The organism is Acetobacter oeni (assembly GCF_011516825.1).
GTDB classification, from domain to species: domain Bacteria; phylum Pseudomonadota; class Alphaproteobacteria; order Acetobacterales; family Acetobacteraceae; genus Acetobacter; species Acetobacter oeni.
In genome coordinates this window covers 1-57,671 of sequence record NZ_WOTA01000003.1, presented here as the reverse complement: position 1 = coordinate 57,671, position 57,671 = coordinate 1, and the positions used below count along the sequence as shown (strand labels likewise).

Sequence of the window (57,671 nt, the reverse complement as noted above, 5' to 3'; positions counted from 1 at the left end):
CTGCCCGTGCGGCTTTCAATCCTTCATGGCTGTCCTCAAACACCACACACAAACGCGGATCGACACCCAGCTTCCGGGCCGCGAGCAGATAAATGTCCGGCGCAGGCTTCGGATGCTCAACATCCTCAATCGTTACGATCGCGGAGAACACATCCAGCAGCCCGATCGCCGCGAGCGATGCTTCCACCACCTCGCGTGATCCGCTCGACGCAACCGCAAGCGGCAACCGTCCTGCCCACTCCCGCACGACAGTGATGACCGGCACGTTGCAGCGCAGACCTTCGATCGTTTCCCGAACCCGCCGGCGCGTCGCGGAAATAATGGCAGGCCGGTCCAGCGTGACGCCAAAGGACTTCTCCACCGCCGCCAGCAGCATCTGTTCGGCATAACCGCCACGTCCCGCAAACCATGCCGCCTCGACATCAAGGCCGCCGACTTCCTGAAGAGCAGCCTGCCACGCCTTCAGATAAAGCGGCAGCGTATCGACCAGCGTACCATCGCAGTCGAAAATCAGTGCCGCGGTGTCAGCGGGAATGTCGATCACGGAAAAGCCGAATGCTGATAGGAATGTTCGTCCACCATCAGCCGCAAAGCATCGAACTCCTTGCCGCGAAAAGTCTCGGTGCGAACCTTCGAGCCATCCGGCGTCTCCACGAACACCGTTCTGTTCCAGTCTGCGGCGCTGATGCCGGTCCAGAGCGTCAGAACGATCGGGTCCGGCTTACCGTCTTTCTCCGCCGTCAGTTCCATCCGCGCATCACCACTGGAGGGCGGCGTCGTGCTCAGCGGCCCCCAGCCACTCTGATGATGCTGCAGCCAGTCATTCAGCGTCGCAATTTCCTGCTGCGTAAGCACGCGCTCATGGCGCATCGGCCCGACGGCAATCTTTCCGCCAGTTACATGCGGAAAACTCACCGCGACAAAATTCGGCAAGGCAAACAGCCAGATGACAGATGCGGTGCCAATTGTGAAAACCAGGAAGGCGATAACAAACGCCGTTTCCTTTCTCATAATCGATTGTCCTTCAGCCTCGTACGGCGGCGATCACGCGGGCGACCTCCGCGTCAGTCAGTTCAGGGTGAACAGGCAGAGCCAGGATACGGCCGGCCAGTGATTCCGAAACCGGTAGTGCCACACCATCATGATGCCTGCGATAGGCAGGCTGTTTGTGCAGCGGCAACGGGTAATAGATCGCCGAAGGCACGCCGGCCGCTTTCATCCGGGCCTGCGTCTCCATGCGCTCATCGGTGTCCCGGAGCAGGATCGAGTAAATCGCCCAGGCGCTCTGGCTATCCTCAACATCGACCGGGGTCGCCACGATGTCTTCCAGACCTGCTGTATAGGCCTGTGCGATTTCGTCCCGCCTGATGAGCTCTTCCTCGAACCCTTCCAGCTTCGCCAGAAGAACCGCCGCCTGTAACGTGTCGAGACGTCCGTTCATACCCGTCCGTAAAACCTCGTAGCGGGTGCCGCCTTCGCCATGCGTCCGCAGCGAACGGTAAAGTTCAGCCCGGTCCGCATCATTTGTCAGAATCGCCCCGCCGTCACCGTAGCCACCCAGCGGCTTCGACGGAAAAAAGGAAAGCGTCGTAGCCACAGCCTCATGGCCCAGCTTGTGTCCCTGGTAAGACGCCCCGAAGGCCTGAGCACAGTCATCCATCAGAAACAGCTCATACTCGGCGGCAATCTGGCGCAGAACCTCCCACGGCGCGGGCAGACCGAACAGATCGACGCCCACAATCGCGCGGGGCTTCAGCCTGCCCTCTTTCCGAACCTTCTCAATCCGCTCGCGCAGACTGACAGGATCAATCTGAAACGTCTCCGGATCGACATCTACGAACACAGGCGTCGCCCCCAGCAGCAGCGGCACTTCCGCCGTCGCCGTATAGGTAAAAGCCGGCAGAAACACAGCGTCGCCTGGCCCGATATTTTCGGCCATCATGACGATCTGAATCGCGTCAGTACCCGATGACACCCCCACGCAATGCGCTGCCCCGCCATAAGCTGCGAGTTTCTCTTCCAGCTCCGTCACTTCCGGACCGAGCACGAAGCGGCAATGCTCCATAACGGCATCCACCCGCTGCTTCAGCTTCGCACCGATCCGCTTCTGCTGAGCCGGAAGGTCGAGAAATGCAATCGGAGGCGCGCCGGACGTTGTGGTCATGAAACAAGTTTCTCCCTGTCCTGCGCCGCGTCAGTCACGGAACTCCGTGCTTCCCCGGTCGCATTATGATCAAATTCGGGCACAAGCATCTTCAGTGCCGCAATAGCGCCCGCCGCATCCCCGGCATGCGCCAGAACGGCGATCCGGTCCACCGCCGCACTGACTTCGGATTGATCCACGACACGCGGCGTCGCAATCAGCAGCCCGGGCGCATCTGTCGGGACCGGCGCCTCGCGTCCGTGAAACAGCTCCTCGAACAGTTTCTCACCCGGTCGCAGCCCCGTAAACCTGATCGCGACATCTTCATCCGGTCTGAGCCCCGCCAGCCGGATGATCTGCCGGGCGAGATCGACGATTTTTACCGGTTTGCCCATGTCGAGCACGAAAATACCACCATCACGCAGCAAGGCATCCGTCCCGGCCGATCGCTCCGGTTCTACGCCCGAAACCTGATCCCGCACGAAATCATGTGCAAAGCCGGCCGCGTCGCCCCCCCGTACTGTCGCCTGCAAAACAAGTCCTACCGCTTCCGGAACGGTCATGAAATACCGCCGCATCTCGGGATGTGTAACAGTCAAAGGACCGCCCCGCTCAAGCTGGCGCCTGAAAAGCGGAACAACAGATCCGGTCGATCCCAGCACATTGCCGAATCGCACCGTCACACACCGCATCGCGTCGGCGCGACCAGAAGCCCGCGATGCAATATCCAGCGCCTGACAATACATCTCGGCGGCTCGTTTACTGGCCCCCATCAGACTCGACGGATTCACCGCCTTGTCCGTGGAAATCACCACCATCGCCCGCGCGGCATGATGCTGCGCCGCATCAGCCACAATCCGGGTACCGTCGATATTGGTCAGAAGCCCCTCACAGGGGTTCTGCTCGACGATCGGAACGTGCTTGAGCGCCGCAGCATGAAAAACCAGCGCCGGTCGGTATTCCGCAAAAACACCGTTGATCCGCTCCGCATCCCGGACATCCGCCACAACAATGCTGCGGGGAACATGCGGCACCCTCTCACCGAGTTCGACATCAATCTGCCAGAGCGCAAACTCACCATGGTCCAGCAGGACAAGATGCTTCGGCATAAAACCGGCGATCTGTCTGACGAGTTCAGAACCGATTGTCCCGCCAGCACCGGTCACAAGTACGATCCGGTCACGGATCAGACGTTCCATCCCGGCGCGATCCAGCGGCACCTGCGGACGATTCAGCAGATCCTCAATGGCCACCGGACGAAGCTCGACCCGCTCCGCCGGCGTCAGCGTGGTCAGCACGGGCGCCCGCATGACCTCAATGCCATGCGCTTCAGCCGCCGACAGAACGCGCCCCAGCCCCTCCCCCCGAAAATTCGGGTCCGTGATCACCAGGCTTTGCGGAAGCGCATTTCGTCGGGCCATCCCGTCCAGCAAAGCGGCAATATCCGTCACATGGCCAAGAATTGGTACGTTATGAATGCGCCGTCCGGCCTGATGCGTTCCCTGCCCGATCAGCCCCGTTACCCGCACACCGGAAGCAGAATTACGGTCAATAGCCCGCAGGAAAATGTCCGCCACCTGATCAGCTCCGACCAGCACAACCTTTCGCTGCGAGGTGTTCCGCCGGCTGATCCCGCTGGTGAGCCTGTAGCCCGCGCGCAATCCGCCCAGCATCAGGACGAGAGTCAGCGCATAAATCACCGGGAACGTGGGACTCGGTAGCGGATAGCCCGTGGCCAGAAGCCCGAGAGTGAAGAGCGCCGCGCTCGCCACAGACGCCCCTGCAATGCCCAGAAGATCCGAGATCCCCGAAAATCGCCAGTATTGCTGCGGCATCCGAAACGGCAGCCCGCTTACAATCAGCGTAATCGCCCCGCTGGCCAGAAACCACAGCGGATGCAACAGTCCGTCGCGCGGCGCCGCCAGCCAGCGCGCCAGCGGCGCCGCAGCCGCCGCGACGCTGCCGTCAAGCAACATGTTGACGAGGATTCGATTGAAGGGCCGCAGCCGGGTTCTTCTCGGCGCGACTTCCGGGCGTTGCGGGACCATCACGCTGGTCCTATAGCCCAGCTATGCGCCGGCCAGAAGAAGTCATGAGAGGTTTCTTCATCCCGTACAGGATGAGCCGTCCCTGTTTTTCCGGATGTCTGTTCCCGGACACATCATCCACCCACCGTTTCGGCCAGTTTACCCGCTATGTTTCATGACTGTCTTCCCCTGATACTGCTCATCGCCGCGTATGGCACGGCCTCGCTTCTTATCCGCCGCATGATCGCCATTGCCGTGCTCGACACACCGGGACATCGCAGCGCGCATACCAGTCCAACCCCAAAGGGTGGCGGTATCGGCGTCATCGGGGCGTTCCTTCTGTTTTTTATCCCGCTGCGCACAGCGTGCGATCTGCCGCCTCTGACAATTGAAGCGGGCGGCCTCTGGATCGCCGTCGCCCTTCTGGCCGTCGTCTCCTGGCTCGACGATGTTTATCAGTGGCCGCCTCTGATCAAACTCACGACGCAATTATTCGCAGCCATTATCGTGACCCTCACAATGCTGCCCGTCGATGCCTTCAGCAGTCCGCTCATCCTGTGCGGAGCCGTCGTTGCTTCCATCATCTGGCTGGTGTTCGTGACCAATGCCGTCAACTTCATGGACGGGCTGAACGGCCTTGTTGCCGGCTCACTCTGCCTGACTTTCCTTTGCCTGACACTCCCGGGCTGGCCGGCCGACAGTCTGGATACCAGACTTGTCGCCGCGCTGATCGCTTTCGGTCTGCTCGCCTTCCTGCCTTATAATTTTCCACATGCAAGAATATTTCTCGGCGATGTCGGCAGTCAGAGCTGCGGTCTGCTTACCGGCACCGCCGCTCTTTCATTCATGACCAACGGATCGCATGAGATGCTTTCCAGTCTGGACTCTGCCCTGCTGGTGCCATGCCTGATTGCCGGCCTGCTCTACGATGTAACGATTACACTAATCCGCCGCGCGATCGTCGGAGAAAAAATCCTGCAGGCGCACCGTGGTCATCTCTACCAGGTGGCCTGCCGCTCGGGAGTGCCGATGCCGGTCGTCTCACTGATACACTGGGGATTTGTCATCTGGGGTGGATGTGTTTTTGCGCTGGTCGGACATACAATAACAGCAGCGTCCGGCATCACGATCATCTTTGCGCTGATTGCCCTGCCCCAGCTTGCCTGGACTATTTTCGTGCTCTTGCGGATCAGACAACATCCGGTAGGCCGCTGGTAAGCATTGCCTGCCTGAAAGCATCATCGGCCCGACAAAAAACGAGCCGGAAACAATCTGTTCCGGCCCGTCCATACATCGCTCAATGTCTCTGACGCAGAAAACTCTGCGCAGAACCTTATTTCAGTGTGAAAGTCAGGCCCTGTCCGCCAGCGGAAAGACGGGCGCCTTTTGCCGTGCTCTCGATTTTGATCCGAACGCCATTTTTGTTCTCAAGAACTGCGCCGCCAAGTCCGTTGCCCAGCGTCGCCTCGCCGTCTGCGGCGGCAAAAGTGCCGGCAAAATCGGCTGCTTTGTGCAGATTATAAACCGTACCCTTGCTGGTCACTTCCGAGAAGCCAACAGCTGCAATCTGTGCGCCACTGACTGAGAAATGATAGCTCTTATGATTGTACATCAGTGTCGCATCACCCCATGTGTAGCCCACGCCGATATCAGCAGATTTTGCAGTCATCAGCAGCGTTCCCGAAGGCGTGCCCATGGTGGCTTCAGCTGCGAGAACAGGCGCCGCAAACGTGGCCATTGAAAGAGCTGCGACAGCCGCAATCGGTGCAAAACGCATAGTCATATTCCTTATCTTCCACAAAAGCAGAAAAAACCACTGACGAGAAATCGCATCCGCCAGTGTCATCTGGCGTTATCAACGTCCTGGTCTGCATCACAGTTCCCATGCATTGCCGGGGATCTGTTTTGCATGATGCATATCTGCCACCTGAACCGGACGTCGAAAAGCCGCCTGTTCCGAAAGGCACTCTGACGTCAAAAACAACAAAGCCCGGCCGGACAGATTGTCCGGCCGGGCTTTCGCAATCAGAACCGTGAGGCGTATCAGTTGCCTGAGTTCTGGTTATTGTTCTGGTTATTTTCGTTGTTATGATCCCCATGCGAGCGATGATCGCTGCCGCCATTCTGATTGTCACCGCCGCGCTCACCGCCGCCGTTCCGACCTTCACCGCCGCGCTGGTTGTCACCGCCGTTCCGGTTTTCACTACTGCGATCATTGCTGTTCTGGCTGTTGCCACCACGATCACTGCTGTTTTCGCCACGACGATGATGATGCTCGGCGTGAGCGATCACAGGAGCAGAAACTGACAATGCCGCAATCAGAAGAAGAAATTTTTTCACAAGCTGAAACTCCATAAAATCATACTGTTGTTACATTAGACACTGATTACCATCAGAGACAATCAAGGGTACGAACATAGAAGCCATGCTGTAATTTAATGTTACGGAGAGCTTCGTTTGCACTATACCGCAAATAAAAAATTACGTTATAAAATAACAAAAATAATACTATAAATTTCCCGCATGCAGAAGATATTTTTATTGTTTCTTTACTTTACCAGAAAAGCATAACTTTTGCCTGGTAGAAGATAAAACCCGAATCAAATCCTTACCTGACCTATATTTTTTGTGGTTTCCTCATGGCTTGCCTGACACATCAACCCGGCAACGACCGGATTTTTATCCGTTATGTCTGATCAGAACATTTGAACATCTGTTCCGGACCAATAACTGGTCTCACATATCGCCGTGGACCGATCCGGCCAAAAATTATCGCCATGACACGCAACAGACTGGCCACAACAGATCTTCAGATAACCCTCAAGCCGCCTCCGGCTGGCATCCTGCTAAAGCGGCAGGCTTGCCTGAGTCTGCACCGGGACATCTGCATCTTCACGCTCCAGCCAGCGACAGATCACTTTCACTACGTAGCTTTGCTGCCTGTCATCAAGGGCCGTTCCTTTAGGAAAACCATGCCATTGCGCCAGACAGGACCGACAGCAGGTTCCTGTCGCGTGTTGTGCCACGAAGACCGGATGCCCACGCCATGGTGTCTGCCGCCCATCCCGCGGCGGTTTTGCCGGCGCCAGACGGGCTGCAATAAAATCAGAGGCATGTTCCGCAATCACAGGAAGTCCGCGTGTTTCGAGATACAGACGATCTTTTTCGTTAAGATGGAATTTTGCCCGGAACTCAGATCGAGCCAGCCTGTCCCACAACGTGTCAGGAAGCGCGATCGCCCCGATGCTGTCCCTATCCGACGAAATGTCGTTCACTGGCGAGCCCCTTGTGTGGCATGAAAAACAAACACACTCAGAATGAAGTGCAATCCAAAGAGACGACCAGCTTACAGAAAAATCCTGACTAATACTGGCACAAATAAAAAAAAGCCACACCGGAACAGTGCAGCCTTTTTTCTAAAATTCAGAAGGCGTTAAAGTTCAGGCGGCGCGACGACCCGCACGCACAGGCCGCACCTCTTTTTCTACCTTTTTCGCAGCTCCGGCTTCACCCATAATCGAACGAATCTCTTTAAGATAAGCCGCACCTTTCAAAGTGCGCTGCACGAGCACCGAACGACGATCCAGCGGATCAACCTTGCGACGAGCCAGATCCAGTTCGCCAAGCCGGTCCAGTGCCCGCGTGATCGCCGGCTTCGAAACGTTCAGCTCCGCGGCAAGTCCGCGAACGGTATGTCCCTCTTCCTGCAGATAGCAGGTCAGGAAAACCGCAAGCTGGCGGGAAGAAAGATCAGGTCCGTCGCGACGAACAAGTGAAACGATGGTATCACGCAGAACCGACACCAGCTCATCTGCTGTGCTCGCTGCCTGAGCTTTTGCCGGCGCCACTTTCGTCGCTGCCGTCCTTATTGACGTTGCCTTACTCTGTGCCATGACTTGAAATATCCTTCATTGTCTCCGCATACAGAAACAAAAAAAGCTCTGTGTGCTGCCGGTCAAAAAAACCGGCGTTAACCGTTGGAATGTCATATAAACCGTCTCTGCCGAAATTAAACCCGTAACGAATGAATAGTTGCTTTCCGACATCGTTCTTCTCACGAATTTAATAAATCCGTCAGATCCAGAAGCCGGGGCAGAGAAGCAAAAATCCCCCGCAATCCAAGGATTTCTCCACCTTCAGGCCGTCCCGGACGGGACTGATCGTTCCACGCATAGCTGTCAATATGAGCCCAGCGCACGCCTGCTCCGACAAATCGCTCAAGAAATAAAGCGGCCGTTATTGCTCCGGCTAATGGCTTAGATGAGACATTGTTAATATCCGCAACAGAACTACGCATCCAGTCACGGTATCCATCCCACAAAGGCAGGCGCCAGAACGGGTCCGAAACGGAGCGGCCCGCCTCTGACAATGCCTCCGCAACCTCGTCGTCATTACACATCAGCGCCGGAATATCCGGCCCCAGCGCCACACGCGCCGCCCCGGTCAGCGTCGCCACATCCAGCAACAGCGACGGAGCCGCCTCGCTGGCTTCAGTCAGAAGATCAGCCATCACCAGACGCCCCTCCGCGTCGGTGTTTCCGATCTCAACCGTCAGCCCGTTCCGTGCCGTAACCACATCAAGCGGACGCATCGCAGCCCCCGAAACGGAATTCTCCACGCAACCCAGCCGCATCTCCAGGCGGATCGGCAGATCGCATGCCATGATAAGCCGGGCCAGCGCCAGAACCGTTGCCGCCCCGCCCATATCTTTTTTCATCCGCAACATGCCCGACGCAGGCTTGAGATCGTATCCGCCTGAATCGAAGCAGACTCCCTTCCCCACCAGAGACAGCAACGGCGCGTCCTTCGCCGCTTTCGATCCGGCCCAGGTCGCCAGCACCACACGTGGCTTCCGATCCGACCCGTTACCGACATGAGCCAGCAGCGGATAGGCCTTTTCCAAAGCGGCTCCTTTAATAACCTTTACCTTTGCACCAGATGACTCCAGCACGGCCACGGCCTCTCCGGCCAGTTCCGACGGCCCAAGCAGATTCGCCGGCAGATTAATCAGATCGCGACCCAGCCATATCGACCGGGCTGTCTCCACAGCCAGAGGAACGGGCTCCGCCACATATAGTGCCGGCAGAACCTTCCCGGCCTGACCAAGCGTGAAACGATAAGCCCCCAGAGCGAACCCCAGCATGGCCGTGCTCCTGTCAACATCAGATGGCAATTCAAATCGCCATACACCCTCGGGAAGCGCGTCGGGGAGACCGCCGAAGATAAACACATCGGTCTTCTTTACTTCCGGAAGCCCGAGCAGTGCCGAAACGCCACCATCAGACGATGGCACAAGCACTACTTCGCCCGGCTTCGCCCGGAAGCCGGTCTGCACCGCAAATTGAGCCCCCACCTTACCGACCTGAGATGTCAGAAGCGCCTGTTCGCAGCTCCGTACTCCGTAAACCACATTGACGGCGTTTTTCTGCCGTCCCGTCACGATGCATTTCAGGCCCTTCACGGCTCTTTCCCCTTCTGTCATCCGGATCGTATCTGTCAGACATAAAGCTGCGCCGGAACGGTGCGAGAGACAACGCCCGGAGCAACTGAGTTGCCCGAATCATTAAAGTCCGCCTTGCATTTATCGCCTGCCCGGCTGACGATGCCTTCATGACAGGGTCTCATACCCGCCTGAATCCGTTCCACCGCAGTGCGGCGACCGGAAATGCACACGCCCCGGTCCGACGGGATACGGATGACCATCTCCACGCCGTTCTGGGGCCGACGAATACCGGAAAAACATATTACGCTCTTGAGCGGATGCTGGCCCATCCGTCGGGAATCATTGGCTTTCCGCTGCGTCTTCTTGCCCGGGAAAATTACGAACGCATGGTGGCGCAGAAAGGTGCCAGCCGTGTTGGCCTGATAACCGGCGAGGAAAAAATCGTTCCGCCGGATGCAAAATGGTTTTCATGCACAGTTGAGGCCATGCCCGTCGATCGGGACGTGGCTTTTCTCGCGGTCGACGAAATCCAGCTCTGCGCTGACCTGGAACGGGGCCACGTTTTCACCTCCCGCCTGCTCCATGCCCGCGGCCGCGAGGAAACGCTGTTTCTTGGCTCTGAAACCATCGCACCACTCCTGCGTCGGCTCTTTCCCCGAATCACGATTGACACGCGCCCGCGCCTCTCCGCCCTGATCGCGGCCGGCGCAAGCCGGCTGGAAAAACTCCCCGCCCGCTCGGCAATCGTCGCATTTTCCGCTGCCGAACTCTATGCAATCGCTGAACTGATTCGCACCCGTCGCGGCGGCTGCGCCGTGGTCATGGGTCAGATGTCACCACGCACGCGCAATGCACAGGTGGAGCTCTATCAGAATCGTGAGGTCGATTATCTGGTCGCCACCGATGCGATTGGCATGGGCCTGAATATGGACATAGCTCATGTCGCCTTCGCCGGCCTGTCGAAGTTTGACGGCATAAGGCGGCGGCAACTTACCGCCGCTGAAATCGCTCAGATCGCGGGACGAGCCGGCCGGGGCACGCGAGACGGCACCTTCGGCACTACCGGCCGATGTCCACCAATCCCCGAAGCGATCATCGAAGCTGTTGAAACCCATCAGTTCGAGCCGCTGGATCGTCTGATCTGGCGTAACGATGCGCTGGATTTTACGTCCCCCCGCGATCTCCTCGCCAGCCTTTGTGCCCCGCCATCAATGCTCGGCCTGCAGGCTACCGCCCCCGCGAGCGATGCCCTGACCCTCGCCGCCCTGGCCGAAGAGCCGGGGATCAGAACGCTCGCCATCGGTCGCGCCCGGACCCGTCAGCTCTGGGAGGTCTGCCAGATTCCTGACTTCCGTAAAATCGGCGAACGCAGCCATGCACAGCTCTGTGCCCGCATCTTTACGCTCCTGGCTGAAAAACGCCGCCTGCCATCCGAATGGCTGGATGAGCAACTCCGGCATTTCGACAGAATCGACGGCGACGTCGATACGCTCATGCAGCGCCTCGCGGGAATCCGGATCTGGTCTTACATCGCGAACCGCGACAACTGGGTCGTCAATGCTCCACTCTGGCAGGAACGGACCCGAATCGTTGAAGACAAGGTTTCGGACGCATTGCATGAACGGCTGACAGCCCGCTTCGTCGATCGCCGTTCGGCCCATCTTATTCGCCTGCTTGAAAACGAGGACAGCGCCCCTCTCCTCTCCGCTGTCCGGCATAATGGAGATGTTATCGTCGAAGGGCATGTTGTCGGTCGGATGCAGGGATTCGCCCTCCACATGGACACAACTCTCCCTCAATCAGATCGGGCCACGCTCGCACGCGCCGCGCGCCGCGCAATGCGCACGGAAATTCCGTTTCGCGTCACCGCCTGCTGTAACGCGCCGGATACAGCTTTCTTCTTCGATCTCGCCACGGCGGAAATAAGCTGGGAAGATGCGGTGATCGCCCGACTTCGCCGTGGTCGCGACATCCTGTATCCAACGATAGAGACCCGTGATGATGATCTGCTCGATACAAAACAGCGGGACTGTGTCAAAGCCCGCCTGACTTCAGCATTTCGTGCTCTCGTCCGGCACGATCTCGCGCCGTTGTTCCACGCCGAAGCTGCTGCCGCCTCAGATCCCAATGCGCGCGGTATCCTCCACCAGCTCATGGAGAATGCCGGCCTGGCCCCGCAAGGAGTCGCGACACCGGACAGATTTCTCAGACGTCTGGGGGTGCGGTCCGCCTTCGGGCAACTCTATCTGCCAGCCTTACTGAAGCCACGCCCCGCGAGAATGCGTGCGTTGCTGCTGGCTGTGGCACAGGATGCCCCGATACCGGAACTTCCTGTCCCCGGCGCAGTCACCGCTCCGATCGAGCCATTTTCCAGCCCTCTGCTTTCCCGGCTCGGCTGGATGCCCTGTGGGCCTGTCCGTCTGCGGATCGATATGGCTGACCGGCTGCATCATCAACTGAGCACTGTGGCTCGTCATACTGACACGGCACTTCGCGTGGATTTCGCCCCCTGGCTCGGCGTCAGAACCCCGGATATCCCCGCTGTGCTGAAGGCTCTGGGCCTTCGCATCACAGTGCCGACACCTCTGCCCGATAATGTCTGCGGACCCTCTCCGTTCTGGATTCTCTCTCGTGTTAAAGCTGGAAAACGACACAACAGGAAAGCGACCGGCTATATCAGACCGCCCGTCTCTGACAGCCCGTTTGCCGCGCTCTCCACTCTCTTTGCTCACTCATAAAATTCCGCTGTTTACTGTCATCAGCGCGCCATTGATCAGATCCACCGGCAGACGCGAAAAACCGTGCCTTTCTGCGCTTTAGCCATTGCTGCTTTTCTCAGAGCTTTGCCCTGCCCCCCAAAGGCCGGCGGCTTTTAGAAATTGGTCTGTTTATTAACGGACTGCGGTTCAAGGGCGTGCCCTTCCGCCTGGCTCGGACAGAACAGGACCATATATTTAATGAAACAAAGGCGCGCGCTTCATCGTGCAGCAAAGCCCACATTTCATCTTCCGCAGACTCATTTCCAGGAAATGCATGACCCTGCACAGTAGCCGTCAGGCGATTCCGTAACCTGCAGAAACGGTAATCCGAACAACCTCACCTTGCATTTTGCCAGCATGCCTCCCACTGTCATGATTCAGCAGGTTCCGAAAGAGACAATCGTCAGAACTTACAGCGTGATGACTTGCTTCATCATGAAAACGCCCGCATATCTGCGCGCCAGCCTATGCGCAACGGGTCAGCTGATCCGCGCAGTTTCAATTTCGACCTAGTCGAACTTCTGATGATCGGAGATGCCGATGACCTACGTGGTCACTGAAAACTGCATTCGCTGCAAGTTCATGGATTGCGTGGAAGTCTGCCCGGTGGACTGTTTTTACGCCGGTGAGAATTTCCTCGTCATTAATCCTGACGAGTGCATCGATTGCGGTGTGTGCGAGCCTGAATGCCCGGCCGAAGCTATTTTCCCCGACAGCGACGACCGCGCTGCCGCATGGGCGGAAATTAACGCAAAATATTCTGAGGCATGGCCAAACATTACCCGTAAGGGGACACCCCCTGCAGACGCTGAGGAATGGAAAGACAAGCCTGGCAAAAAAGAGCAGCTTTCCAGCGAGCCTCATAAAGACTGAAACAACGAATAATGGCGGTCGGGCGGCAGCTAAAATTCTGCCTGTCCGACAAGCTGTAGCGATCAGACTTTGAAGAATATTTACTCAGGATGAAAAACCAGAGAGCATTTCAGGCTGGTTTTTCCGGACTTTCGCCGTATTCAATTCTGTAAAATATTCAGAATTACATTCCGGTTTTCCTGAAGCTTCGATAATTTTTGTTCACGTAAATTAAATAGTGCCGTCTGCGCTGCGCAGTTTCTGCCATATAAACTGAGCCGCCTGCAGCCAACCACTTCGAACCATAGTGAGTCGGACTCTCAACCCAGGCCGGCACAAAAAAGCCCCGACAGAGGATGATTTCCTCGCCGGGGCTTTTTTGTGAACCTCAACCGAACCGCACAGGCAATTCGGTCAGGAAATATTAGCGCGACATCATATGTGCGGCAGTGTTGTCCATGATGAACAGCGTACCAACAATAAAGATAGCCACAAACATCAGAGTAAAGAGGAACACATTATTATTCCACTTAGCCTCTGCTGTCGTGTTCATGTGCAGGAAGAAAATCAGGTGAACAACCACCTGAATCGCTGCCAGCACGGAGATCGCCATAAGCGTCCCCGAAGGAGAAAGGCTGTGCCCCATGACAATCATGAAGGACGCAGCCGTCAGGATTACGGCAAGAACAAAGCCAATAGCATAGGCACCTGCACCGCCGTGTCCGGACTCAGAATGGGCTGAATGGTCAGTACTCATCAGATCATGCTCGCCAGATAGACATAGGTGAACACACAGATCCACACGATGTCGAGGAAGTGCCAGAACAGGCTCAGCATTGTGAGCTTATTCATCATGCGCTCAGGAATCGCCGTGGTACCGGCAAGCTGAACGATCAGCGTTACGATCCAGATCAGACCGCAGCTGACATGCAGACCATGCGTAGACACCAGCGTAAAGAATGCCGAGAGGAAGGCGCTGCGATCAGGTCCGGCACCCTCGGCAATCATGTGAGCGAATTCCTTGACTTCAAGGAACACGAACCCAAGCCCAAGGAAGAAGGTTACGGCCAGCCACATCATGACTGATTTAACCTCGCCCTTATGGGCAGCGATCATACCGAAACCATAGGTAATGCTCGAGATCAGGAGGAGCGCTGTTTCCAGCGCCAGCCCCGAAATCTCGAACAACTCTTTACCTGTAGGTCCTCCGTCAAACTGATTATGAAGGACCGCGAAGACGGCAAACAACGATCCGAAGATGATGCAGTCCGTCATCAGATACACCCAGAACCCGAACACCGTGGGTAACTCGTGGTGTTCGTGCTCCGCGTGTGCGTCAGCAGTAGTTGTGTCGTGCGCCATTACTCAGCCGCCTGTGCCATAAGTTTGCGGGAGTGCTCATTCTCGATCCGCGCAACCTCCTCAGCCGGGATGTAGTAATCCACGTCATGATTTGCACTGCGTGCAATCACGGTCGCGATAACGCCGACCAGAGAGATGGCAGCAAGCCACCAGATGTACCAGATCAATCCGAAGCCGAGAGTGAAGCTGAAGGCACCGATAAAGAACCCGGCAGCTGTGTTCTTCGGCATGTGGATCGGAGCATAAGGTCCGCCCGCATGTCTCGTATCGATCCCGTTCTCCTTATCGTGCATGAACGCATCAAGCTCATGGATATGAGGGATGATAGCGAAATTGTACGGAGGAGGAGGTGACGAGGTTGACCATTCCAGTGACCGCGCGTTCCACGGATCTCCTGTTACGTCGACATTGCCCGGCAGATTACGGTCACGGATCGAGACATAGATCTGCGTTACCTGACAGACGATACCAAAGAAGATCATGACAGCGCCGACTTCGGCAACCAGAAGCCAAGGATACCAGTTCGGGTTGTCATAGTGGTTCATACGGCGGGTCATGCCATCGAAACCGAGCACATAAAGCGGCACGAAAGCAAAATAGAAGCCGATAAACCAGCACCAGAAGGCCCGCTTGCCCCATGCTTCGTTGAACTTGAAGCCCAGAGCCTTCGGAGCCCAGAAATTCATGCCGCAAACGTAGCCGAAGTAAACACCACCGATGATGACGTTATGGAAGTGAGCGATCAGGAACAGACTGTTATGAAGAACAAAGTCGGCTGCCGGGATCGCCATCATCACGCCGGTCATGCCGCCGATGGAGAAGGTAATCATGAAGCCGATGGCCCAGTACATTGTAGCGTGAAATTCGACACGCCCTTTGTACATGGTGAACATCCAGTTAAACAGCTTAACGCCCGTCGGGATCGAGATGATCATCGTCATGATGCCGAAGAAGGCATTGACGTCAGCACCCGCGCCCATCGTGAAGAAGTGGTGAACCCAGACAAGGAATGACAGAACCATGATCGCGCAGGTTGCGTAGACCATTGTCGCGTAGCCGAAGAGAGGCTTTTCCGAAAAGGTTGGAACAACTTCCGAGAACACACCGAACGCCGGAATGATGAGAATATAAACTTCCGGATGACCCCAGGCCCAGATCAGATCCAGGTAGAGCATCTGGTTGCCGCCACCATCGTTGGTGAAGAAGTGCATCCCGAGAAAACGGTCAAGACCAAGCAGGGCAACCGCAACAGTCAGAACCGGGAACGCCACCATGATGAGCACGCAGGCGCAAAGAGCCGTCCAGCAGAAAACCGGCAGCTTCATCCAGGTCATGCCAGGCGCACGCATCTTAACGATCGTGACAAAGAAGTTCACGCCCGTCAGCAGGGTGCCAACACCGGAAATCTGAACAGCCAGAATGTAGTAATCAACACCCACACCCGGACTGAACTGCGCTTCGGACAGAGGCGGATAAGCCAGCCAGCCGCACTGTGAGAACTCACCGATGAACAGGGACACGTTGATCAGCACGAATGCGACCGTTGTCATCCAGAAGCTCAGATTGTTCAGGAACGGAAAAGCAACGTCACGCGCACCAATCTGGAGAGGCACAACGAGGTTGAACAGTGCCGTCATGATCACCATCGCCATAAAGAAGATCATGATCGTTCCATGAGCGGAGAAGATCTGATCGTAATGGTGTGGTGGCAGATAGCCGGGGTTACCTGCGTAAGCCAGCGCAAGCTGCGTACGCATCATGATAGCATCAGCAAATCCGCGTGCCAGAGCCAGCAGGCCGACAACGACATACATGACCGCAAGACGCTTATGATCGACAGAGGTAAACCACTCTTTCCAGAGATAGCCCCATTTGCCGTAATAGGTAATCAGGCCGAGGACCGTGATACCAATAACCGCGACCCCAAGGAATGTACCGACAAGGATCGGCACATCCACGGGGATATCCGCGAATGATAATCTCCCTAGCATTAGATCCTACTCCTTCATGTTCATGTCGGACATTGCGGACTGAACGTGGATCATTTTGCCCGTGCTTTTGTCCATGACCATGCCGTTATTATACTTCGCGACAATCGTATCGAAGAGGTTGCCCTCGACATGCGAGAAGTACTTCACCGGCTCAGCCTCACTCGGCGCAGCAAGCCTGGCATATGTCTGACCGTCGAGCTGATCAGAAGAAGAACGCACCTTCTCAACCCAGGCGTTATACTGATCCTGCGGCATCGCAAGCGTACGGAATCTCATGTCCGAAAAACCACGGCCACTGTAATTCGACGACTCACCCAGATAATCGCCAGGCTCGCTGGCCATCAGGTGAAGCTGCGTCTGCATGCCAGCCATAGCGTAAATCATAGAACCGAGACGCGGGATGAAAAATGAGTTCATCACTGAATCGGAAGTGATCACAAAATGAACCGGCTGATTAACCGGAATCGCAAGCTGGTTGACCGTTGCGATGCCTTCATCCGGGTAGATAAAGAGCCACTTCCAGTCCAGCGCCACCACTTCAACATTAAGCGGCTTTGTCTGGGCCTCTTCATCCAGCGGACGATACGGATCCAGAGAATGACAGGTCTGATAGGTGATAACCGCCAGGAACGCGATGATGACCGTCGGGATACCCCAGATCGCGACTTCAATCTTGTTCGAGTGGCTCCATTTCGGAAGATATTCAGCTTCCGTGTTAGAGGCCCGGTACTTCCAGGCAAAATAACATACCAAGATGATTGTCGGGACAACCACAATGAGCATGGCGATCGTCGATACGACAATCAGATGTTTAATTTGGTCTCCCACCGGCCCTGACGGCTGGAGGGTGTCAAGTTCACACCCCGCCAGTGGAAGCACCGAAGCAAGACCAGCCAGTCTGGCTGCCCCCTTCAGGTACTTAGTTCTCATCGTACGTCCCTCGGTTCTGACATACTCAAAAGCCTCGCTAAAACAGGCCCCGCTCTCACAACACACTCGCTCGGTTCCTCAGGCATCATCCATCGGACACAGCGACCGCACTGCATTACGGCGATTCAATAATCCCACAAGCTTGTTACCACAATCCGTGAAACAAAGCTTGATCACCCGATTGCTTCTTATCCGCCCGGCAGGAAGTCACAGACAAGTGTTCACGGAATATTTCTTATTATTTCCCAGGGGCGTTTTCAAAGCACGTTTTCTACAGGAATCATGGGATTTTTGCTCTGCCGGGAAGATCACGTAAAGATCATATCCAGTCATCACCGAAATGAATAAGTCTTATTTTTTGGCCTGGCCATGCGCCTCACGCGACGGCGACACGCATAATTCCGACATAACTCATTCTTCGGAATTAGCATCAGTCAAAAAAAATCCGGCCCCCACCAGGAGACCGGATTCAGAGTCGCGGCGACTTCCGCCAGAATTACAGCAGGTCAGTTGTTGTTGCTGCGCGTACCCATAAACTGCAGAAGGAACTGAAACAGATTAATGAAATTCAGATACAACCCAAGAGCATCGTAAACGGCACGCTTCGCTGCCTGGTCCGGACCTTCGTAATAAGCGAACTGCGGATACGTCGCCCGGATGCGCTGCGTATCGAACGCTGTCAGGCCGGTGAACAAAACAACACCCACGACACTATATACAAAGTACAAGGCAGGGCTGTGCAGGAACATGTTTACCAGCCCGGCAACCACGAGCCCGATCAGTCCCATGGTAAGGAAAGACTGAAAACGCATCAGATTGGCGCCGGTCGTGTACCCCCACAAGGAAGTCGCCCCGAAGGTGATGGCCGTTACCAGAAAAACGCGTGCGACCGAAACCCCTGTATAAAGCAGCAGGATGCTCGCAAGGCTCGCGCCCATTACGCCACAAAACAGCCAGAACAAGCCCTGAACAGCTGAGCGGGAGAGCCGGTTCACTCCAAAAGACATCACCATGACAAAGCCAAGCGGCGCGATCATTGCCAGCCATCCCAGCCCGGTCGGTGCAATACCCCGTTCAGTCATATGGAAAAAGAATGTCCCGACAGACGTATTGGCGACGACATATGCAACCAACGCCGTGAGCAACAGGCCGGAAGCCATCCAGTTATAGACACGGAGCATATAGGCACGAAGACCGGCATCCAGAGCAGCGGACGGAGCTCCGACAGCAGAAGGCGACGAACGAAAGTCGCTGAATGACATGATGTTTCCTCTTGTTTGCCGGCAAAACCGGTATGCCTGCCGATATGCGAATGACAGACAAGCATTTCAAGCATCTGCTTTGTAACCCGTTTCTGTCCCTCATCATAGTTAAAGGTGAGTCATTCGCCCCGGTAACCGACTCCCGTTTATCGTCCATCTTCTCCGCAGGCGTTCTCTGCATTCCGACCCCGATAACGTTCACCTTTCTGTGAGGACATCTTTTCGCAAGCTCCTGAAACCCTCCGTGAGCAGGTTTCAAAGCCAGGCTTTCAGTGAACGACACCGGACATCATCCTGCCGGATAATCTTTTCCGCAAAACTGGCCGGACACCGTGCAGACATGGCGGTGGAAAGCGGGACAAAGGCGAAAAACACTCCGGCGGACGACCGGAGATGCGCTTCACAGACCGCACAACAACAACCGTAAAAGAAGTAGCAACGTCGCAATAATCCATGCACCTTCCCGGAAAGCCCCCACATCTGACGCATAGGGCGTCCCCACATGACACGATTGACATGATCAGTTCATGTGGGCTGACTGACGCACAACGGTAATTCCGCATTGATTTGCCGATTGAAGCTGCAATCAGTGATTTGTCGAGGACGTAAGACATGATCCGCCCCGCATCCGCCAAGAGGACTTCCCTGCTTGGCATTCTCGCGGCAGGAACTTTCCTTGCTGCAGCCCTGGGCCAGCCCGCTGCCCCGGCCCGAGCCGCCGACGTTTCGGGCGACACCGGTCAACAGATCATCCACGCGGACGATCACCCGGAAAACTGGCTCACATACGGTCGCACCTATTCAGAGCAGCGTTACAGCCCGCTTGATCAGATTAACCGCGAAAACGTCGGTAATCTGAAGCTGGCCTGGATCAACGAGCTTGATACAAACCGTGGTCAGGAGGGCACCCCCCTGATCATCGATGGCGTGATGTACGCCTCGACCAACTGGTCAAAAGTAAGAGCCCTGAAAGCTGATACCGGTGCTCTGCTGTGGTCATTCGACCCGAAAGTCCCTGGAAACATCGCCGATAAAGGCTGCTGTGATACTGTTAATCGCGGCATCGCTTACTGGAACGGCAAGATCTATGTGGGCACTTTTGATGGTCGCCTGATCGCTCTTGATGCAAAGACCGGCAAGCAGGTCTGGAGTGCTAACACCATTCCGCAGGATGGCGCGCTCGGTAAGCAGCGTTCCTACACCGTGGACGGCGCCCCGCGTATTGCGAAAGGCCGGGTTCTTATCGGCAATGGCGGTTCCGAATTCGGAGCCCGCGGCTTTATTTCAGCATTTGATGCTGAAACAGGTAAGCTGGACTGGCGCTTCTATACGGTCCCTAACAATAAGAACGAGCCGGACCACGCGGCGTCCGACAATGTTCTGATGAACAAGGCTTACAAGACCTGGAGCCCGACCGGTGCCTGGATCCGCCAGGGTGGCGGCGGCACCGTCTGGGATTCTCTGGTCTATGATCCTGTTACAGACCTGATCTACATTGCAGTCGGTAACGGCTCGCCGTGGAACTACAAATATCGTTCGGACGGCAAGGGCGATAACCTGTTCCTCGGCAGCATTGTCGCTGTGAAGCCGGAAACCGGCGAATATGTCTGGCATTTCCAGGCAACCCCGATGGACCAGTGGGATTACACTTCAGTTCAGCAGATCATGACGCTTGATCTGCCGATCAACGGTGAAACCCGTCACGTCATTGTTCATGCTCCGAAGAACGGTTTCTTCTACATGATCGACGCGAAAACCGGACAGTTCATCAAGGGCAACAACTACACTTATGAGAACTGGGCTTACGGCCTGGATCCCAAGACCGGTCGCCCGATCTACAATCCGGAAGCTCTTTACACGCTTAACGGCAAAGAATGGTATGGCATCCCCGGACCACTTGGTGCCCATAACTTCATGTCCATGGCGTACAGCCCGAAAACCGGACTGGTTTATATTCCGGTTCACCAGATTCCTTTCGTCTACAAAAACCAGGCTGGCGGCTTCACCCCACATCCGGATTCCTGGAATGTCGGACTGGATATGGTCAAAACCGGCCTGCCGGATACGCCAGAAGCCCGCACGGCTTACCTGAAGGATCTTAAAGGCTGGATCGTTGCCTGGGATCCGGTCCAGATGAAAACCATGTGGAAAGTGGATCATAAGGGTCCGTGGAATGGCGGCATCCTGGCCACAGGCGGCGATCTCCTGTTCCAGGGACTGGCGACAGGTGAGTTCCACGCTTACGACGCCACGAATGGTAATGATCTGTTCCGCTTTAATGCCCAGAGCGGAATTATTGCCCCGCCTGTGACTTATATGGTCAACGGCAAGCAGTTCGTTGCGGTTGAAGTCGGCTGGGGCGGCATCTATCCGTTCTCCGCAGGTGGCATGTCACGTGCATCGGGCTGGACGGTCAATCACTCTTACATCGCGGCCTTCTCGCTTGACGGTAAGGCAAAGCTCCCTCCGATGAACGCACTCGGGTTCCTGCCCGTGAAGCCACCAGCTGAGTACGACGCGAAAGTGGTCGATAAAGGTTACTTCGAGTACGAGACTTACTGCCAGGTCTGTCATGGTGACGGCGCGGAAGGCGGCGGCGTGCTGCCTGATCTTCGCTGGTCCGGCGCCATCCGTCACCAGGATGCATTCTACAACGTCGTAGGACGCGGTGCGCTGACAGCTTACGGCATGGATCGTTTCGATACCTCGATGAAGCCCGATGAAATCGAATCCATCCGGCAGTTCCTCATCAAACGCGCCAATGAGACCTATCAGCGCGAAATTGATGCCCGGAGGAACGCTAAAGACATTCCGGAAAACGCGACACTCGGCATTACTCAGTAAGCGGCTTGTCCCAGGTGATAACGTCATTTGAACAAAAGCGACGCGGTGGTGAAACAATGATCAAGGGACTTAAAGCTGCGATTGGCGCAGCTGTAGTCGGACTTCTTGCAGGGACGTCACTCAGTGCGACCCCGGGTCTGGCGCAGGACGCAGACAGCGATCTGATTGCTAAGGGCGCATATATTGCGCGCCTTGGCGATTGTGTGGCGTGCCACACCGGATTGCACGGAAAGGTTTATGCCGGTGGTCTTGAGATCAAGACGCCAATCGGCAGGATCTATTCCACCAACATTACGCCGGACCCCACACACGGTATCGGCACATACACGCTGAAAGATTTTGACGACGCGGTCCGTAAGGGCGTGCGCAAGGACGGATCGCCTCTGTATCCGGCCATGCCTTACCCGTCTTTCGCCCGTATGACGGATGACGACATCAAGGCACTGTATGCTTACTTTATGCATGGAGTGACGCCGGTCGCGCAGGTCAACAAGCCAACAGACATCAGCTGGCCCCTGTCAATGCGCTGGCCTCTCGGGTTCTGGGCGAAAATGTTCGCTCCGGCTCCTAAGGGCTTCACGCCTGCGCCCGGTACCGATCCGATCGTTGCCCGCGGCGAATATATCGTCACCGGACCAGGCCATTGCGGCGCGTGTCATACTCCTCGTGGTCTCACGATGCAGGAAAAAGCTTACGACGGCTCTGGCGGACCGGACTTCCTCGCGGGAGGAGCTCCGATTGACAACTGGATCGCGCCGAGTCTGCGCAACGACCCTGTCCTCGGTATCGGTCGCTGGTCGGAAGACGATCTCGTCCAGTTCCTGAAGTCAGGCCGTACAGATCATTCCGCCGTATTTGGTGGGATGGGTGATGTCGTGGCGTGGAGCACGCAGTACTTTACCGATGACGATCTTCGCGCCATGGCGAAGTATCTGAAGAGCCTGCCGTCGGTTCCGGCAGCAAAAGGTGACTATACTTACGACGCTTCCACCGCAAAAATGCTTGATTCAGGCAATACCGCGGGGAAAGCCGGTGCAGATGTTTATGTCCAGCAGTGCGCTATCTGCCATCGTAACGACGGAGGCGGGGTAGCCCGTATGTTCCCGCCGCTCGCCGGCAATCCTGTTGTTGTTTCGGATGATCCGACGTCAGTTGCGCATATTGTCGTGACCGGTGGTGTCCTGCCTCTTACAAACTGGGCGCCGTCCACTGTCGCGATGCCAGCCTATCAACATGTCCCTGGCGTGACCGATCAGCAGATGGCTGACGTAGTGAACTTCATCCGGTCTTCCTGGGGTAACAAAGCCTCTTCTAATGTCTCAGCCAGCGACATTGAGAAGCTTCGTACTTCCGGTGCGCCGATTGCCCAGGCCTGGAACTGGGGTGGAAGCACAGATTCCACCTGGGGCTTCTCTGTGCCACAGCCTTATGGTGCCGGCTGGACATTTGCTCCTGCCACACATACGGGCGTCGACGCAGCCCAGTAATATTATTTCTCTCGCGCCCTTTCCTCTCACGGGAAAGGGCGACATTAAGCGCCATGGAAAATATTCCATGGCGCTTTTTTTATCTGAAAATCCATTATGAGAATGTGGCTGGCTTTTACTCACCGCAGATCGGCACAAATTCCTGAAGCAAAGCAGGAGCAGGTGCACACCTGTAAAATACAGGATTTATCGGAGTAAAATTACAGAATAAAACCTGCTCAATCTCTGAGTTTACCTGGTTCAGACCATTTTACTAAGTAGTAAAAAATATTCCATTTCTGCAGAATATTACCATTCTCTCTTCCATACAAAATCTTAGAAGCGGTCCCCTATTTTTTGGACAGGACGGTAAACTACGCCCCGACCTAGAGAGGATGGGTTTTATGGGCAAGGTTACGCGGAAACGATGTTCGATCGAGTTCAAGTCCCGAATTGTGCTGGAGGCGACCCATGACGAGCCGACACTGGTGTCGAAACACGACATGCATCAGATTTACCCGGTGGAAGCGCCAAGCGATCGCGGGCATGACCTTTATCTTTTCGGGGAATTGCCAGCAGCCCGGAGCCTTCGGCAAGTAAAACCGAGATCAGGAAGCTCCGGATGAAACGAGATTTTTTGCGGGATACTTCTGTTTGCTTCGTATGATCAGAAGTGGCAAATGATCGCCCTGCGATGACCCGGACTTTCCGTAATGCGGTCAATGCGCACTGCTCCGGCTATCCTGTCAGGTATCTGTTACCGAACAGGACCAACCCGATGCGTCTGATCAGTACACTGTTTCCGGAAACGCCGCTTCAGTAGTCAGAAGCGTCGTCACCTGGTCTCAGTCAATGCTTCCGTCACGCCGGATCATGGTGCCGGATCCCGCTTCCGTAAACAGCTCCAGCAGGCAGGCATGAGGCACGCGTCCATCGACAATAACTGCGGCCTTAGCGCCCTCACGAACCGCTTTCAGACAGGTTTCAACCTTGGGAATCATGCCCTCTGAAATCATCCCGGATTCAATCCCCTTGCGGGCTTCAGCGGCCGTCAATTCCGGAATCAGTTTGCCATTCCTGTCAAGCACGCCCGGAACATCTGTCAGCATCAGCAGGCGCGTCGCGTGCACCGCCCCCGCCACGGCGCCGGCAATCGTGTCAGCGTTGACGTTATATGTTTCGCCGGCATAACCGGCGGCAATCGGAGCAATGACAGGGATCAGTCCGGAGCCGGACAGTGCGTAGAGCACCTGAGGATCGACCCGGTCAGGCTCTCCCACAAATCCAAGATCGAGTATCTGCTCAGTTCCGCTTGCCGGATCTTTGACTTTGCGCACAAGCTTGCGCGCTTTGATCAGTCCGCCATCCTTCCCGGAGATACCAACAGCCAGCGCTCCGGCACGATTGATCAGGCCAGCAACCTGCTTATTCACTGAGCCACACAGAACCATTTCAATAATATCGATGGCGGATTCATCCGTTACCCGCAGCCCGTCCACAAAATGCGAGCGCACCTGAAGCCGCTCGAGCATTTTGTTGATCTGCGGACCGCCACCATGAACGACGATCGGATTGATCCCGACAAGTTTCAGCAGGCCTATATCACTGCCAAACCCTTTTGCCAGTTCAGCATTCCCCATCGCGTGGCCGCCATATTTGACGACGATTGTATCGCCTGCGTAGCGACGCAAATAGGGTAATGCATCGGCAAGAGTCGCAGCCTGCTGCATCGGATCAGCCACCGGAAGAAGCCCGTCGTCCGTCATATCACCTCGCCTGTTCAGGAAAGCCGCCCGGTTATTAACCCGGTTCATTTCGCATGTAGCATTGAACGGCGCTTATGGCTGCGCAAATCCAGCCAGTTCTGCCCGCAGTTCTGGAATACCACGTCCTGTCTCACTGCTCGTCGGAATCACGACAGGATGCGCAGCAGGATGCCGACCAACCTCTTCCATGACATTTTGATACCGCGCCTTTTCAGCTCGCGGCTTCACACTGTCGCATTTCGTCAGCACAACCTGGAAGTTAATGGCCGCCAGATCGAACAACTCCATGACTTCGCGATCCGAAGCCTTTGTCTCGATCCGGGAATCAAGCAACAGAATAACCCGCCTCAGATTCGGCCGGCCACGCAGATAGGAAAACATCATTTCCTGCCAGTCTTCCTTGACTGCCCTGGCCGCTTTCGCAAAACCGTATCCAGGCATGTCCACGAGAACCAGTTTGTTTGCCAGGTTGAAAAAGTTAAGCTGCTTCGTTCGCCCCGGCTCAGAGGAGGCTCTTGCCAGGCTCCGACGTCCCGTCACTGCATTGATAAGACTTGATTTCCCGACATTTGATCGTCCGGCGAATGCAACTTCCGGCTCACCGGGGTCAGGGAGTTGCTCAAGCTGCTGCGCGCCATGGAAAAAATCACATGGCCCCGCAAACAGCAATCTTCCGGCTTCGATCTGCTCCGGTGATAATTCGAGCGAACTCTCGAAACTCTTCGACCCCCGGTTATTTTCACCTTCGCCTCCGACCATCCGAATCAGCCTTTCCCCTTGAGAGGCGGCAGAATCGTCGTCTTCGGTTTCTTCTTTCCATTGGCATGCGCACGTTTGATCAGTGCCTGCTGGCCGATCGTGAGCAGGTTGTTCCAGCAATAATAAATCACCAGCCCCACTGGCTGCCGCGCCATAAACATCGTGAAAATCACCGGCATCATCATGAAGACCTGCTTCTGCACCGGATCGGTCGCAGCAGGATTGCTTCTCTGCATCAGCCATATGGTCAGCCCGTAAATAATAGGCCACGCCCCGAGCCAGAGCACTGTCGAAATATGAGTCGGGTCAAACGGAATCAGCCCGAACAGATTAAGAATATTTGTCGGATCAGGCGCAGACAAATCATGAATCCAGCCTACGAACGGCGCATGACGCATCTCAATCGTGACATACAGATCCTTGTAGAGACACCAGAAAACCGGGGCCTGGATCAGGAGAGGCAGACAGCCGCTCGCCGGGCTCACACCCTCCTCGCGATATAGCGCCATGACCTTCTGGTTCATCTCAACCGGATTGTCTTTATAGCGTTCGCGAATGGCCTGAATCTTGGGAGCGACCTCACGCATAGCCGCGGCTGCCCGGAAACCTTTCGATGCAAGAGGAAAAAACAGCGCCTTCACAATCAGAGTAAAGGCCAGCAGAGCAAGAGCAAAGCTTCCGAGTTGCTGGTAAAGCCAGTCCAGCACAAAGAAAACCGGACGTGTCAGGAAAGCGAACCAGCCGAAATCCACGGCTTTCCAGAAATCAGGAATATTCAGCTCATGCTGATAACGCTCAAGAAGGCGAACTTCTTTCGCGCCGGCAAAGACATGATCCACCGTCTCGCCCGTGCCATCCGGCGCAATCAGCAGGGGCTTTTCACGAGCAAAACCAACCTGATAGGCACCATCCGGCGTATCGAACCCGTATGTTCCCGTTACATCCGCAGCCTGATCAGGGATAACCGCCGCCAGCCAGTATTTATCCGTGATCCCGGCCCAGCCACCTCTGGCCGATTTCGTCCAGGACACATAGTTCGGCGCAGTGGAACCCTCACGAAGAGATTTATAAGACTCCTCGGCAAGCCGGCCACCGATCACTGAGATCGGACCTTCATGCACCAGCATGCCACCCGTCTCTACCGGGGTATAACCCCGGACAACACGCGAGTACGGAACCAGCGAAACTTCGCGGCCTGTCGCATTACGAACCCGCTGCGTCACCGCGAACATGTAATCGCGGTCAACCGACAGTTCCAGCTCAAAGGTCAGGCCCGCACCATTGTCCCAGTCCAGTGTAACAGGTGTTCCGGACGTCAGCTTAGGAGCAGAAGTCTTCCACAACGAATGAGCATCAGGCAGCCTGATGTTCTGTCCCGGCGATCCGGACCACCCGAACTCAATGTAATTCGGCTCTTTTCCGCCACGTTCCTCAAGCACACGTACAAGCGGACTGTCCTGCTTTACTGTCTCGTGATAATCACGCAGCACAAGGTCATCAAGCCGGGCACCGCGCAAATTGACGGATCCGCTTACGTCCACAGCATCAATCGGTAGCCGGGACGGACTGCTGCTATCGTCACTCTCTGCCGATGAGCCAGCCAGAGGAGACAAAGCAGCCTGCGGCGGTGTCACTGATGATACAGTCTGCTGCGCACCAGGCTTTCCCTGGATGGCCGCCGGAGTTTTGTTCTCCGGCATGAAGTAATCGAACCCCAGCAGCACCAGCGCCGACAGAATGGTCGCTAATATGACGCGTTTGATATCCATACCGACCGGCTGGCCTCTCTCATAAAAGGTAACACCGCGACGGCAATATGCTGCGGCCCATTATCAATCGGGGTCTCTCATAGCGAAGTTACGCCCGATTTCCAGCCGTTCCTTTATCGGAGCAATGACTTTTCGTCATTCTCTCATCTGAAGGCACCGGATCATACCCACCCGCAGACCATGGATTACAGCGAAGAATGCGCTTTGCCGTAAGCACTCCGCCATGAAGAGCGCCACGTTGCCGCACAGCCTCAATGCCATAACAGCTACAGGTCGGGTGGAAACGGCAGTTCGGCCCCATCACCGGACTGAGCACAACACGCCACAGATACATTCCGGCAATGAGCATACGAGCCGGAATACTATTCCGATGCGCCACCTGCTTCATGGCACGACCCCGGTCTTATGCAGGACCCGCCTCAGATCCCCGACCAGTTCGGCAAAACACCGCTGCCCGGTGCCGCTGCGGCCGATCAGGACCAGATCAAAGCCTTCAAGACCCATGTCCCGCTCAACCACCCGCAACGCCTCGCGAAGACGGCGCCTTGCACGGTTTCGCGCAACCGAATTGCCTACTTTTTTTGTGACAGTAAATCCAATCCGGGCAGGTTCATCATCGTCACGACGAAGAGCCTGCAAAACCAGACCGGGGGCTGGTGCCTTACGGGCACGCGCGGCAACAGCCAGGAACTGTGACCGTTTTTTCAGTCGGGCCGAGTGCGGAAACATAACCGTCCCTTTTCCTCAACCCGAATTATCCGGACAGATCAGGCTGAAAGACGCTTACGCCCCTTGGAACGGCGGTTAGCAATGACTTTACGCCCGCCAACGGTCGCCATACGCGCACGAAAACCGTGACGGTGCTTACGAACCAGCTTGGAAGGTTGATACGTGCGCTTCACGGCGGCACTCCTCGATTTTAACTCAGATTAATATAGCAACAGAGGCACAGGGCACGACCCGACACCTTGCTTAGAGAGCGGGCTTATAGTCATCTGTCCCTCCCGCGTCAACGCTGCGGTCTGCTTTTGCACGCTCCGATGTCGCTTCAGACAACAAGGACCCGGATATTGCATCGCCCTCTCGCCGCCCTGACAGCATTCCTCATTGTGCTTGCCTGCACGCTGACACCTGCCCTGCTTCATTTACCGGAAGCGGCCTCTGTTGCCGCCGGAGTCGTCGGAGCCGCACTTGTCGCTGTCATCACCGCAACCACGTCTCCCGCTCAGACTGACCCGTCACGACGCACTGATACCGGCAGCCCAATCGCAGACCCAGAAGTCGAGATATCCTCAAAACTCCGACACGACCTGCGGGGAATTATTTCTCCGGCCGTGCTTTGCGCCGATCATCTCTCAACACATCAGGACGAAACGGTCCGGATCCGGGCGGAACAAATTCTCGCGGCCCTGGACCGGACAACAGACCGCCTGAAGTCAGCAAAAAGCTGAAGCCCGGCACGCTGACTTCAGGCGCGTTCAATCAGTTCAACTTTATAACCATCGGGATCTTCCACGAACGCGATGACCGTTGTTCCGAACTTCACCGGCCCCGGCTCCCGTGTCACCTTGCCGCCTCCGCCGCGGACTTTTTCCACAACGGCTGTCACGTCAGGCACACCGACTGCCAGATGCCCAAAACCCGTACCGATTTCGTATCCGGAATCTTCACCCCAGTTATAAGTCAGCTCAATCTCAGCCTGACCTTCAGCGTTACTGGCGTACCCAATAAAAACCAGCGTGTATTTGCCTTCAGGCACCTCGCGCCTGCGAAGCTCCCGCATCCCAAGCAGTTTATAGAACGCAATGCTGGAACCAAGATCCTTCGTCCGGAGCATCGTATGTAAAAAACCGGCCATCAGTTCCTCTCCCGTTCAGTTCGCGAGTCCGACACAATATGGTGTCATAAAGCCGGTTTTTCCGCCAATTCTCGCGAAGCGCCATCTACCTCTACACCGAACAGAAACAGACCGGCCCGATCGGCAGCCGCAATGCATGCCGGCAGGTCGGTAAAAAGGGTGCCACCCGCCTCAAAGGCAATACCGACGAGCCCTGCCCGTCCCGCATTTGTGATCGTGCGGGGTCCGATTGTCGGCATATCCGCCCGACGTTCCTGCCCGGGCTTGCAGAGTTTCACGAGCACACCACCCGCTCCGGGCTGGCGACACAGCCCCGCTCGCTCCAGCATGGAATCCGTGCCTTCCATTGCTTCGACAGCAAGCACGACTCCGGCCTGTACCACGCACCCCTGCCCTATATCGAGACGCCCCAGGACGCGAAGCACATCCATACCTCTGGCAATGTCAGCTCGTGCCATATCATCCGGCACAACGACTCCCATGGCTTCAGCACGCCCAAGAGCATGCGACAGGAACTCATGGGCTCCGCGAACACGAAAACCTTCTTCTCCAAGAATTCGCACAAGAGCCCCAAGCAGCCCGTCATCACCGGCAAATAACGCTCGTCCCAGCCGGGTCAGAATACGCGCACCCTCGACATCCGGCCTGAGATCACGCAGCGACGGACGTCTGACCGGGCCAATCAGGACAATATCGCGGCACCCATGCGTTCGTAATTCGGAGAGAATTTTCCCGGCGGCAGCCAGACGCACGTAAGCATGCGGCCAGCGCTCAACGACAGCAGGCTCAGCAAAATCCTGAAATGCAATAATAAAAACGGAAAGACCTTCGGCAACAGCAGCTTCCGCTACCTGTCCTGGCAACGGGCCACCACCGGCAAGAATCCCTACACATTCCTGACGAGCGGCCATCGACCTGTTCACACGCTGACTGATATGTGTGCAGCACACATATTAACCGGCCTCAGTCTCACTCGCAGAGAAATCACTCGCAGCAACACGGACAAGTCCACGCCGACTCGGTGCTTCGATAAAATCAAGAATCTCTGAGATCTTCTGATCGCCAGAAAACTGCTCGCGCACACGGTCGATACGCTGAGCAAAGACCCCCCCCTCGCCGCTTCGTGGATACAACGTCCGGAATGCCTGTCGCATCCTGTGCATCTCAGCGGATGAGACGCCGTTTCTCCTCAGCCAGATCCAGTGCAGACCGACAAGCCGCGCCCGGTTTCCAAGCACGCTGCCGTACGGGATGACATCGGCCTCAACGCCGGCTACTCCACCGACCAGAGCAGCGCGACCAATACGCACAAACTGGTGGATTGCGGCCGCGCCCATAATCCGCGCATCGTCAGCAATAGAGACGTGACCACCCATCACAACATTATTTACAATGATAACGCGGTCGCCAAGCGTACAATCATGGGCAACATGGGCGTTGGCCATGATGAGGCAGTCGTCTCCCACATGAGTAAGGCCGGTTCCGGTCGCAGTCCCACGATGAATGGTCACATGCTCGCGTACAACGGTGCGAGCCCCGATTTCACAACGAGTCGGCTCACCACGATATTTAAGATCCTGCGGTGCGAGCCCCACTGTGGTGAAAGGAAAATAGCGGGACTCTTCGCCAAGTGTTGTATGCCCGTCAGCAACAACATTGGAAACCATTTCCACCCGGTCGCCGACCGTTACATCTGGCCCGATATAACACCACGGGCCAATTTTCACGCCCACACCCAGCTTCGCTCCGGAAGAAACGATTGCCGTCGGATGCACATCCACAGAGGCCAGTTGAGAACTCCGGCTCTTGCCGTGCTCCGCCGCTTTTATCGCCTCGCCCAGAACAGCCTCCATTGCGGTCTCAATTCTTTATCCACCACGTGCCTTGCAGCAATTACCCGCACACCGCAACAGAAGTGTGTCCGGACAACACGGACGTATGTCGATCAAATTTGTCTGTACACTACTGTTCAGACAAAAAACGACAAAACCAGGATCTTGTCAGTCCATTATCATGGCGCTGAATGTCGCTTCAGCAACAGATACACCCTCGACACGCGCCACACCGCGGAATTTCCAGACATTTGCGCGCTGACGCTCTTTCGCTACGTGAATTTTCAACTGGTCTCCCGGCACAACAGGGCGCCGGAATTTAGCATTTTCGATCGTCATGAAATAGACCAGCTTGCCTTGAAAGGCCGGACCAAGCGTCAGCACAACCAGTGTTGCCGCCGTCTGCGCCATCGCTTCGATGATCAGCACACCCGGCATCACCGGACGGGCAGGAAAATGTCCCTGAAAAAAAGGTTCATTAGCGGAGACGTTTTTAACACCGACTGCAGATTCACCGAGTTCGACATCAACCATACGGTCAATCAGCAGAAACGGATAGCGATGTGGAATCGCCTCCATAATCCGCATGATGTCTACCGCATCAATACGCGTCCGCTCATCTGTCGGACTCTGTGTTTCACGTTCCTGATCCACTGCTCTCAAACCATCCCGGTTACGCGCGGTGCGCGAAGTCCATCATTTTTCTTCCGTGCCGGCATCACCACCTCCGCTCTCCGGCTTTCTGGAAAGCCGGCGCAAAGTGGCCACATTACGGAAAAACTCACGGAACGGCATGGCAGGACTGCCGATGACGTCAGCACCCGCTTCCACATCCGACATTACACCACACTGGGCACCAATACGTGCCTTTGTGCCAATTTTAATATGTCCGATAAGACCGGCCTGCGCAGCCACCGTTACGTAATCACCCAGTTCCGTTGATCCCGAGATACCAGCCTGAGACACAACGATACAACATTTCCCAAGCCGTGTGTTGTGACCAATCTGGACAAGATTGTCGAGACGCGACCCCGCGCCGATCACCGTGTCCTGGACTGACCCCCGATCAATCGTCGAATTGGCACCGATCTCGACATCGTGCTCAAGAATCACACGCCCCAGTTGCGGAACCGATTCAAAACCCTCTGGTCCAACCGCAAACCCAAAGCCGTCCTGCCCGATTTTGGCACCGGGAAACAGCGTTACACGATCAGCCAGCGTCGCATGAGAAACCACGACCTGAGATCCCAGCCTGCAATCTTCACCAATGCTCACACCATCCCCGATCACGGTGTGAGAACTGACAATCGTTCCTTTTCCGATTTTAACGCCATCCCCGATGACAACGAACGGCCCGACTTCGCAGGATGAATCGATTTCACTGTTCAGACCGACAATTGCCGTAGCATGGACCCCGGCACGCGCCACCCGGGCAGGATGGAAGACCCGCGCAATGCGCGACCATGCAAGATAAGGCGTCGATGAGACGATCGCAGCACAGTGAGCCGGAACACGCTTAGCGAAAGCCGGAGCAAGAATAACAAGCCCGGCCTTCGTTTCGTCCAGCAGGGACGCATAGCGCCGGTTGTCGAGGAAGCTCACCTCAGCAAGACCTGCTGATTGCAGAGGTCCGATACCGACATATTCTCTGCTGTCAGCACTGCCGTCGCCGGCGGGGATAAACTCCCCGCCGGCGACTTCCGCAAGCTTTTTACCCGAAAAAGGTCCCTGGCGCGTAAAGAACCGTGTATCCGCCACAGTACTCATCCGCCCTGTCTGCGCTGCTGGTCCCTGTCCCCGTGCCATCAGCCAGCGATCCCCCTCAGTGCACGGGAGCTGGTGTGGCAGAAGCATCAGCCGGAGAAGCCGTTGTCGGCATCTTGCCGGATCGTGCAAGAACTTCCGGATCTTCGTTCGCAGCCGGAATATAAACCTTTGGCAGAACAACATTCAGCTGCTTTGCCACTTCGTTCGTAATGTCCTGCCCATCCACATGCAAAGCAACCTGCTCACTGTGAAGAACCAGATTCATTCCGTGACTGGACGCAACATGCTGGATCACCTGGACCAGTTCGCGCTCGATCTGCCCCAGGGCAACCTGCGCAGCTTCCTGAATGATACGATTACGATCGCGGAACTGACGCTGCGCTGTCATAACCTTGGACTGCAGAGCGCGCTCCTGCGACTGAATCTGCTCAGCGGCCATATTTTTCGCAGAAGCCTGCAACTTTTGCTGCTCATCGCGCCAGCCACCCTGTGCGCGCTGTGCATCACGGGCAAGATTATCACGGCGACCACCGAGTTCGCGCTCAACCTGCTGACCGGCCAGCGACTGACGCATGACATCGGCAACACTGATGATACCCATCACCACGGCTGGCGGTGGCGCGGCTTTCGGAAGCTCAGGCGCGGGAGGAATCGGCGGCTGCGGCAGCACTGGTGGCGGACGCGATGAGTTCTCACCATCCTCGCCGCCATCCGACATTTGCTCCGGAGCCGGTGCCGGGCGAGCGGCACGAGCCTGCGGATGCACCGGAGCCTGCTGAGCGGCTTTGGGAACAAACCACCCTGAACCTCCGCCTGCGGTCTGAGCGTGAACCACGGAAGATGCGAGACAACTGCCCGCGAACAGGAGAGAGGCGGTCAGCACCGCGCTCCGGGAAAAGCGAAACATTGTCACCTCAGAATTGCTGGCCGAAGCCAAACCGCAGAAGCTGCGTCCGGTCATTACGACTGCGAACGACCGGAATACCGCAGTCAATATTCAGCAGGCCAAACGGGCTCTGCCACGAAAAACCGGCGCCGGCACTTACACGGGGAGTCAGCGTGTCGCCGGAAATGGCAGTATAATGGTAACCATCCTGAGCCCTGTTCGTATAAAGATTCTTCACACGGACGCCGGCCAGACTACCCGTATCGACGAAACCACGTCCCCGAATTCCCATGCCCGAAGCAAACGGAATCGGGAAGTTGACCTGCGCCGATCCGGTGTAAATGAACCGGCCACCCAGCAGATCTTCCTGCGAGTGAATAGCCTGCCCCGGAAAGTAAGTCGACGATGTCTGACCAACACTTCGCGGACCGGCGCCACCGTCAAGGAAGCCACGCAGGTTCGAGCCACCGAGATAGAAGTTATCGATCACGTCGTGCCGTCCGTTACCCCAGTCCGCCAGATACCCCGTTCCGGTCTTGAACTCGACTGTCCAGTCGTGGTTGCCCATCAGATCATCAAGAGGGAGATAATAGGCCGCGTCGAATTTACCACGTACGTACTTCTCGTCCCCCCCGATCCCGGCAAAATCGCCCGCTGCCCTGATCACGTATCCCTTATGCGGCATCAGACGACGATCACGGGTGTCATACATCAGGGTGGTACCAAGCTGCGAGAGCAGCGAGGACCCCTGCTGATCAAGAATATACCACGACGTCTCACTCCACGATCCGCCGATACTACGATGAGTCAGCGTGTAGTTCCACGACTGCGACAAGTGATTAGTATAGGAATACCCCATCCGAAGCGTAATACCATAACGGCCTTCAGAATAGTTCTGATAAGTCTGGTAACGGTTGTCGATATAGAAGAGGTCCACACCGGCCACCAGATTCCGGTTCAGAAAGAACGGATCGGTCACAGAAATATCAGCCTGACGCTCGTAATACGCCATTGTGCCGGAAATGCCGGCATCAATACCGGTCCCGAGCAGGTTGTGCTGCTTCAGTCCCATGTTACCGATAATACCGACGTCAGTCGAATAACCGCCACCAAGGGAGAACTCGCCGGTCGGCTTTTCAACAACGTTCGCTGAAACGTTAACCTTATCCGGCGCCGACCCCTGGCTCTGATCGATCGAAACCGACTTGAAGTAACCCAGATCCTGTAAGGCCTGCTTGGCATACTTCTTGAACATCGGCGTGTATGGATCGCCCTCCGTCATCGGAAGCTGACGCCGGATCACGCCATCCTGCGTAATCGTATTGCCATTAATATCGAGCCGCTCGACATACATGCGCGGCCCTTCGCTGACATCAAACAGCAGATTGACGACATGCTTCTCGGGATTACGCGCAATAGACGGACGCACAACAGCAAAAGGATGCCCTTCTCCCTGAAGCGCCTCCTCCATATTGGTCGCGTTGTGCTGAACCGCGTTGCCGTCGTACCACTGATTAGGGAACAGTTCGATATATTTACGCAGAGACAGCGCAGGCACGTGCCGGAGGCTGGACCGGATATCAAGCTTACCCAGACGGTAACGCGGACCTTCCTTAAGCGTAAAAGTCACATAGAATGATTTCCGGTCAGGCGACATTTCGCCCGTGGCATTAATCATCTCAAAATCGACGAACCCGTTCGCCAGATAGAACCTCCGGAGAAGCTCAGCATCATAACGCAGACGCTCAGGGTTATATTCGTCAGATGAGGAGAAGAAACGATACCAGGCCGTTTCCTTCGACGACACCACGCTCGCCAGCTGCGCCTCGCTGAAGAACTTGTTCCCAACAAAAGATATCTTCTTGATCAGCGTCTGCGGGCCTTCAGTAATCTGAAAAACCACATCAACACGGTTATGTGCCAGCCTGACGATTTGCGGCGTCACATCGGCACCGTACCGCGCTTTCTGCGCATAAATTTCAAGGATCTTCTGCCGGTCAGCCGTTGTTGTCTCCGATGAGAACACAGCACGGGGCCGCAAAGAGATCACCTTCCGCAGATCCTCGTCCTTAGCCGCATGATTGCCCTCAAAGACAATGCGGTTAACGATCGGGTTTTCCACAACCTGCACCTGCAACACATCGCCTGACCTGTGCAGGGCAACATCTTTAAAAAGACCGGTGGCATAAAGCGTCTTCAGTGACCGGTCGAGATCGTCCTGACTGAAGGCATCGCCAGGGCGGACCACCATGTAAGAAAGAACGGTACTCGTCTCAATCCGATCATTGCCATGCACTTCAATGGCGGTGATCCGGGGGCCCCTCGCAGCACGATCTTCAGACGACACAGCCCGGGTCGCCGACGCATTGTGGCGCTTGGGATAAAACTGGGCTGAAGCCTTGTTGGCAAGCAGAACTGGCAGCATGCAAACCGAAGCAAGCAGAGCCGTACGTTTACTCTTCAACCCCAGACCCTTTCTGACCGGGAGCAACGCTCCCAAAACCAATTTGCTTTTACACACTCCGGATTCGCTCAACCCGGACAGCAACCTTCTGCCTCACTCCGGACGAATCTCCTGCAAATAATAACAGTACGATCACATCCAGGACACCGTGCAGACAGCAGCACCCGGCCCCCTCCGGGAACTATCCGAAATCCCCTCCCTCCCGCAAGGAGTTAACGTCCCTTTTTTCCCTTACAGGTAACGAATTTTTCCGTCCTACCCCGCGAGAGAAGCCATCCATCTGAACAGACCGAAACTCGACAGGTCGTTAAAGGTTGAAAACAGGAAGAGACCGGCAATCAGCGCGAAACCCGCCTGAAAGCCCAGTTCCTGGACTTTTTTAGGAACCGGACGCCCCCTGACAGCCTCCGCGAGATAGAAAACCAGCCGCCCGCCATCGAGAATCGGCACAGGGAAAAGATTTATCAGCCCGAGATTGACGGAAAGCAGCGCCATAAAGGAAAGCAGGCTCACGATCCCATACTGCGCAACCTGCCCGGACAGCTGCGCAATGCGAAGCGGGCCACCCAGATCCCGCGCCGAATGACGCCCGGTAATCATCTGCCACAATCCATCGAGCGTCTGCACTGTGGTCGTCCATGTCGCCTTTGCGCCATCCACAACCGCCATCGGAAGCGAAACCGGCGCACCCGCAACCGTAGCAAACGTCACACCCAGCTGCCCCGTTGCCTTCGAGCTACCTGCGCCAGGGACCGCACCAATCGTAACAGGCAGATCAATATCCTGCTCATTCCGTTTTACATGCAGCACGGTCTTCTGATCAGGCTGAACTGCAATGGCCTGCTGCACCGCCACCGCGCTCACCGTGGCAACCGAGCCAATCGCCGTGATCGCATCACCCGGCTTCAGCCCCGCAACCGCGGCTGCGCTGCCCGCCATAACAGAACCAACTTCATTCTTAACTTTTGGCTGGCCACACGTGGCAAAAAGAATGGTGAACAGAACAAAAGCGAGAAGAAAATTAAAGACCGGCCCGGCTACAATAATGATCGCCCGCGAAAGGACAGGCTTATCATGAAAAGTACGGCCAGGCTCCCAGGCCGCCTGCTGCTCGGGCGTCGCCTCTTCCGGCCCTTCAAATCCATGCGGCTTAACAAAACCACCAAGGGGAATCGGTCCAACACGCCATTCGGTTCCGGCGCGATCTTTCCACTTCAGCAGCGGCGGGCCAAATCCGATGGAGAACGTCTCAACCTTCACGCCACGCCAGCGCGCTGCCAGATAGTGCCCAAGTTCATGGATGAAAACCAGAACACCCAGCACAACGACAAACGCGATGACTGTCCGGATCAGGTCGTGCATCATCATACTCCTTCATGTCCGTCATAAATCTGACCGACGAACATCACCTAGCCAGCCACAGATCGCGCCGCAGCGGGTTAATTTCAACACCTTCGGGGACAATGAGCCCGGATCGCAAAACCCGACCGTGCCAGCACCGCGTTCAGGCCGCACGCTTCGCAATATAGCTCCGCGCCGCACGCCGGGCCTCCCCGTCCCAGTGCAGAACAGCCGGAAGATCATCAATCGATGGCGCCCCAAGTCGGTCCATCACAGCCTCGACCAGACGTGGAATATCAAGAAATCCGATCTGTCCGCCAAGAAAAGCCTCTACCGCAATCTCATTCGCCGCTGACAGTATCGTTGAGGCCGCACCGCCCTCCCGCAACGCCTGACGCGCCAGCCTGAGCGCCGGGAACCGGATCGGATCAGGTGCTTCAAATACCAGCGACCCGAATGTCGCCAGATCCAGACGAGGCGATGTTGTCGCCATCCGCCGTGGCCAGGCGAGGCAGTGTGCGATCGGAATACGCATATCGGCAGAACCAAGCTGCGCGAGCAGACTGCCGTCCGTATATTGCACCATTCCATGAACGACAGACTGCGGATGCACCAGCACGTCGATCCTGCTCTCAGCCAGATTAAAAATCCGGGCAGCCTCAATCACCTCAAGGCCCTTATTGAACATCGTCGCAGAATCAATGCTGATCTTGGCGCCCATGGACCATGTCGGATGCTTCAAAGCCTGTTCCGGCGTCGCGGCTTCCATGACTTCCATCGTCGACTGCCGGAACGGACCACCAGATGCCGTCAGGATAATCTTCTCAACCTGATCTTCCTGACGATCTGCCATCGCCTGGAATACCGCATTGTGCTCGGAATCAACCGGCAACAACGTCGCACCAGCATTTTTAACCGCCCGAAGCATGACATCTCCGGCACAGACCAGCGCTTCCTTGTTCGCCAGCGCTATGGTCCGGCCATTCCGTACAGCAGCCAGCGTCGGCTCCAGCCCGGCCGCACCGGTTATAGCCGCCATCGTCCAGTCAGCCGGCTCCCCGGCCGCCTCAATCACAGCGGCCCGACCGGCACCGGCCTCGATTTGCGTCCCGGCCAGCAATTCCTTCAGTTCCGGAAGCGCCTGCTCATCAGCAATAACCGCCCGCCCGGCTCTCAACGCCTTTGCCTGCCCGGCCAGAAGCGTGACATTCCGACCACCGACCAGAACCTTAACCTCAACGCTTTCACCCGCCTGATGCAGCAGATCGACCGTCGAACACCCGATGCTGCCAGTGCAGCCCAGAACAGTAACCGTTTTCATCGTAGTTCCATCTTAATCGGATTCGCCCCTAAAACCGAATCGGCCAGCAAACAGCACAAAATACGGCACTCATTGTCCGGCCAGACGCAGTAAAGCCGCCCACAGATCTTTCGATCCGACCGACCAGAAGCCCTGCCCGGCCGGAGCCGCCAGCGACAGAAGCGCCGCGACCGGCGCCACGGCAAGCAGCGCGTCAAACCGGTCCAGAAGGCCGCCATGGCCGGGTAACAACTTCCCTGAATCCTTCACGCCAAGCGACCTCTTCATCGCACTTTCGGCAAGATCACCTGACTGCGCGAGAATCCCCAGAAGCACGGACCAGATCGCACTGTGCATTAAAAACGACAGATGATTGCCGCCCGCCGGAAAACCCCATGACCAGGCCACAACGAGCCCAGCGATCACTGCTCCCGCCAGACCACCAGCCGCGCCCGAACGTGTTTTACCGGGCGAAATCCGGGGAGCAAGTTTGGGGCCACCCACGAGCCGTCCGACGACATAAGCCGTCGAATCACTGCACACGACCAGCGCTATGACAAACAGAACCGCCCAGGCTCCCGGCAGAGTGCATAGCCGCAGCCAGAGCAAAGCCGCGCCCGCTGCAACGATAACAGCGCTTCCGGTCCATAAAGCCGACCCAAAAATAAATGCGCTCATCACAAAAACAGGCACTACATTCCAGTGCCCGAAAAAGGCCGTAAGCCCCGCGCACCCAACCCAGGCAACATAGAGCATCCCGCGCCACGTCCATGCCGGCGTGCCGAACAAACCAGCCAGTTCGAATGCCATGCCGCACATCGCGGCAATAATCAGCGCGCCGTAAAATACACCGCCGGCGATAATCGCGGAACCCGCCACGAGAATGAGAACAGCGGCGGAGATGAGACGGGGCCGGAGATCCTGCCAGTTCGCACCCTTACGCGGTCGCGCATGAGGAATGGAGGACACATTCACGCCGGACGGGCACCAAAACGACGCTCCCGACGACCATAAATATTAAGAACCCGCGTAAAACAGTCTTCATCGAAGTCCGGCCACAGCGTCTCAAGAAATACGAGCTCAGCATAAGCACTCTGCCAGAGCAGGAAATTGGACAGGCGATGCTCACCACTCGTCCGGACAATCACATCCGGGTCCGGAACGCCCGCCGTCAGCAGGTAACGGGCCAGCATGTCCTCGGTAATTGCATCGGGAGCCAGATCTCCGCACTGCACGGCCTGCGCGAGCGCCCGCGCGGCATGAACGATGTCGCTCCGACCGCCATAGGACAGCGCCAGCAACAAAGTCAGTCCGGAATTTCCCTCCGTCAGCGCCTCGGCGCGCGCCATCTCCGCACAGAGATCCTGGCCAAATCGCCCGACTTCCCCGACAAAACGTATCTTCACCTTTTCACGATGCAGTTCCGCGACTTTATGCCGCAGATAAAACCTGAGTAACCCCGTGAGATCCGCCACCTCACTCGGCTCACGACGCCAGTTTTCAGAAGAGAACGCATACAGCGTGAGATAATCCACCCCGTTCGCCCGCGCGGCCCTCAGACAGCGCGTGACCGCCTCAGCACCGGCCTTATGACCGGCAGCACGCGGCAACCCGCGCGAAGCCGCCCATCGGCCGTTTCCATCCATGATAATCGCGACATGCTTGGGAACCGGCCCGGTCAGAGAGGGTCCGGCAGGGAGAGCGCCTGTCTGCGCAACTCCCGCGAGAGGTGGCATGATTCGTCTCAGACCTGCTTAATTTCGCGTTCCTTGTCGGCGAGAATCTCTTCGACTTTTTTTACGTACTGATCTGTCAGTTTCTGAATCGTGTCGGACCAGGACTTAACCTCGTCCTGTCCGATTTCCGTTTTTTTCTCGAGCGCCTTCGTCTGATCCATACCGTCACGACGCACCCCGCGAACGGCTATTTTGGCACCCTCGGCATACCGGCCCGCAGCTTTGGCAAGCTCATTACGACGCTCTTCCGTCAGCTGAGGAATCGGCACGCGAATCGTCTGCCCCTCACCCGCCGGGTTCAGCCCCAGACCGGAATCACGGATTGCCTTTTCAACAAGCCCGGCCAGCGAACGGTCCCATACCTGCACAGTCAGCATCCTCGCCTCCGGGGCCGCGATCGTCGCCACCTGACTGAGCGGCACTTCACCGCCATACGCTTCAACGCGAACCGGCTCCAGAAGCGCCGCGTTTGCACGGCCGGACCGAAGCCCGGCCAGATCGCGGCGCAGACTCTCCAGCGCTCCGTCCATGCGACGAGTCAGATCTTCTGTAAGCGTGCTCAGTTCAGCCACGGTGGCTCTCCTACAAAACAAGACCGGGGACGGTCCGCCACCCCCGGAAAAACAAAATCCGTCAGCCCGCGTCCATGCGCTGTATCAACCGGCTTCTTCAATTCGGGTGAAATTGCCTTCACCACGGATCACACGTTCGAAAGCACCGTCCTCGTGGATATTGAACACCACGATCGGTAGCCGGTTTTCACGCGCGAGGCTGATTGCCGCTGCATCCATGACATTCAGATCACGGGACAAGACTTCAAGATAGGTCAGCGAATCATATCGTGTCGCCGTTTTATCTTTGCGGGGATCGGCAGTGTACACGCCATCAACCTGCGTTCCCTTCAGCAGAAGATCACAGTCCATCTCTGCTGCACGCAGGGCCGCCGCCGTGTCTGTCGTAAAGAACGGATTACCCGTGCCGGCGGCGAAAATCACCACACGGCCTTTTTCCATATGCCTTACGGCCCGGCGGCGAATATAGGGCTCGGCAATGGAAGACATGTGGATCGCCGACATCACCCGTGTGGGAACACCTTCCCGCTCCAGAGCGTTCTGCACCATGAGTGCATTGATCACCGTAGCCAGCATGCCGGCGTAATCACCCTGCGCCCGGTCCATGCCGCGCGCAGCCGCAGTCAGCCCGCGAAAGATGTTGCCGCCGCCTACCACGAGGCAGACCTCGACGCCACTGCGTGAAACCGTTGCAATATCGGAAGCGATCCGGTCAACGGTCTGAGCGTCAACGCCGAACTGACCGGGACCCATCAGCGCTTCCCCCGAAACCTTGAGAAGCGCGCGACGCGGAGCGACATAACTGTCGTTGGTGGTATTCATTGGACCTCAAATGCGCGGACGAACGGAACATACCCGCGACACAAAATCCGACCGGATCCGGCGCGCGGGGTCCGGTCCCCGTCATATCGTTGACTGACCCGTGCCACAAGGCTGCGACCCAGGCTTTTCACCCCTGCTTAACCCGACACCATAACGAACTGAACAATATCAGACATTATCATCCAGTCCGATCGCTCGCAGCCGGGCGCGCTCCTCATCCCAGCCCGACCGTTCCTTGACGTTCAGAAACAGGTGACACGGCCGCTCCAGAAGACCGGAAAGCTGCAACCTCGCCCGCTGTCCGATTTCCCGAATGCGTTGCCCCCGTTCCCCGATCAGAATCGCCTTATGACTCGCCCGGCCAACATAAACCGTTACATCGATCCGCACGGACCCATCCGGGCGCTCGACGAAACTTTCCGTTTCCACCGTGGCCGCATAAGGCACTTCTTCGTGGGTCTGCAGAAAAATCTGCTCACGAACCAGTTCCGCCGCAAGCAGACGATCCGGCAGATCCGTCAGATCATCCTCAGGATAAAGATACGGTCCCGGAGGCAGACTCTCCGCCAGCCGGTCAAGCAGATCATCCACACCACTGCCCGACCGCGCGCTGATCATGAACACATGCTCGACATCAATCAGCTCGGAAATTTCAGCGGTCAGAGGAAGAAGCGCCTGAGCCGGGACGAGATCGGTCTTGTTCAGAACCAGCCAGATACGCCGTTTAGCGGTCGCAAGCCGCTCAATGACGACGCGCGTCGCATCATTAAGACCCGCCTTCGCGTCGATGAGCAGAAGCGTCACATCCGCATCATCCGATCCGGCCCAGGCCGCAGCCACCATCGCCCGGTCGAGCTTCCGGCGTGGCTGAAAAATACCCGGCGTGTCCACCAGAAGAATCTGCGTCTGCCCGCGCATCAGAATACCGAGCACCCGAAACCGCGTCGTCTGCGCTTTCGGACTGACAATCGACAGCTTTGCCCCTGCCATGCGATTCAGCAGCGTTGATTTTCCCGCGTTCGGCGCCCCGACCAGCGCCGCAAAGCCGCACCGTGTTTCCTGCTGAGTCATTTCATTCCTGTTCCCGGTCCCGACGCCGTACCAAACTGCGTCAGCAGACTGGCCGCAGCCGCACTTTCCGCCGCCCGCTTATTCCCCGCTTCACCCTCACCACACGCACCTGCCACATGCACGGCAATAACAAAATGCGGCGCGTGAGACGGACCGTCGGCACTCACAATCTCATAAACCGGCAGCGGAAGCCCCCGCGCCAGCGCCCATTCCTGCAAGGCCGTCTTAGGGTCTTTTGGCGGTTGCGCCTGAGCTGCAATCGCGCCGGACCAGTATCGACGCACCAGCCCCCGCGCCGGATCAAGACCCCCATCCAGATAGAGCGCTCCAAGAATCGCCTCCAGAGCGTCTGCCAGAACATTCGCCGTCTCGCGAATGCCGATACGCTCCTCATGAAGCGCGACATCCAGCGCCTCCGGCAAATCCAGCGCATGCGCCACCTCCGCCAGCGCCGTGCGCGAGACAAGATGCGCATGCCGGGAACCCAGCGCCCCTTCCTGCTCGCCCGGATAACGCTCCAGCAGCCATTCCGCCATCAGCAGACCAAGAACCCTGTCGCCAATGAACTCGAGCCGCTCGTTCGAGCCCGCCCCCCTGACCACACGGCGCCCGCTTCGTCCGACCGAGCGCTGATGGGCCGCGGAACGGTGGGTCAGAGCCTTCCGGAGCAGCGCGGCATTCGCAAAGCGATAGCCTATCTGCTCCTGCAGCCGGTCCAGCACCTTCTCGTCCACCACGCTCCCCCTTTTACCCCTCATGCCGCATGACATACGCATTACGGGCTCACCTGCCGCGGACATTGTCCGCCTCAGGCACACTCCTCGTCAGTGAATCATCGTAAAAAGCCGCGCCCACCGGATTTCCATCGGCCATTCCCAGAACTGCCAGACCGGATAAGCCGAATCTACGGAAAAAAACACCATCCCGACATGCCCGACGAGATTCTCCATCGGCACAAATCCCAGATCCTCCCTGCCATCCCCCATGAAACGACTGTCCGCGCTGTCGTCGCGGTTATCGCCCATGGCAAAGAAATATCCAGGCGGGACCACATAATCCGGCGTGTCGTTCTGCATGCCGTCATCCGTGAGCCGCAGAACATCATGCTCAACCGGCGCCGCACCGGCACTGCCCGGCAGGGTCTCATGGCACAGCGCGCCATCCATCCGGGTCCGGTGCTCATCCACCGCCGCATACTCACCTCGCGGCGCACACGGAACAGCCTTTCCATTCAGATAGAGCTGCCCGGCCCTTACCTGCACATGATCGCCCGGCAGACCTATAATCCGCTTTACGTAATCAATCGATGTGTCTTTGGTGAACCGGAAGACGGCCACGTCCCCCCGATGCGGCACACGGTCAGGAACGCGACCTTCAAAAAGATTCAGCGAAAACGGGAATGAATACCGCGAATAACCATAACTGTATTTTGAAACCCACAGATAATCACCAACCTGAAGCGTCGGAATCATTGACCCGGACGGGATATTGAACGGTTCCCAGAGAAACGTACGCACACCGACAACAATCAGCACCACAATGACCAGAGACCGGATCGTCTCAATGATACTCTCTGTGCCCGACGGCTTCCCGCCCTGCGATGTCGACGCCATATCGTCCGCCTGCCCCATTCCGACCATCTCTTCACTTCTGTTGCGACAGAGGGGTCATGGAAACATTCCGCTCCACCGCCGGCACACTCCCGCCCCGACCAGCCCGGAACGCCGCCGGATCAAGCCGACCCCTCCCCCCCCTGTCAAGCCAGGAGGTCAGGAGCATCAGCCGCAACCGCCTCTCTCCGGACAGGAAAGAACTCCCGGATCTTCTCTGTCGTCACATCCGGAATTCAGACGGGAAACAGCCTCATGGCGACACAACACCTGTTGCCGGCACCCCGGACCGACCCCGCAACACGTCAGACAAGCAGCGCCTCGATCATCACCTGAGCCAGCGCATACGGCACATCATCCGTCATCGTCAGATGTATCCGCACGACCATGTTCGCAGGCGTCATAACAGCCAGCCGGGTGGCCGCCCCTCCCGTCAACGTCAGTGTCGGCTGTCCGGAACGCAGATTATCTACCCCGATCGTGCTGTGATAAACTCCGGTGGCGAACCCCGTCCCGAGCGCCTTCGCACAGGCTTCTTTCGCAGCCCAGCGCTTGGCATAAGTCCCGATCCGCGCCTCTCCGCTACGCCTCTCCGCCCGTGCCCGCTCGGTATCCGTAAACACACGGTGCAAAAACCGCTCACCGAAGCGTTCAATCGCCCGCTCAATCCGCCGCATGTCCGTGAGATCCATGCCAACCCCCACGATCATGAGCAATATCCCCGACAGCGGACATCCCCGGTCCGCCGAAAAAATCGACACATCATGACCGCGACCGCTCGACCTGTGAAATACCATCCGCAGATCGCAATCCGCCGATCACACCGGACAAATGCCGCAAATCCCTCACCTCAACATCGACAAGAATCTCCATAAAATCAAGCTGTCGATTGACTATTTTCAAATTCACGATCGCGCCATCCTGACGTGACACCGCGTTCGTCACAGCCGCGAGTGTCGTCGGCTCGTTGGCCGCAATCACTGTCACCCGACCGACAAACGGTTCCGCCGCCGGGCCGCCTTTTCCGATCACGCTGTAATCCCAGTCGACATCGAGAAACCGCTCAGGCGTCGCCGCGAACGCTTCCAGTGTCTGACAGTCAGCCTTATGGACCGTCACGCCCTTCCCGTTAGCGACGACCCCAACAATCCGGTCCCCCGGCAACGGATGACAGCACCCCGCAAAATGTACGGCAATCCCCGCGCCCAGCCCGACAAGCGGTGTGGCCGCCGCCCCGCCGGTCTTTGGCCGCGGCACCGGCGCACGCGCCGCAAAACCCGGAATCATCCGGGGACCACGCGGTGTTCGCCTCAGTTCCGGATAAGCCGCATGCACCACGTCACGCGGACCAATATTCCCGCTCGCGACCGCAACATACAGATCTTCCACGGAAGCCTGCTTCAGATCCTTAAGAAGACCGTCAAGCACCTTCTCCGACCCGTCCACACCTTCCTGACGAAAGGCCTTGGCAAGAGCCACCTTGCCGGAATCCAGTGAAACCTGCCGCTGCTGCGCCGCCACGTAACGCCTGATCCGCGCGCGCGCCTTGCCGGTGACGACAAACCGCTCCCAGGACGGAGACGGCGTGCCACCCCGGGCGGTCATGATCTCGACCTGATCGCCGTTCTGCAACTCATAACGCAGCGGAACCAGACGCCCGTTCACCTTGGCACCTACGCAGGCATCGCCGACCTGACTATGGACCGCATAGGCAAAATCAACCGGCGTCGCCCCGCTGGGCAGCGGAATCAGCTGTCCCTTCGGCGTGAAGCAGAACACCTGATCCTGATAAAGCTCCAGCTTGGTGTTTTCGAGAAACTCGTCCGGCGCCGAGGAATCTTCCAGGATCTCCAGAAGATCCTGCACCCAGCGCGGCCGCTTCATCGCCCGGGGCACGCTCTCCGTCCCCACCTGCGGAAGCTGCTTATAGGCCCAGTGCGCCGCCACACCGTTCTCGGCGATATCGTGCATGTCCTCCGTACGGATCTGCACTTCAATCTTCTGATTGCGCGGATGCCGCAGAGTCACCCCGGTGTGCAGGCTCTGGTATCCGTTGGCCTTCGGCGTGGAGATATAGTCCTTGAAGCGACCGGCAATCATGGGAAACGCCGCGTGAATTGTGCCCAGCGCCGCGTAACACTCTTCCCGTGTATCGACGAGAATGCGAAACGCCATAATGTCCGAGAGTTGCTCAAACGCCACATTCCGGCGCTGCATCTTTTCCCAGATTGAATAAGGTGACTTCTCGCGCCCGGACACCTCTGCGTGGTCGATTCCGGCTTCATGACACAGCCGCAGCAGTTCGGCCTTCACCTCATCGATGACATCCGCCCCCTGCCCGCGCAGATAGTTCAGACGGGCACGGATCGTCGCATCCGCCTCCGGCTCAAGCTGAGCGAACGCCAGATTCTGGAGCTCGGTCTTGACACGATCCATACCGATGCGACCGGCCAGCGGCGCATAGATATCCATCGTTTCACGCGCGATCCGGCGCCTGCGGTCCTCCCGCTGCACGAAATGCAGCGTTCGCATATTGTGCAGCCGGTCCGCCAGCTTCACGATAAGCACGCGAATATCGCGTGACATCGCCAGCACCAGCTTACGAAAATTTTCCGCCTGCTTCGTCCGGTCCGACTGCAACTCCAGCCGCGTCAGCTTCGTAACGCCGTCGACCAGCTCCGCAACCGTCGGCCCGAATTCCTGTCTCAGCGTGTCAGCCGTGACACCGGTGTCTTCAATTGTATCGTGAAGAAGCGCCGTGGCGATTGACGGAACATCAAGATGAAAGCCCGCGAGAATCATCGCCACGGCCAGCGGGTGGGTGATGTACGGATCACCCGCATCCCGCAGCTGTCCCTCATGCGCTTCGCGGGCAACATCGAAGGCGCGCCGGATCAGCGCAACATCAGCATCCGGGTTATACTGAAGAATACGGCTGATCAGCTTGTCGGGAGACACGACCAGAGCCGAACCGGCCTGCGCGGACAAATTCCCGAACGCGTCCCGCATCGCCGGAACCGCGTTCTCTGACCCGGCGCTCAAGACCACTCCGACATCAGGAGAGACAGGAACAACGGGGCGGTCAGAGACGCGATCACGGATTCTGTCAGGGCTCCCGGCAGCAGTAACGACAATCGATCTTCCGGCCCTCAGCCAGGAAGATCAGTCCGACGATCAGCGCTTACGACCGCTCATCTCGGCTTCAAATGCAGCCTTCATCTCTTCAGGAGAAAGATCCGTCACTTCTTCCTCCGCCGAGCTCTCCTGCAGCCCAAAGATGTTCTGCTCGGTCGGAATCAGATCCAGAACCTCTTCATCGGCGGGCTCGGGCTCGGGCGCGCGCGCAAGCGAACGCACCAGATCATTCCGCAGCGAATCGAGAGAAACCGTCTGGTCAGCAATCTCGCGGAGCGCCACAACCGGGTTCTTGTCATTATCGCGATCAATCGTCATCTCTTCGCCGCGCGAGAGATTCCGCGCCCGTTGGGCTGCAAGCAGAACCAGTTCGAATCGGTTGGATACCTTGTCGACGCAATCTTCGACTGTGACGCGCGCCATAGGGCATGCCTCCGGAAATTTTGTTAAAGAAGTTCTTCTAGCATCAGGACGACCTCAGGGGAAGGGTGAGTTCATCAGTCCAAAACAAGCCCCCTCATTCTTCAGATCGACGGATCGACTGGGGCTCCATGACCGCGATAAGGCTTCCAACCGATTGCCCCGACACCGGATGCACCCAGTCCGCTTTCACATCACGGAGCGGAAGCAGCACAAATGCCCGCTCGTGCGCTCTGGGATGCGGCAGCAACACCCCCCCTTCCCTCCGGACGAGGCCGTCCATATCTATCAGATCAAGATCCAGAGTCCGGGCGGCATTCCGCACGCTGCGGACCCGCCCGAAACGGTTTTCAATCTCATGCAGCGCCGCGAGCAGGGCCTCCGGCCCGAGTTCGCTCTTGCCGAGCACAACCCCATTTATGTAGGGAGGCTGACCAGAGGGAGGAATCGCCTCACTCTCATACCACGGAGAGACCGCCTCCACGATCAGACCGGGCAGAGCGCGCAGGGCCGCAACCGCTGCCTCGCAGGTCGCAACCGGAAGCACGGCCTCTCCCGACACAGGATCAGCACAGGTGAGATTGGCACCAACAGCAATCAGAACAGGCACCCGCTCACCTTCCCTGTCATTCCTCACGGTGTCCATCCTTCCCCCGGAAAATTTCCACCACCCAATAACCAAAACTTAACCCGTCCGCAGATAAGCTCACGACATTCAAGGAAGAAGTACATATATGATCATCCATAACACAGAGCGGACCTGCCTTTTTATTGATGGTTCCAGCCTTTATTCGGCGTCCCGCGGCCTGAGTTTTGACGTTGACTATCGAAAAATGCTCGATTTTTTCGCAAAACGGTCTCATCTTCTCCGTGCGTATTACTATGCCGCCATTCTCGACACAGAAGAATATTCGCCGATCAAACCACTGACAGACTGGCTGTCCTATAACGGGTATTTTCTCGTTACCAAGACCGCGCGGGAATACACCGATCAGAACGGTCGCCGGCGGGTAAAAGGGAACATGGATATCGAAATCGCTGTGGATATGATGGAGGCAGCACCTCGTATTGATCATGCGATCCTGTTTACAGGCGATTCCGATTTCCGGCGCGTCGTTGAGTCCGTCCAGCGGCTGGGTGTGCGCGTCTCCGTTGTGTCTTCGATGCGCTCCTCTCCGCCTCTTATTGGTGACGATCTCCGACGTCAGGCCGACCAGTTCGTCGAACTGGCCGACATTGCCGAAGAATTTACCCGGCGTCAGGCCGAGCCGCGCCCGCGTCCGACCACCCCTGTCCGCCATCCGGCAGACCAGTTCAGTGAACCAGACGAATCATTTAGCTGAGCATGCCTGATACAATTTCCTTCAGCCGACGTATTCCGCGCAGCGTCCTTTTCCCGCCAGAGAAACTCATCACCAGTACAGGCCGGAGATACGAATTGTGAAAGCGGGCGTAACCCCGATCATGGAAGCACCCTGCGCCCGTGAGCCACTACCCGACTGCTCGTTCTGTCCACGTCTCGTCGTCAGCCGGGCGACAGATCGTGAATCCGGTGCTGGCGGGTGGCACCGGCCTGTCCCGTCTGTCGGATCGCGCAGTGCGTCCCTGCTGATCGTCAGCCTTGCTCCCGGACGCGATACAACAAGATCATCGGCAAACCTTCCTTTTGCGGATGATCACGCCGCAACGCTTTTATACACCTCCCTGCACGCTGCCGGCCTTGCCGAAACACCACACGGACCGGCCACAGAGGATTTCCCGGAACCCACCCGCTACCGCATCGTTGGCGCCACGCGCTGCACTTCACCGGGGGACATTCCCCAACCGTCAGAAATCATCGCCTGTAACCAGTTTCTGAAATCAGAAGTGCAGACTATGCCAAATCTGCGCGTGGTTCTTGCGCTTGGCGTCCTCGCGCATAATGCCACAATCGCGGCCTGCGGCGTGCCCTTTTCGCGATCTGCATTTCATCACGGACAAATCACCAGCATGCCGGATGGTTTGCGGATCGCAAACAGTTACCATCTGTCCCGCTACAATATCGAGAACGGAATTGTGACCCGCCAGTCGTTCCGAAAACTGATTGCCTCCATCAGCGAAGAACTCAACTGATTCAACCAGTATACTCAGTTTCGTTTCTTATCACGGTCAAGCCGTGTCGCCAGCAATATGAGCGTCAGTGCAGCGTAAATGATCGGCTCAATCCTGATGCTGTCGAAAGACAGCAGATAATGAACAGCCACCAGAAACGCCGCCACATATACGCCCCTGTGTAACACGCGCCATTTCCGCCCCAGCACGCGGACTGATGCTCGCTGCGATGTCACGGCAAGGACCGACAGAATAAGAAACGCGATGACACCAAATGGAATAAAATAATGCGCGAGTATGTCATGAAAAATGACGCCTGCCGCAAGTTTCCGGTCAACCACGACAAAAAACCCGACATGAAACAGCGCGTAAGTAAACGCCAGTAATCCGGTAACCCGACGCCAGCGCACAAGATTGATATTGCCATACCGACGTAACGGCGTAATTGCGAGCGTCACCAGCAGGAAACGAAAAGCCCAGAGGCCGAGATCGCTTTCCGCCTGCGCGACCGGATGTTCACCAAGAGCACCGGCCCTGAACATCCACACTTCAGACACCAGAGGAATGAGCAGAAAACAATAAAGCAGGATTTCCCGCGTCAGCAACGACCCCAGGCGAACAGGACGAGGCCGGACCGGCGGGCTCATCTTCTCATCCGGCAGAAACACGCCCGGTTCCGGTGCCGTTCCGCTTTGTCGACCTTCATGGAGTTCTCCCTGCCTGCGACGTGCCATGAGAAAAATCCGGCAGCCACCTCCGTAACACTCACGATGTTCTCAGAACGAAACCACGGTGTTACGCGTTAGACTTACGACAGAAAAAACGGAACCGCACCTCGTTGCCATACAGATGGTAGCGGGGCTTAAGTGTCGTGCAAGGATGCATTTCGCCCGATCCGGACGTCATCTGACCACTACCAGGATTACAAGGCAGGATAAACATGACTCAGCTTTCGCCTGAAAATGCCTCGAAAATCGGCTTTATCGGCTACGGCGCCATGGCAAGCCGGATGGGCACTCATCTGAAGAAAGCCGGGTACAGCGTGACTGCTTATACGCCTTCAGGCAAAAGCCCGGACCCTTCCGTCCGGATGGCCGGTACGCCGCGAGACCTTGCAAAACAAGCTGATACAGTCATCGTCTGTGTTCCTGACGACGAGGCGCTGGCAGCCTCCATGTACGGAGAACACGGCGCTCTGGCCGGAATCAAAACCGGCACCCTCCTCATCAACACATCCTCTGTCTCCCCGGAAGCCACCACCAGACTTGCTGACGCCGGAAAAAAAGTCGGAATCACCGTTCTGGACGCACCCGTCTCCGGCAGCACCCCGGAAGCCGAAGCCGGCAGTCTGGTCATCCTCGTCGGAGGCTCCGCAAATGATATCGAGAACGCACAGCCAATCTTCAATGCCATCGGCAAGGTCACGATCCACGCCGGCCCGTCAGGATGCGGGACACGACTGAAGCTTGTCATTAACGGAATTATGGGAGCCGGCCTTACAACTCTTGCCGAAACCATCGCCTACGGCCTTGCCGCCGGGCTGGATCGCACCATGCTGTTCGATGCCCTCGACCAGGTCGCCGTGATCTCTCCACACCACAAACGCAAACTTAAAGCCGCAAAAGACAGCAACTTCGCCCCGCAATTTCCCGGCCGTCTGATGCAGAAAGACATGCGCCTGCTGCTTGATGCCGCCGCACGCGAAGCCGTGCCCGTACCAACCATCGCCGCGACAACACAAATGCTCTCTCTCGGGCGCCGGAAATATCCCAATGAGGATTACTCGGCCCTTATTGGCATTATGGAGAAACTCGTCGCAAACGACACATGATATTCCTTCTGCCGGGCCGGTGAAATCAGCCCCCCTCCCGGCAGGACAATTAAATTCTGACTACGTCCGGCTCCGCAACCCGAAACCGCGCTGTCGCCTCATCACACACATACCGCGACGCAATCGGATACGGAGCCCGCGCCAGTTCATCCACCGCATTTATAATCTTCCCGGCCTTCCCGTCACTCAGCAGAACACTCAGATTCAGCCGCACCCAGCCCGGCTTGAGAATTTCCTCACCCTGCAAAATCGCATCCAGCAATCCGGCAGATTCAGTCTCACCAATCCCCAGCAGACGATGCGCGTACGGCCCGGCACAGGCACACCCGCCACGCACCTGAATCCCATAACAATCCGACAACATCCGTGTGAAAAGCTGCTGATGAACCCATCCACCTTTTACAGAATCCCGAATCCTCAGAGAAAAGACCGGCAAAGCACGGTCTGCCCCCGCATTTCCCAGAACATCGATATTCGGGTTTCGCGACCAGCACGCCAGCGCCCGACGCCGTAACTCATCATGCCGCCGGTCCATCACCTCCTGCCCGATCGCCTCTTTCACCAGAAACGCCAGCGCGGCCCGAATATCGCCCACAACATTCGGCGTCCCCGCCTCTTCACGCGACACCAGATCGTCGCTGTATGCATGCCCCCAGGGCGAGACAAACCGGACCGTGCCGCCGCCCGGAAAAACCGGCCGCGACATCCCTACCACCCCTTTCCGCACAATCAGCACACCCGATGCCCCGGGTCCGCCAATAAATTTATGAGGAGAGACTACAACAGCATCTTTCTGAAACGGTGTCCCGGCCCGCATGTCGATCGGCAGATACGGGCCACCTCCGGCATAATCCCACACCACAGCCGCCCCATGCCGTCGCAGCAAGGCGCTGACCGGATCAGGGTCCGTCACAATTCCACTGACATTGGACGCCGCCGAAAACGCCCCGACCTTCAACCGGTCAGACCCCGCCTCCAGCAGCGCCCGTTCCAGAACCACCAGATCCGGCCCGCCTTCAGCCGCTTCCTGAATCTCAATCACTTCCGCGCCGCTCTCACGCCAGGGCAGAATATTCGAATGATGCTCATACGGCCCGATCAGCACAACCGGCCGGTTACAAAGTCCCGATACCGCGCCCCTCGCCGCCTCGCCAACCCCAAGCAACTCAACCAGCCGGTTCAGCCCCGCCGTTGCCCCGGACCCGGCAAAAATCGTCGCATAATCCTCAGTCGCGCCGCACAAACCGGCGATAATCCGCCGCCCCGCCTCCCGCGTCCGCCCCGAATATCGCCCGCAGAACGACGCTTCCGTATGCGTGTTCGCGTAATACGGAAGCACATGCTCCATCACGAACGATTCAACCTGCCGGACCGCCCGCCCGGAGGCCACGTAATCCGCATAAACAAGCGCCCTGGTCCCGAACGGCCCCGGAACCGGCGCTCCTTCGCCAATCACTCCCGCCGCAAGTCGTTCCAGCCGGTCATCGCCCCGCAAAGAATCAGCGAACGCCGCAAAAGACGCATGATCCAAAACCATCTTCATCCATCCCACCGATAACCAGCAGACGAATCATCTTCCTCCCCGCCCGAAAAAACTTCCTCTGATTTTTCCTTCCGGTTGGTATTTTTGTGTCATATGATCGCCAGAATGAAAAATATCGATCATATTGATCGCGCAATCCTCCGTACTCTCCAGCGCGACGCCTCTCTCTCCCAGCGCGCTCTCGCCGACCTCGTCGGCCTGTCACAAAATGCCTGCTGGAAACGCCTCAGCGCCCTGAAGGACAGCGGCCTCCTCGGCCAGCACACCCTTCGCTTCAATCCCGCGGCCCTCGGCCTCGATTTCACCGCCTTCGTCATGGTCCGCACCCGCCATCACGACCACGAATGGCTCGCCCGTTTCCGCAAACTTGTCCTCGCCATCCCCAATGTCACCGATTTTCATCGTATCGCCGGAGAATATGACTATCTTCTGAAAGTCGTTGCCCAGGACATGAAAGATTTCGACAGAATTTACCGGAATCTGATCGAAAAAATCGAGCTCGACACGGTCACCTCCCATATCGTTATGGAAGCCATCGCCGATAATCGGGAATTGCCGGTCTGACACAGCACACAGACCCGTTCACCCGGAACAGACACGTCCCGCACTGTAATTTCTTAAAACCGAAGCCCTACCGCCCCGTCAGCCCGGCCGCCGCTACCGCCAGCCTGTCGCCAATTCCCCGCCCCGTCTCCGTCATCGCCACATCCCCGCGTCGCAGGTCCCGCGCGGCCAGCACGCCCGGCAACATCGCCAGCCGCGCTCCTTTCGACCGGATCTGTCGCCGGACCGGCAACAGTGCGGTCCCTTCCTGACGCAGCCATGCACTCACCTGCTCCAGCCGGCCGACTTCAAACAGGTCCGCCGCCTCTCCGTCCGCTCTCAGTCCGAGCTCAACCAGCGCTTCCGACGGCAATGGCATCCGCCCGCTCCGCAGCACCTCCGGCAAATGACGCCGCAACGCTCCCACGGCAAACGCTGCTCCGGCCTGCGCCACCACGTCCAGCACCGCCTCGTCATGCTCGCCGAGCAGACCCGCTATCATACGTTGCATCCCGCCCGAGCTGTCCAGCACCATGCGCCGCCAGGCCTGCCGGTCCGCCACCCGGCATAACTCCGCCTCCCGCGCATCCGCCATCAGGAGCAACGCGTCCGCCGCAACCCACCCTTCCGTCAGCAACGCCGCCACGGCAATCGCCACATCGTGCCGCGCCTGGATGCCCCGCTCCGGCTCCTCAATCACATCCCGCCACCATTGCAGCCGGATCAGCCCCGCCATCGGCCCCGTCACGGCAGATGAAACCGGTAACGCCGTCGCACGCGATAACTCGTAATTGAACGCAATCAGCACAAAGGCATGCGCCCGCACCGCCGGCGGAAGAAACATCGCGCATAAATGACGATCCGGATCACGCAGACGTGCAATCTCCGCGCAGGCATCCCGTGCAACCGCGAATGCATCCTCCTGGCCAGTCACCACGTTAACCCTTTCATGAAGCATCCGCCTCTCCGCGTCACCGTCTCTTCCCTTGACGGTCGCCGAGGCGGCACATAGCTCTTGCGGGCGGCGTCTATCCGCCCTCTCATCGTGACCGCCAGCAAAGGAGCACGTCATGGCTTTCGAACTGCCTGCCCTCCCCTTCTCCTACAATGCACTTGCCAACAAAAACATGTGCCAGGAGACCCTGGAGCTTCATCACGATAAGCATCATCAGGCTTATGTGACGGCCCTGAACGGTTTCGTCGAGGCGAAGCCGGAACTGCAGGGTAAATCGCTCGACGAAATTATCCTCGCCGTCAAAGGCGACCCGGCACAGGCCCCCGTCTTCAATAACGCGGGCCAGCACTGGAACCATATCCTGTTCTGGAACAACCTGTCCCCGACCGGTGGCGCGATCCCGACATCGCTTGAAACGAAAATCAAGGAAGATCTCGGCAGCGTCGAGAAATTCAAGGAAGAGTTCAAAAAAGCCGCAACCACGCAGTTCGGCTCCGGCTGGGCCTGGCTCGTGCTCGCGCCGTCCGGTAAACTCGCCGTCACCAAAACAGCCAATGGCTCCAACCCGCTGGCTGAAGGCCAGGGCAAGGTGCTGCTCGGCCTCGACGTGTGGGAGCACTCCTACTATCTCGACTTCCGCAACCGTCGTCCTGATTACATCAGCAACTACCTCGACAAGCTCGCCAACTACGAGTTCGCCGAAGCTCAGCTGAAAGCTGCCTGAGGCATCTCAGCCAGAGAAGGCCGGTCTCCCGGAGGGAGGCCGGCCTTTTTAATGCGCACCACCAGGATTACAGACATCGGGAGTTCCGGTAAACGCTCCTTCGGTGTTCAGGAGGGCCGCGCCATGCGCTCCGGAACCACATGCGTTTCAGGCATGGCAAACAGAAACAGCATAAAAGCCAGAACACCACTCCCGGCCAGCGCCAGAAATGCCCCGTTGAACCCGAACCGGGTCGCAATCAGTCCGCTGCCGAAATTTGACAAAAGCGCCCCGATCGTCCCGACCGCCAGACCCGTCCCGATCAGCAGATTACGCTGCCCGCCACCTGACGACAGATCAGACAGCACGGCATAAAACAGCACCAGAATCACACCCGACGAAAGCCCGTCCAGAACCTCCGCGGCACACATCGCCGGCCAGTGAGCACTCCACATAATCAGAAGATCACGCACCGGCTGCAAAGCCAGAGCCAGAAGCACCGGCAGGCGCCGTGGCCAATGCCTGGCCGCCCGCCCCACAATACAGGCCACAGGCACCATGGTCGCCTGCGCAACGATAATGCAAAGCGCCGTCATGGAAGACGGGCTCCCAAAATGAAACACAGCCTGACGTTCGATCAGCAACGGAACCGTCGCTCCATTCGCCACATTGAACATCAGGTAGCAGGCCAGAAAAATCAGCAGACGCCGGTCCGTCAGCGGATGCCCGCCTCTCCCGCCCTTACGCCCGTCCGGCACGGCAGGCTTCACTTCCGGCGCATCAGCCCGACGCGTCATCAGCCCCACGAACAGCAGACTGATCGCGGCCAGTCCGGTAATCGCCCATAAAGGGGCCACCGGTCCGACAGTGCCACCCACAACGCTCATGACACAGGCAACCACAGCATTGCCGGAATGATTGAAGGCCTCATTGCGTCCCATGCGCGCCATGTAACCGTCATCGCCAGCCGTTTCCCGACTGATGGCCGCAAGCAGCGGTGAAAACAGCGCTCCGGCGCCACCGGCAAGAAAATGCACACAGGTAATCTGCCAGAAGCCCGGAAAAACTGCCGCAACGGCAATCGGCACGGCCGTCATCAGACAACAGGCCGCCAGCAAGGCCCGCCGCGATGACACTTTGTCGAGCGCCCAGCCACCGATCACACGCGCCATCACGGCTCCGACGCCACCCGCCGCAATCGTCGTCCCGATATCGGATGCCGGCCAGCCATACGCCGCCAGCAAGGCCGTCAGAAACGCTCCGAGATTATCCTGCACATCAGCCAGCAGAAAACTGAGACCGTCCAGGGCAACAGTATTGCGTCGCCCACTTCCCTCTGCATCAGAACTACAGGCCGGCTCCTCTCTCGCATCCGCCGTATGGCTCCGCGTTGTCGTCACCGTCATATACGCCGCACCACTCCCGGAAACCGACCCGCGTGAATCACACTGACACCTTTTCGACCGCCTTGCCGGTTTCCGGCCAGAAATATCCGGATTATGTCAGACATTGTCGCTCCATTGCATCATCGCCCGATAAACATGTCACAGCCCGGGACGATGGCCGGCAACGCACACACCCTGAACAGATCAGGCGCGGACAAAACAAAACACCTGACAGGAAATCAGCTTTTCCTCATCTCAGGCCGCAGTACGTCGTTCTGCGCACTGATAAAACAAACGTCCGGAATCACCGCAGGTTCACTCAGTGTCTGACCGAAAATGAGTTGAGTGATTTCAGCGGGTTATGATTCATGGGTTTGCGATAACCTGATGAGATCAAGATGGCCTGGACTGAAATCACCCGAGCGCAGTATCA

55 protein-coding genes (1 of these 55 running past the window's edge) are annotated in these 57,671 nt (G+C 57.3%); 12 read left to right on the top strand and 43 right to left on the bottom strand.

Annotated elements, in window-relative coordinates:
• The 4 genes in view from GOB90_RS02720 to GOB90_RS02705 are tightly spaced (at most 13 nt apart) and all read right to left on the bottom strand, a layout consistent with a single transcriptional unit that may run on beyond the window.
• On the bottom strand, window positions 1–544 hold the 5' portion of the coding sequence (locus GOB90_RS02720) for an HAD family hydrolase (RefSeq protein WP_173571893.1). It extends 56 nt beyond the left edge of the window; the window shows 544 of its 600 coding nt (coding positions 1–544); its start codon is at window positions 542–544; its stop codon lies off the left edge, out of view.
• The gene (locus GOB90_RS02715) at window positions 541–1,011 is read right to left on the bottom strand and encodes a hypothetical protein (protein WP_146884966.1); all 471 of its coding nucleotides are present in this window, start codon (window positions 1,009–1,011) and stop codon (window positions 541–543) included. The genes GOB90_RS02720 and GOB90_RS02715 overlap by 4 nt, the downstream gene beginning before the upstream one ends.
• A gap of 13 nt (window positions 1,012–1,024) precedes the next feature.
• On the bottom strand, window positions 1,025–2,164 hold the full coding sequence (locus GOB90_RS02710) for a DegT/DnrJ/EryC1/StrS family aminotransferase (protein WP_146884968.1): 1,140 nt from the start codon (window positions 2,162–2,164) through the stop codon (window positions 1,025–1,027).
• On the bottom strand, window positions 2,161–4,191 hold the full coding sequence (locus GOB90_RS02705) for a polysaccharide biosynthesis protein (RefSeq protein ID WP_146884970.1): 2,031 nt from the start codon (window positions 4,189–4,191) through the stop codon (window positions 2,161–2,163). The genes GOB90_RS02710 and GOB90_RS02705 overlap by 4 nt, the downstream gene beginning before the upstream one ends.
• Window positions 4,192–4,338: 147 nt before the next feature.
• Between GOB90_RS02705 and GOB90_RS02700 the strand changes: the two genes are divergently transcribed.
• On the top strand, window positions 4,339–5,388 hold the full coding sequence (locus GOB90_RS02700; protein ID WP_146884972.1) for an MraY family glycosyltransferase: 1,050 nt from the start codon (window positions 4,339–4,341) through the stop codon (window positions 5,386–5,388).
• A 115-nt stretch (window positions 5,389–5,503) separates the two neighbouring features.
• On the opposite strand, the gene GOB90_RS02695 is transcribed toward GOB90_RS02700, so the two are convergent.
• Entirely contained in the window at window positions 5,504–5,947 is a 444-nt protein-coding gene (locus GOB90_RS02695) for a hypothetical protein (RefSeq protein ID WP_146885106.1), read from the bottom strand.
• 311 nt (window positions 5,948–6,258) lie between these two features.
• On the opposite strand from GOB90_RS02695, the gene GOB90_RS02690 reads away from it, so the two are divergent.
• On the top strand, window positions 6,259–6,477 hold the full coding sequence (locus GOB90_RS02690; protein WP_146884974.1) for a hypothetical protein: 219 nt from the start codon (window positions 6,259–6,261) through the stop codon (window positions 6,475–6,477).
• Between the two features lie 539 nt (window positions 6,478–7,016).
• Here GOB90_RS02690 and GOB90_RS02685 read toward each other — a convergent pair.
• The 3 genes from GOB90_RS02685 to GOB90_RS02675 form a co-directional block, all read right to left on the bottom strand.
• Window positions 7,017–7,445, bottom strand: coding sequence for a DUF4186 domain-containing protein (locus GOB90_RS02685; protein ID WP_146884976.1), 429 nt, complete (start codon window positions 7,443–7,445; stop codon window positions 7,017–7,019).
• Between the two features lie 165 nt (window positions 7,446–7,610).
• Window positions 7,611–8,063 carry a MarR family transcriptional regulator gene (locus tag GOB90_RS02680; RefSeq protein ID WP_146884978.1) on the bottom strand — a complete coding sequence of 151 codons (453 nt, stop codon included), beginning with the start codon at window positions 8,061–8,063 and terminating at the stop codon, window positions 7,611–7,613.
• A 161-nt stretch (window positions 8,064–8,224) separates the two neighbouring features.
• On the bottom strand, window positions 8,225–9,652 hold the full coding sequence (locus tag GOB90_RS02675) for a leucyl aminopeptidase family protein (RefSeq protein WP_146884981.1): 1,428 nt from the start codon (window positions 9,650–9,652) through the stop codon (window positions 8,225–8,227).
• A 128-nt stretch (window positions 9,653–9,780) separates the two neighbouring features.
• Here GOB90_RS02675 and GOB90_RS02670 point away from each other — a divergent pair, with 128 nt between their 5' ends.
• Window positions 9,781–12,351 (top strand): helicase-related protein, encoded by a 2,571-nt coding sequence (locus GOB90_RS02670; protein ID WP_146884983.1) that lies wholly within the window; start codon window positions 9,781–9,783, stop codon window positions 12,349–12,351.
• A gap of 561 nt (window positions 12,352–12,912) precedes the next feature.
• On the top strand, window positions 12,913–13,245 hold the full coding sequence (fdxA, locus tag GOB90_RS02665) for a ferredoxin FdxA (protein WP_146884985.1): 333 nt from the start codon (window positions 12,913–12,915) through the stop codon (window positions 13,243–13,245).
• A gap of 403 nt (window positions 13,246–13,648) precedes the next feature.
• Here fdxA and cyoD read toward each other — a convergent pair whose 3' ends face one another.
• From cyoD to GOB90_RS02640, 5 genes are all read right to left on the bottom strand, one after another.
• The gene (gene cyoD, locus GOB90_RS02660) at window positions 13,649–13,981 is read right to left on the bottom strand and encodes a cytochrome o ubiquinol oxidase subunit IV (RefSeq protein WP_146884987.1); all 333 of its coding nucleotides are present in this window, start codon (window positions 13,979–13,981) and stop codon (window positions 13,649–13,651) included.
• Window positions 13,981–14,586 (bottom strand): cytochrome o ubiquinol oxidase subunit III, encoded by a 606-nt coding sequence (cyoC, locus tag GOB90_RS02655; protein ID WP_146884989.1) that lies wholly within the window; start codon window positions 14,584–14,586, stop codon window positions 13,981–13,983. The genes cyoD and cyoC overlap by 1 nt, the downstream gene beginning before the upstream one ends.
• The gene (gene cyoB, locus GOB90_RS02650) at window positions 14,586–16,577 is read right to left on the bottom strand and encodes a cytochrome o ubiquinol oxidase subunit I (protein ID WP_146884991.1); all 1,992 of its coding nucleotides are present in this window, start codon (window positions 16,575–16,577) and stop codon (window positions 14,586–14,588) included. The genes cyoC and cyoB overlap by 1 nt, the downstream gene beginning before the upstream one ends.
• Before the next feature lie 6 nt (window positions 16,578–16,583).
• Window positions 16,584–17,507 carry a ubiquinol oxidase subunit II gene (gene cyoA / locus GOB90_RS02645; protein WP_146884993.1) on the bottom strand — a complete coding sequence of 308 codons (924 nt, stop codon included), beginning with the start codon at window positions 17,505–17,507 and terminating at the stop codon, window positions 16,584–16,586.
• A 506-nt stretch (window positions 17,508–18,013) separates the two neighbouring features.
• Entirely contained in the window at window positions 18,014–18,769 is a 756-nt protein-coding gene (locus GOB90_RS02640; protein ID WP_146884995.1) for a Bax inhibitor-1/YccA family protein, read from the bottom strand.
• Window positions 18,770–19,381: 612 nt separating this feature from the next.
• Between GOB90_RS02640 and GOB90_RS02635 the strand changes: the two genes are divergently transcribed.
• Together GOB90_RS02635 and GOB90_RS02630 are read left to right on the top strand one after the other, a co-directional pair.
• Window positions 19,382–21,613, top strand: coding sequence for a PQQ-dependent dehydrogenase, methanol/ethanol family (locus tag GOB90_RS02635; protein WP_146884997.1), 2,232 nt, complete (start codon window positions 19,382–19,384; stop codon window positions 21,611–21,613).
• A gap of 56 nt (window positions 21,614–21,669) precedes the next feature.
• Entirely contained in the window at window positions 21,670–23,100 is a 1,431-nt protein-coding gene (locus tag GOB90_RS02630; RefSeq protein ID WP_146885000.1) for a cytochrome c, read from the top strand.
• Window positions 23,101–23,924: 824 nt separating this feature from the next.
• On the opposite strand, the gene argB is transcribed toward GOB90_RS02630, so the two are convergent.
• The 6 genes from argB to rpmH form a co-directional block, all read right to left on the bottom strand.
• Entirely contained in the window at window positions 23,925–24,845 is a 921-nt protein-coding gene (argB, locus tag GOB90_RS02625; RefSeq protein ID WP_146885002.1) for an acetylglutamate kinase, read from the bottom strand.
• 72 nt (window positions 24,846–24,917) lie between these two features.
• Window positions 24,918–25,604 (bottom strand): ribosome biogenesis GTP-binding protein YihA/YsxC, encoded by a 687-nt coding sequence (gene yihA, locus GOB90_RS02620; protein WP_146885004.1) that lies wholly within the window; start codon window positions 25,602–25,604, stop codon window positions 24,918–24,920.
• 5 nt (window positions 25,605–25,609) lie between these two features.
• Complete coding sequence (yidC, locus tag GOB90_RS02615) at window positions 25,610–27,373, bottom strand: membrane protein insertase YidC (protein ID WP_146885006.1); 1,764 nt, start codon at window positions 27,371–27,373, stop codon at window positions 25,610–25,612.
• A gap of 88 nt (window positions 27,374–27,461) precedes the next feature.
• Complete coding sequence (gene yidD / locus GOB90_RS02610; RefSeq protein WP_146885008.1) at window positions 27,462–27,761, bottom strand: membrane protein insertion efficiency factor YidD; 300 nt, start codon at window positions 27,759–27,761, stop codon at window positions 27,462–27,464.
• On the bottom strand, window positions 27,758–28,102 hold the full coding sequence (gene rnpA, locus GOB90_RS02605; RefSeq protein WP_146885011.1) for a ribonuclease P protein component: 345 nt from the start codon (window positions 28,100–28,102) through the stop codon (window positions 27,758–27,760). Before rnpA ends, yidD begins: the two co-directional genes overlap by 4 nt.
• Window positions 28,103–28,140: 38 nt before the next feature.
• A complete protein-coding gene (gene rpmH / locus GOB90_RS02600) occupies window positions 28,141–28,275 on the bottom strand; it encodes a 50S ribosomal protein L34 (RefSeq protein WP_146885014.1) in 135 nt (44 codons plus the stop codon).
• A 168-nt stretch (window positions 28,276–28,443) separates the two neighbouring features.
• Here rpmH and GOB90_RS02595 point away from each other — a divergent pair, with 168 nt between their 5' ends.
• A complete protein-coding gene (locus GOB90_RS02595) occupies window positions 28,444–28,824 on the top strand; it encodes a hypothetical protein (RefSeq protein ID WP_146885016.1) in 381 nt (126 codons plus the stop codon).
• Between the two features lie 17 nt (window positions 28,825–28,841).
• Here GOB90_RS02595 and gloA read toward each other — a convergent pair whose 3' ends face one another.
• The 20 genes from gloA to folK form a co-directional block, all read right to left on the bottom strand.
• A complete protein-coding gene (gene gloA, locus GOB90_RS02590; protein WP_146885018.1) occupies window positions 28,842–29,231 on the bottom strand; it encodes a lactoylglutathione lyase in 390 nt (129 codons plus the stop codon).
• A gap of 44 nt (window positions 29,232–29,275) precedes the next feature.
• Entirely contained in the window at window positions 29,276–30,142 is an 867-nt protein-coding gene (locus GOB90_RS02585) for an LpxI family protein (RefSeq protein ID WP_146885020.1), read from the bottom strand.
• Window positions 30,143–30,184: 42 nt separating this feature from the next.
• Window positions 30,185–31,084, bottom strand: coding sequence for an acyl-ACP--UDP-N-acetylglucosamine O-acyltransferase (gene lpxA, locus GOB90_RS02580; protein WP_146885022.1), 900 nt, complete (start codon window positions 31,082–31,084; stop codon window positions 30,185–30,187).
• A 147-nt stretch (window positions 31,085–31,231) separates the two neighbouring features.
• A complete protein-coding gene (fabZ, locus tag GOB90_RS02575) occupies window positions 31,232–31,717 on the bottom strand; it encodes a 3-hydroxyacyl-ACP dehydratase FabZ (protein WP_261765897.1) in 486 nt (161 codons plus the stop codon).
• 42 nt (window positions 31,718–31,759) lie between these two features.
• Window positions 31,760–32,869 carry a UDP-3-O-(3-hydroxymyristoyl)glucosamine N-acyltransferase gene (lpxD, locus tag GOB90_RS02570; RefSeq protein ID WP_146885025.1) on the bottom strand — a complete coding sequence of 370 codons (1,110 nt, stop codon included), beginning with the start codon at window positions 32,867–32,869 and terminating at the stop codon, window positions 31,760–31,762.
• 16 nt (window positions 32,870–32,885) lie between these two features.
• Complete coding sequence (locus GOB90_RS02565; RefSeq protein ID WP_173571892.1) at window positions 32,886–33,737, bottom strand: OmpH family outer membrane protein; 852 nt, start codon at window positions 33,735–33,737, stop codon at window positions 32,886–32,888.
• A 7-nt stretch (window positions 33,738–33,744) separates the two neighbouring features.
• Window positions 33,745–36,141: an outer membrane protein assembly factor BamA gene (bamA, locus tag GOB90_RS02560; protein WP_146885111.1), complete on the bottom strand. Its 2,397-nt coding sequence runs from the start codon at window positions 36,139–36,141 to the stop codon at window positions 33,745–33,747.
• 294 nt (window positions 36,142–36,435) lie between these two features.
• Window positions 36,436–37,542, bottom strand: coding sequence for an RIP metalloprotease RseP (rseP, locus tag GOB90_RS02555; protein WP_146885113.1), 1,107 nt, complete (start codon window positions 37,540–37,542; stop codon window positions 36,436–36,438).
• A gap of 142 nt (window positions 37,543–37,684) precedes the next feature.
• A complete protein-coding gene (dxr, locus tag GOB90_RS02550; protein WP_146885029.1) occupies window positions 37,685–38,842 on the bottom strand; it encodes a 1-deoxy-D-xylulose-5-phosphate reductoisomerase in 1,158 nt (385 codons plus the stop codon).
• 69 nt (window positions 38,843–38,911) lie between these two features.
• The gene (locus GOB90_RS02545) at window positions 38,912–39,790 is read right to left on the bottom strand and encodes a phosphatidate cytidylyltransferase (protein ID WP_261765898.1); all 879 of its coding nucleotides are present in this window, start codon (window positions 39,788–39,790) and stop codon (window positions 38,912–38,914) included.
• A gap of 2 nt (window positions 39,791–39,792) precedes the next feature.
• The gene (gene uppS, locus GOB90_RS02540; protein ID WP_146885032.1) at window positions 39,793–40,557 is read right to left on the bottom strand and encodes a polyprenyl diphosphate synthase; all 765 of its coding nucleotides are present in this window, start codon (window positions 40,555–40,557) and stop codon (window positions 39,793–39,795) included.
• A gap of 8 nt (window positions 40,558–40,565) precedes the next feature.
• Window positions 40,566–41,087: a ribosome recycling factor gene (frr, locus tag GOB90_RS02535; protein ID WP_194300825.1), complete on the bottom strand. Its 522-nt coding sequence runs from the start codon at window positions 41,085–41,087 to the stop codon at window positions 40,566–40,568.
• A gap of 126 nt (window positions 41,088–41,213) precedes the next feature.
• Window positions 41,214–41,951: a UMP kinase gene (gene pyrH, locus GOB90_RS02530; RefSeq protein WP_146885036.1), complete on the bottom strand. Its 738-nt coding sequence runs from the start codon at window positions 41,949–41,951 to the stop codon at window positions 41,214–41,216.
• Window positions 41,952–42,119: 168 nt separating this feature from the next.
• Window positions 42,120–43,022 (bottom strand): GTPase Era, encoded by a 903-nt coding sequence (era, locus tag GOB90_RS02525; RefSeq protein WP_146885039.1) that lies wholly within the window; start codon window positions 43,020–43,022, stop codon window positions 42,120–42,122.
• Window positions 43,019–43,780: a ribonuclease III gene (rnc, locus tag GOB90_RS02520; protein ID WP_146885041.1), complete on the bottom strand. Its 762-nt coding sequence runs from the start codon at window positions 43,778–43,780 to the stop codon at window positions 43,019–43,021. The genes era and rnc overlap by 4 nt, the downstream gene beginning before the upstream one ends.
• A 66-nt stretch (window positions 43,781–43,846) precedes the next feature.
• Window positions 43,847–44,653 (bottom strand): signal peptidase I, encoded by an 807-nt coding sequence (lepB, locus tag GOB90_RS02515; RefSeq protein ID WP_146885042.1) that lies wholly within the window; start codon window positions 44,651–44,653, stop codon window positions 43,847–43,849.
• Between the two features lie 284 nt (window positions 44,654–44,937).
• Entirely contained in the window at window positions 44,938–45,342 is a 405-nt protein-coding gene (gene acpS, locus GOB90_RS02510; protein ID WP_146885044.1) for a holo-ACP synthase, read from the bottom strand.
• Window positions 45,343–45,394: 52 nt separating this feature from the next.
• Complete coding sequence (locus GOB90_RS02505; protein ID WP_146885118.1) at window positions 45,395–47,641, bottom strand: RelA/SpoT family protein; 2,247 nt, start codon at window positions 47,639–47,641, stop codon at window positions 45,395–45,397.
• A gap of 165 nt (window positions 47,642–47,806) precedes the next feature.
• Window positions 47,807–48,190 (bottom strand): DNA-directed RNA polymerase subunit omega, encoded by a 384-nt coding sequence (gene rpoZ, locus GOB90_RS02500; RefSeq protein WP_146885046.1) that lies wholly within the window; start codon window positions 48,188–48,190, stop codon window positions 47,807–47,809.
• A gap of 94 nt (window positions 48,191–48,284) precedes the next feature.
• Window positions 48,285–48,824 (bottom strand): 2-amino-4-hydroxy-6-hydroxymethyldihydropteridine diphosphokinase, encoded by a 540-nt coding sequence (folK, locus tag GOB90_RS02495; protein ID WP_261765899.1) that lies wholly within the window; start codon window positions 48,822–48,824, stop codon window positions 48,285–48,287.
• 97 nt (window positions 48,825–48,921) lie between these two features.
• On the opposite strand from folK, the gene GOB90_RS02490 reads away from it, so the two are divergent.
• Both GOB90_RS02490 and GOB90_RS02485 read left to right on the top strand, forming a co-directional pair.
• Window positions 48,922–49,530, top strand: a complete 609-nt coding sequence (locus GOB90_RS02490; protein WP_146885050.1) for a LabA-like NYN domain-containing protein — start codon at window positions 48,922–48,924, stop codon at window positions 49,528–49,530.
• Between the two features lie 97 nt (window positions 49,531–49,627).
• The gene (locus GOB90_RS02485) at window positions 49,628–50,299 is read left to right on the top strand and encodes a uracil-DNA glycosylase family protein (protein ID WP_146885052.1); all 672 of its coding nucleotides are present in this window, start codon (window positions 49,628–49,630) and stop codon (window positions 50,297–50,299) included.
• A 14-nt stretch (window positions 50,300–50,313) separates the two neighbouring features.
• On the opposite strand, the gene GOB90_RS02480 is transcribed toward GOB90_RS02485, so the two are convergent.
• A complete protein-coding gene (locus tag GOB90_RS02480; RefSeq protein ID WP_146885054.1) occupies window positions 50,314–51,012 on the bottom strand; it encodes a protein-methionine-sulfoxide reductase heme-binding subunit MsrQ in 699 nt (232 codons plus the stop codon).
• Window positions 51,013–51,218: 206 nt separating this feature from the next.
• On the opposite strand from GOB90_RS02480, the gene GOB90_RS02475 reads away from it, so the two are divergent.
• The gene (locus GOB90_RS02475; protein WP_146885057.1) at window positions 51,219–52,109 is read left to right on the top strand and encodes an NAD(P)-dependent oxidoreductase; all 891 of its coding nucleotides are present in this window, start codon (window positions 51,219–51,221) and stop codon (window positions 52,107–52,109) included.
• A 49-nt stretch (window positions 52,110–52,158) separates the two neighbouring features.
• Here GOB90_RS02475 and GOB90_RS02470 read toward each other — a convergent pair whose 3' ends face one another.
• The gene (locus GOB90_RS02470; protein WP_408740437.1) at window positions 52,159–53,646 is read right to left on the bottom strand and encodes an aminotransferase class V-fold PLP-dependent enzyme; all 1,488 of its coding nucleotides are present in this window, start codon (window positions 53,644–53,646) and stop codon (window positions 52,159–52,161) included.
• 111 nt (window positions 53,647–53,757) lie between these two features.
• Between GOB90_RS02470 and GOB90_RS02465 the strand changes: the two genes are divergently transcribed.
• Entirely contained in the window at window positions 53,758–54,216 is a 459-nt protein-coding gene (locus tag GOB90_RS02465; protein ID WP_146885061.1) for an Lrp/AsnC family transcriptional regulator, read from the top strand.
• Between the two features lie 67 nt (window positions 54,217–54,283).
• On the opposite strand, the gene GOB90_RS02460 is transcribed toward GOB90_RS02465, so the two are convergent.
• Window positions 54,284–55,129, bottom strand: coding sequence for a squalene/phytoene synthase family protein (locus GOB90_RS02460; protein WP_338077404.1), 846 nt, complete (start codon window positions 55,127–55,129; stop codon window positions 54,284–54,286).
• A gap of 136 nt (window positions 55,130–55,265) precedes the next feature.
• Between GOB90_RS02460 and GOB90_RS02455 the strand changes: the two genes are divergently transcribed.
• Window positions 55,266–55,874 carry a superoxide dismutase gene (locus tag GOB90_RS02455; RefSeq protein WP_146885065.1) on the top strand — a complete coding sequence of 203 codons (609 nt, stop codon included), beginning with the start codon at window positions 55,266–55,268 and terminating at the stop codon, window positions 55,872–55,874.
• 107 nt (window positions 55,875–55,981) lie between these two features.
• Here the strand turns inward: GOB90_RS02455 and GOB90_RS02450 are convergent, their stop codons facing one another.
• Window positions 55,982–57,259, bottom strand: coding sequence for an MFS transporter (locus tag GOB90_RS02450; protein WP_146885067.1), 1,278 nt, complete (start codon window positions 57,257–57,259; stop codon window positions 55,982–55,984).
• Between the last annotated feature and the right edge of the window lie 412 nt (window positions 57,260–57,671).

Coding starts and splice junctions, on each gene's coding strand:
- GOB90_RS02715 (WP_146884966.1), bottom strand. CDS start 1,011: ATGAGAAAGGAAACGGCGTTTGTTATCGCCTTCCTGGTTTTCACAATT.
- GOB90_RS02710 (WP_146884968.1), bottom strand. CDS start 2,164: ATGACCACAACGTCCGGCGCGCCTCCGATTGCATTTCTCGACCTTCCG.
- GOB90_RS02705 (WP_146884970.1), bottom strand. CDS start 4,191: ATGGTCCCGCAACGCCCGGAAGTCGCGCCGAGAAGAACCCGGCTGCGG.
- GOB90_RS02700 (WP_146884972.1), top strand. CDS start 4,339: ATGTTTCATGACTGTCTTCCCCTGATACTGCTCATCGCCGCGTATGGC.
- GOB90_RS02695 (WP_146885106.1), bottom strand. CDS start 5,947: ATGCGTTTTGCACCGATTGCGGCTGTCGCAGCTCTTTCAATGGCCACG.
- GOB90_RS02690 (WP_146884974.1), top strand. CDS start 6,259: ATGATCCCCATGCGAGCGATGATCGCTGCCGCCATTCTGATTGTCACC.
- GOB90_RS02680 (WP_146884978.1), bottom strand. CDS start 8,063: ATGGCACAGAGTAAGGCAACGTCAATAAGGACGGCAGCGACGAAAGTG.
- GOB90_RS02675 (WP_146884981.1), bottom strand. CDS start 9,652: ATGACAGAAGGGGAAAGAGCCGTGAAGGGCCTGAAATGCATCGTGACG.
- GOB90_RS02670 (WP_146884983.1), top strand. CDS start 9,781: ATGACAGGGTCTCATACCCGCCTGAATCCGTTCCACCGCAGTGCGGCG.
- fdxA (WP_146884985.1), top strand. CDS start 12,913: ATGACCTACGTGGTCACTGAAAACTGCATTCGCTGCAAGTTCATGGAT.
- cyoD (WP_146884987.1), bottom strand. CDS start 13,981: ATGAGTACTGACCATTCAGCCCATTCTGAGTCCGGACACGGCGGTGCA.
- cyoC (WP_146884989.1), bottom strand. CDS start 14,586: ATGGCGCACGACACAACTACTGCTGACGCACACGCGGAGCACGAACAC.
- cyoB (WP_146884991.1), bottom strand. CDS start 16,577: ATGCTAGGGAGATTATCATTCGCGGATATCCCCGTGGATGTGCCGATC.
- cyoA (WP_146884993.1), bottom strand. CDS start 17,507: ATGAGAACTAAGTACCTGAAGGGGGCAGCCAGACTGGCTGGTCTTGCT.
- GOB90_RS02640 (WP_146884995.1), bottom strand. CDS start 18,769: ATGTCATTCAGCGACTTTCGTTCGTCGCCTTCTGCTGTCGGAGCTCCG.
- GOB90_RS02635 (WP_146884997.1), top strand. CDS start 19,382: ATGATCCGCCCCGCATCCGCCAAGAGGACTTCCCTGCTTGGCATTCTC.
- GOB90_RS02630 (WP_146885000.1), top strand. CDS start 21,670: ATGATCAAGGGACTTAAAGCTGCGATTGGCGCAGCTGTAGTCGGACTT.
- argB (WP_146885002.1), bottom strand. CDS start 24,845: ATGACGGACGACGGGCTTCTTCCGGTGGCTGATCCGATGCAGCAGGCT.
- yihA (WP_146885004.1), bottom strand. CDS start 25,604: ATGGTCGGAGGCGAAGGTGAAAATAACCGGGGGTCGAAGAGTTTCGAG.
- yidC (WP_146885006.1), bottom strand. CDS start 27,373: ATGGATATCAAACGCGTCATATTAGCGACCATTCTGTCGGCGCTGGTG.
- yidD (WP_146885008.1), bottom strand. CDS start 27,761: ATGAAGCAGGTGGCGCATCGGAATAGTATTCCGGCTCGTATGCTCATT.
- rnpA (WP_146885011.1), bottom strand. CDS start 28,102: ATGTTTCCGCACTCGGCCCGACTGAAAAAACGGTCACAGTTCCTGGCT.
- gloA (WP_146885018.1), bottom strand. CDS start 29,231: ATGGCCGGTTTTTTACATACGATGCTCCGGACGAAGGATCTTGGTTCC.
- GOB90_RS02585 (WP_146885020.1), bottom strand. CDS start 30,142: ATGGCCGCTCGTCAGGAATGTGTAGGGATTCTTGCCGGTGGTGGCCCG.
- lpxA (WP_146885022.1), bottom strand. CDS start 31,084: ATGGAGGCTGTTCTGGGCGAGGCGATAAAAGCGGCGGAGCACGGCAAG.
- lpxD (WP_146885025.1), bottom strand. CDS start 32,869: ATGGCACGGGGACAGGGACCAGCAGCGCAGACAGGGCGGATGAGTACT.
- GOB90_RS02565 (WP_173571892.1), bottom strand. CDS start 33,737: ATGTTTCGCTTTTCCCGGAGCGCGGTGCTGACCGCCTCTCTCCTGTTC.
- bamA (WP_146885111.1), bottom strand. CDS start 36,141: ATGCTGCCAGTTCTGCTTGCCAACAAGGCTTCAGCCCAGTTTTATCCC.
- rseP (WP_146885113.1), bottom strand. CDS start 37,542: ATGCACGACCTGATCCGGACAGTCATCGCGTTTGTCGTTGTGCTGGGT.
- dxr (WP_146885029.1), bottom strand. CDS start 38,842: ATGAAAACGGTTACTGTTCTGGGCTGCACTGGCAGCATCGGGTGTTCG.
- uppS (WP_146885032.1), bottom strand. CDS start 40,557: ATGCCACCTCTCGCGGGAGTTGCGCAGACAGGCGCTCTCCCTGCCGGA.
- frr (WP_194300825.1), bottom strand. CDS start 41,087: ATGGACGGAGCGCTGGAGAGTCTGCGCCGCGATCTGGCCGGGCTTCGG.
- pyrH (WP_146885036.1), bottom strand. CDS start 41,951: ATGAATACCACCAACGACAGTTATGTCGCTCCGCGTCGCGCGCTTCTC.
- era (WP_146885039.1), bottom strand. CDS start 43,022: ATGACTCAGCAGGAAACACGGTGCGGCTTTGCGGCGCTGGTCGGGGCG.
- rnc (WP_146885041.1), bottom strand. CDS start 43,780: ATGAGGGGTAAAAGGGGGAGCGTGGTGGACGAGAAGGTGCTGGACCGG.
- lepB (WP_146885042.1), bottom strand. CDS start 44,653: ATGGGGCAGGCGGACGATATGGCGTCGACATCGCAGGGCGGGAAGCCG.
- acpS (WP_146885044.1), bottom strand. CDS start 45,342: ATGATCGTGGGGGTTGGCATGGATCTCACGGACATGCGGCGGATTGAG.
- GOB90_RS02505 (WP_146885118.1), bottom strand. CDS start 47,641: ATGCGGGACGCGTTCGGGAATTTGTCCGCGCAGGCCGGTTCGGCTCTG.
- rpoZ (WP_146885046.1), bottom strand. CDS start 48,190: ATGGCGCGCGTCACAGTCGAAGATTGCGTCGACAAGGTATCCAACCGA.
- GOB90_RS02490 (WP_146885050.1), top strand. CDS start 48,922: ATGATCATCCATAACACAGAGCGGACCTGCCTTTTTATTGATGGTTCC.
- GOB90_RS02480 (WP_146885054.1), bottom strand. CDS start 51,012: ATGGCACGTCGCAGGCAGGGAGAACTCCATGAAGGTCGACAAAGCGGA.
- GOB90_RS02475 (WP_146885057.1), top strand. CDS start 51,219: ATGACTCAGCTTTCGCCTGAAAATGCCTCGAAAATCGGCTTTATCGGC.
- GOB90_RS02470 (WP_408740437.1), bottom strand. CDS start 53,646: ATGGTTTTGGATCATGCGTCTTTTGCGGCGTTCGCTGATTCTTTGCGG.
- GOB90_RS02465 (WP_146885061.1), top strand. CDS start 53,758: ATGAAAAATATCGATCATATTGATCGCGCAATCCTCCGTACTCTCCAG.
- GOB90_RS02455 (WP_146885065.1), top strand. CDS start 55,266: ATGGCTTTCGAACTGCCTGCCCTCCCCTTCTCCTACAATGCACTTGCC.
- GOB90_RS02450 (WP_146885067.1), bottom strand. CDS start 57,259: ATGACGGTGACGACAACGCGGAGCCATACGGCGGATGCGAGAGAGGAG.